Genomic DNA, 57,671 nt, shown 5'->3' with positions numbered 1-57,671 from the left:
GTCCGGGTCCTCCGGGTCCTCTGCCTCCTCCGCTGTGGATTCGCTCAGCAGTGGCTCCAGTAACCTCCTGGACAGGCTCTTTCCCGAGACTGACGAGCAGTTCCTCGAACGGGTAACCAAGCCGCTGGATGATTCCTATATCCCCCTGCACCCGGTGCTGCAGGAGGAGCTGTACTACCAGGTTTTTGATCCACCACAGATGGGGGAATGCCCCGCCGTCACGGTGATTGCGGCGCGGGGCAGTGAACAGAACTCACAGATCCGTCCTGCCAGGTACAGCGAGGAAGCGCCGTGGACCTCCAACGGGTTCGAGGAACGCAACCTCCGGCACTTGTTCGGTCGCATGGAACAGCAGCATGTCCGGGATACCGGGGAGTCCCTGATGAAGAATGTTTATGTCATGGGGTTGAGCCATATCGACTACCCGGCGGCCATGCCACTGTCCTCTGACGGGTCGACGGCCATCGAATTCGGATCATCGCTCATCACCGGACGGGAGAGCGTGATGGAGGCCATCGACCGGTTTGAGATGGAGACAGGCTGCCGATCGCAGTATCTACTGGTGGGTTATTCCCAGGGTGTGCTGGTGGTGGATGGACAGGAACCTGAGTTGATTGACCGGGACCAGTACGTGGGAACACTCCTGGTTGCCAACCCCGCACTCCGTGCTGATGATCCCACCATCATCGGTCATAGGTCGGCCGCGGGCGGTCTGATCAGTTCGGTCGATGAACCCACCCTGCATCATCCCAATAAGATCAACTATTGTCTGCCCGGTGATGTGGTGTGTGACCGTGATGGTGAGCAGTTCTCCACATCTGGATCCTCGCTGGCAGGGGCGTATCTCAGCACGGGAGAATCCCGTGGGGGCAGGGCGCATCTACAGTACTTTGTCACCCGCCAGATCTGGGATGAAGAGGTCATGTCCACGGTGTCCGGTTGGATCTCAGACGCCGTCGCCCGCGCCGGGTAAACACAAAACGATATACTTTTCCCCTATGACTCCTGACACACACCGCCGGAGGAGAATCGGCATCATGGGTGGCACCTTCGATCCGATCCACCACGGACACCTGGTCGCCGGTTCGGAGGTGGCTGACCGATTCGGCCTGGACATGGTGATCTATGTGCCCACCGGCCAACCGTGGCAGAAGGCTGACCGGGTGGTCAGCCCCGCGGAGGACCGGTACCTGATGACGGTGATCGCCACCGCCTCCAACCCGAGGTTTCATGTGTCCCGGGTGGATATTGATCGCGGGGGTGACACCTACACCATCGACACCCTGACCGATATCCGCGCGCAGTATCCGGATGCGGACCTGTTCTTCATCACCGGCGCAGATGCCCTGGCCATGATCGTCACGTGGCGGGACTGGGAGACCATGTTCGACCTGGCGCACTTCGTGGGTGTCACCCGCCCGGGATATGAACTGGATGATGACATCATCCCGGAGATGCACAAGGATCGGGTGTCACTGGTGGATATTCCCGCCATGGCGATCTCCTCCACGGATTGCCGGGAACGGGCCCGGGACGGGCACCCTGTCTGGTACCTGGTGCCGGATGGGGTGGTTCAGTACATCACCAAACGGCAGATGTACCAGGCGGGCACACCGACCGCTGAACCGTAACCAGCGGTGGAGGTGGGCGTCGATAAGCGCGGGTGATGCGTCCGAAAGTTCCAACTTCGCCGCAAAAGTAGGTGAAAACACGTCCTTCGTGGAAAACTGGGAGAGGTTGACGTCCGGAATCGATTCGGTGCGTCGGTTCTCCCTGTTCCAGGGGAGGGCTACTACAGCAGTTTTAAGGATATTTGTGTCTGCAACTAATGAGTCAATCCGTCTTGCCACCATCGCGGCTAAGGCGGCCGATGAGAAGAAGGCTGAAGACATCGCCGTCATCGATGTCTCTGACATGGTCGCCATCACCGATGTTTTCGTCCTGGCCTCCGCTGACAATGAGCGCCAGGTCGGCGCCATCGTCGAAGAGGTTGAGGCGGAGATGACAGCGGCTGGTTTCGAGCCGAAGCGCCGCGAGGGCAACCGCGAGAACCGTTGGGTGCTCCTTGATTACGGCATCCTGGTCATCCACATCCAGCGTCAGGCTGAGCGTGAATTCTATGGCCTGGATCGTCTCTACCGCGATTGCCCGCTCATCGACGTGGAGGGCCTGGAGACCATGCAGCGCCCCGCTTCCTGGTCTGATGAGACCGACATCCGTACCGTGGATTCCATCGAGGATCTGCCACCCGTTCCGGCTGAGTACGAGCCCGGGTACGAGGACGACTAAGATCTCCGGCATCACCGACGAGGGGACGAGACCATGACGCGCCGCCTGATTCTGCTCCGCCACGGGCAGACTGACTACAATGCGACCTCCCGCATGCAGGGCCAGCTGGATACTGAATTATCCGAACTGGGGATCCGCCAGGCGGAGGATGCCGCACGCGTGCTCGCTGGGCAGAATATCGCCCACGTGGTCAGCTCCGACCTCACCCGCGCCCACAAGACAGCGCAGGCGGTGGCGGACCTCATCCAGGCTGATGTGACCACTGATCGCCGTCTCCGGGAAACCCACCTCGGCGAGTGGCAGGCCAAGACGCATCAGGAAATCGATGCGGCCTACCCGGGGGCGCGCGCCAAATGGCGCCATGACCCCCAGTGGGCCCCGCCCGGTGGCGAGTCCCGCATCGAGGTGGCCCGACGGGCCAGGCAGCTTGTCGACGAACTGATGGTCACCCGTTCCGATTGGAACAATGGCACCGTCCTCATCGTCGCCCATGGTGGAACAATCAACGCATTGACCTCCAATCTGCTTGGTCTGGAGTTTGACCAGTATCCGATGTTCTCCGGGTTGGGTAATACCTGCTGGGCGCAACTGACTGCCCGCCCCCGTTATTACCCGGGCAGTGAGAATCCCGAGGATGATCTGAAGAATTCCACGGTGAACACCCCGGGACCTGTTTTTGATCGCAATAATGTGGGTAATGCCCAGTGGTATCTTGACGGGTGGAATATGGGCGTCACCAACAGTTAACGGTTGTCAGTGTTATGGTCGCCGGCCTCCTGCAGGAGGCCGGCCACCATTGAGCGGATTTAAGGGAAGTCGGTTGTCATGGCAGTTCGCGTCATCACGGATTCATCAGCGTGTCTGCCCGATGAAGTGGCCGATGAACTCGACATCACCGTCATTGATCTGCACATGATGCAGAACGGGGAGGAACGCACCACCTCCGGGCTGTCCTCCCTGGAACTCGCGGCAGCCTACGCCCGTCAGTTGGAGCGCGGCGGTGACGCCGGGGTGCTGGCACTGCATCTCTCCAAGGATCTGTCCTCCACCTGGTCCGCCGCGGTCACTGCCGCTGCGGTGTTCGCCGAGGGGGCTGTGCGCGTGGTGGATACCGGGTCGCTCGGCATGGCGGTGGGTGCCGCAGCCATGGCGGCCGCGAAACTGGCCAAGGGCGGTGCTTCACTGGAGGAGTGTTATGACATCGCCGTGGACACCCTGAAACGCTCCGAGACCTGGATCTACCTGCACCGCATCGATGAGCTGCGGCGCTCAGGTCGGATCTCCACGGCCACGGCGATGGTGTCGACGGCGCTGGCGAACCGTCCCATCATGCGTGTCCATGAGGGGCGCATGGAGATCGCCGCAAAGACCCGCACCCAGTCCAAGGCCTTCGCCAAACTGGTGGAGCTCGCCCAGATCCGTGCTGAGGATGCCCCGGTGTTCGTGGCCATCGCCCAGAATGAGGCGCGCGAGGCAGCCAAGGCTCTGGAGGAGTTGCTCACTGATTCTCTTCCGGAGGGGTCGAGTTTCATGATGGTGGATGTTGATCCCACCCTGGCGGTGCATTCCGGACCGGGTGCGATCGCGGTCTCGTGTGTGTTCAGCGCCGAGGATGGGATCTAAAAGAGCTCTCCACGTGCTGGAGCGGTGAGGCACCCGGCCTCACCACCGCTTCGAGGGAGAAACCAGATTATTCAGCGATGACACCACACGCCAGGCGACTGCCGGCATCACCGGTGCTCAACGTATCCTCATCCGCGCCACCCTCGGTATAACGGTCCGGGATATTGGCGTAGTTGTCAGGTGTGGAGTGGATCATCAGCGCGGAGCCGTCCTCATCCTCCAGATCCTCCAGTGTGAACCGGTCAGTTTCGAACGCGAGCATGGCCTCACCGGATTCCTTCACCAGCAGCTGTGGCAGATCACCGGGGTGATCCGGGTGATCGGATTCCCCGGACCCGAGGTGGCTGCCCGCGGAGAGGAAGTCACCTACGTTCTCTGGATCATCCGGGGCGGCGCTGTCGGTCTCACAGAGTCCGGTCTGGTGGATGTGGAGGCCGTAGAAACCCGGCTCCAGATCACTGAATTCGACGGCGATGCTCACGGCATCGTCATTCTCCAGGAAGTCCACGGTGCCGATCTCCGTGCCGTCAGCATTGTTGACGGTGGCGGTCAGCCTGGAATCATCGGCGACGGTGGTGTCGGTGTTGTTGTCCACGGTGTTTGTGGCCTGGGTGGCCTGCTCTGCGGTGGTGGTTGCTGCACTGTTGTCTGTGTCATCCTCCGTTGCACATGCACTGACTGCAAGAAGCCCGGTGGTGGCCAGGACGGCGATGATGGAACGTGGCAGGGATCTTCTGGTATTTGATCGGGATGCGGTGGTCATGATGGTCATGCTCTCCTTAGGTGGCGGCCCAGTGGGGCAGATACCGGGGGAGATGCCCATTTCCACAATGGTGCACAGACGCAACCCCGGTCGGACCTTCTTGGGCCTTCTCGGTTCTCGTGTGGCCCCACGGTACAGAGCGCGGGCGATGGGTGCGGCGGTTTTCTCCATCACCCCAGGTAGGGGGCGTGGAAACGGTGGTTGCGCGGGGAAGGCTACGGGGTCATCCGAGTCGGCTTTTGTGGTGTGTGCCACAGGGGATGTGGGTGAAGGCGGGTGGGTTATCCACAGCGGATAGTTGACCGCCTGATCCATCCACAGGGTGGGGAACCCGCTGGTTGTTCACCGTTGGGAGGGCGGTTTAGCGTGTGTGGGTATGAAGCCCGATATCGCAGCCAGGTTGAAGGACCTGACACGTCCGACGGGGACGGAGGATCTGTTGGATGTGGATTACCCCACGCCCAGATTCGCCGTCTCCCTCCGGCACGCAGCGGTGGTGGCAGGCGTCGCCGTGGTGGGTGCGGGCGGGTGGTTTCTCCTCCGGGAGGATCCCCATGAGCCGGTGACGGTGACGGCGTTGGCACAGTCATCGGTCCAACAGACATCCAGTGAGCAGGACACCGGCATTGTTGTCTCTGTTCTGGGGCATGTGAGCAAACCCGGCCTGGTGACCCTGGCGCCGAATGCCCGGGTGGCGGATGCACTGGCCGCTGCCGGTGCGCTCCCGGATGCCGAGTTGACCACCTTGAACCTGGCGCAGGTGCTGGAGGACGGGGTGCAGATCGTGGTGGTGCCGCAGGGGCAGGCGCCACCGGAGTCGCTGCCACCACCCCCTATTGCCAGTGGCACGGGGATCACGGGTGGCGTGGATGCAGGCGGTCTGGTCTCCCTCAACAGCGCGACGGTAGACGAGCTGGTCACTCTCCCCGGGGTGGGGGAGAAGACAGCCCAGGCGATCCTGCAGTACCGGGACACCAGTGGTGGATTCACATCAGTAGATGATCTTCTCAACGTCAAGGGAATCGGCCCCTCCAAATTTGCGCAGTTGTCAGAGTCGGTGAGGTTATGAGGGAGCTGCGGCTGCTTCCCGCAGCATTGTTGTCGTGGCTGGTGGTGTTATCGGTGATTATCACCCGCCAAGCCTGGGTGGCGGTCGCGCTGATCGCCATTGCGGTGGTGCTCATGGCGATGCTGAAGCAGTGGGGACAGGCAGTCACAGTCAGTGTGTTGGGGGCGGCAACTGCACTGGTGGCCAGGGGACGGGTGCAGGCCGCGGAAAGGTTTATCTTTCCTGAGGCGATCACGGGGACGGTGGAATCATCAAAGAAACTGGGGGAGGGGCTTTCCATCATCCGGCTCGGGGTGGAGGGCTATCCGACGGTGGTTCCGGTGATCATCAACGGACCTCAGGAGGTGCCCAGATCCGCCCGGGTGCTGGTGGAGGGATCAGCAGCGGACAGCAACCGTCCGGGCCTGGGGACCGTGCTCATCACCACCCCTGAGGTTGAGGTGCTGCAGGAGGCCCACGGGTACGCAGGCTGGGTCAACAGGGTGCGGGATTCCTTTGCGGAATCGGTGGTGCGTCACGTCGGGGATTCCTCTCAGGGACTGATCCCTGGGATGGTCCTGGGTGATACCCGCCTGCAGGACACCGTGGAGGAGCAGACCTACATTGACACGGGTCTGTCCCACCTCTCGGCGGTGAGTGGGGCAAATGTCTCCATCACCACCACCTCCGTGATGGTGGTGCTGGCACTATTAACGATCGGGCCACGCATCCAGCTGGGATGGGCCGCAGTCGCACTCGTGGTGTTTGTCTCCCTGGTGGGGACGGAACCCAGCGTGCTGCGTGCGGCGGTCACCGGCATGGTGGGCCTGGCTGCCGTGGTGAATTCCCGCCGGATGGAACCGGTCCATGGCTTATGCCTTGCGGTGATCGGGTTGTTGTTCTGGGATTCCGATCTGGCTGTCCAATACGGATTCATTCTCTCCGTGGTGGCCACGGCGGGCATCGTGATGCTGTTTCCCCTGCTCTACCGGGCGCTGTCTGGAACCGGATGGCCGGATATCCTCGTGCGGGCAGTGGCTGTGGCGATCGCAGCGGATGTGGTGACCATGCCGATCATCGCGGTGATGGCGGGCCGGGTATCACTGGTGGCGGTGCTGGCCAATGTGCTGGTGGCGCCCGCCGTGGCACCGGTGACCGTGGTGGGATTGATCGCGGTGATCCTCACCCTGCTACCCGGTGGCCTGGAGCTCCTTGCGCTGAAGGTGGTGGAGCCGTTCACCTGGTGGATCCACCACGTGGGTGTGTTCTGTCAGGGATTACCCATCGCCACGGTGGAGGTCGCCGAGGGGGTGACCGGGATCCTGTGGGTCGTGGTCATCTGTTGCTGGGTGATCGTGGGCGTCCACCTCCGCCTGGTGAAGGTCATGGCACTGGCTCTCGTGGGTGTCCTGGTTGTTCAATGGAACAGCAACCGGCCACCGGCGGTGGTGGATCCGGCCACGGTGGGGTACGTGGTCGTCGACAAGCTCCCTGAAGCCGTGCCACCCGGCACGGGGCTGATCATTGTCACCGACCCGGACGGGGAGGCTGCGGACAGGCCGACCGCAACGCGGGAGGGGGTGCCGGTGATGTTCCCGAACCGCGACGGGGAGGTGACGTTACATGTGGATGGTTCCCAGCATGCAGCTGACGGGCGTTTCTGATCGCTGATGTGGCACGATGGATCCCGTGACTAATGCCCTGACCCCACCTGTACCCATGATTCATCTCATCGTTGGGGATGATGAATTCCTGGCGGAACGTGCACGCCAGGGCATCGTCAATCAGATCAAGGCGTCGCTGCCGGAGGGGGAGGATCTGCCCGTCACCGTGATGCGCGCCGGTGAGGTATCGGAATATGAACTGATCGATCTGCTGTCGCCGTCTCTGTTCGCAGAGGATCGCGTGGTGGTGCTCACCCACATGGATCAGGCGGGGCAGGAACCGGCCAACCTCGTGCTCAAGGCGGCTGTGGATCCCGCGCCGGGAATCTACATGATCATCGTCCACTCGGGAGGTGGTCGCACCAAGCAGATGGTGGCCAAGTTCAAGAAGATCTCCGTGGTGCATGAGGCCACCAAACTGAAAGACCGTGAGCTGCCCGGTTGGGTGATGCAGGAGTTCCGCGGTCATGGTGTCAAGGTCACACCGGATGTGGTGCACGCGGTCCTGGAGGGAGTCGGATCTGATCTGCGGGAGCTCGCCTCAGCCGTCGGCCAGCTGGTATCCGACACCAACGGTGCCGTGACCGTGGAGAAGGTCCGTGCCTATTATGTGGGTGTTGCGGAGGTTTCCGGTTTTGATGTTGCTGATCTCGCGTGTGCCGGGCAGGTGTCCAAGGCGGTGGCCAGCACCCGCCGGGCGTTGCAGCTCGGTGCGAGTCCCGTTGCACTGGCGGCGGCGTTGAGCATGAAGGTGGGGCAGATCGCCCGGCTGTATTCCACGCGCGGCCGCATCGACTCCGGTCGCCTGGCCGGGGTGCTGGGGTTGCCGCCGTTCGTGGTGGAGAAGGTGGCCAAGCAGGCCCGCACCTGGTCCGGTGACGCGGTCAGTGACGCGGTGATCCTCATGGCGGAGCTGGACGCCGCGGTGAAGGGCCGGGGCGGTGACCCGGAGTTCGCCATCGAATCCGCGGTGCGACGGGTGGCGGAGCTGGCGCGCAAGTAGGTGCGCCCGCCGGCTTGCGCTGGGCGTGCACACAGGCGCTTGCCGACGCACAACCCAGCTCGCCAGGAGACGCCGGGTAGGATGTCCTTCCATGACGGATTCACAACTGCCAGATGATGTACAGGAGCTGGTCACACGGCTGTTCGGCTATGCCCGTTCAGGAGGCGAGGAGGCCACACAGGCGCTGGATCTCTACCTGCAGAACGGACTTGACGCCAACCTGAGCAACCAGGATGGTAATTCCCTGCTCATGATCGCCGCCTACGGTGGCAACTTGGATATCCTGGACGTGCTGATCAAGCACGGGGCGGATGTGAACAAGGTGAACAACCGCAACCAGTCCCCGCTGGCTGGTGCGATCTTCAAGAAAGAAGACGAAGTCATTGACCGCCTTCTGGACGCAGGGGCGGACCCTGCCTGCGGAACACCCAATGCGGTGGATACAGCCCGCATGTTCGGGCGTGAGGATCTCCTGACCCGCTTCGAAGCATAATCCGGTGGATTGGGCTGCACTTGGAACCCTGATCCTGCTCAACATCGTGGGCAGTCTCTCCCCGGGGCCAGATACATTCTTTCTTCTCCGACTGGCCACCCGTTCGCGGATCCACGCGATCATGGGTGTCAGCGGAATCGTCACCGGACTCACCGTCTGGGTGACCCTGACCGTGGTGGGTGCGGCGACCCTGCTCACCACCTACCCCTCCATCCTCAGTGTGATTCAGCTGCTGGGCGGAGGTTATCTCACGTGGATGGGATACAAGATGGGGCGCGGGGCCATCAGGGAACTCCTTGATGCCCGGGCATTCCAGTTCAGCAACCAGGCCCGGCCCATCCCGGACGTGGGCGCCACCCTGGGGACCCCGGCGCAGGCCTACCGTCAGGGGCTGGCCACCAACCTGTCCAACCCCAAGGTGGTCATGTATTTCGCGGCCATCCTCGCACCGCTCATGCCTGCGAACCCCTCCCTCACGGTGGCGCTGATCATCATCTTTGCCATCCTGATCCAGACCTGGGTGGTGTTCAGTGTGTTGTGCGTGATCGTCTCCACCGAGAGGATCCGTACCGCCGTGCTCCGGGCAGGACCTATCTTTGACCTGGTGGCCGCCGTGGTGTTCGTAGCCGTGGGCGTCACCTTGCTCTTCGAGGGTTCTACCCAGCTGATGTTCGGTTAGCCAGCAGCACCGCGGCCAGACCGGGAAACCCACCCCGCGCGGCAGGTGGTTTTATGGACCGTGGGGCCGTTGAGCTCTCGGGTTCCCAAGGCGGAGGGACACGAAAAACTCCGAACCAGTTGATCACCGGTTCGGAGTTTCTACGTTGGTGCTGAAATTAGCCGAGCTTGTTGAAAGCACGTGCCAGGGAAGACTTCTTGTTCGCCGCGTTGTTGCGGTGGAAGACACCCTTGGTGACAGCCTTGTCCAGTGCACGGGAAGCAACGCGCAGCTGAGCCTCAGCTGCAGCCTTGTCGCCACCTTCGATTGCAGCCTGGAACTTGCGCAGTTCGGTGCGGACGGAGGAGCGGACGGTCTGGTTACGCAGACGTGCCTTCTCGTTGGTCTTGTTACGCTTGATCTGAGACTTGATGTTTGCCATCGGACTACCTCTTGAACTTTCTAGTTAAAGTTGTGTACAAACCCAGTCCCGGACATCTCCCCGCATCACATGGGAACTCCCAGGTAAAGCTTCGGTATGACGTGCTGCGAACCCAAGGTCCTGCCCGCATGCGCGTCCTACTGTTTCCGGAAATGGACAACAGCCTACAAGGTTATCACCCTGCACCACTGACGTACAAAAACCGCAACCTGCGGGATGGGGTTTGCAGGAAACCGGCGCGAAGCCAGCAGGGGATCTTCAAGCTGGGCATCTGTATGCGGGTCATCTGCATGGGTGAGCTGGCGCGGAAGTGCCTGGACTGGAGAAGCACCTGGGCTGAAAGAACGCTAAGCCCAGCTGAATTCATTACGCAGGCGGTTGGCCAGGCGCTCAAAACGGCCACGGGGGATCACGGTGCCCTGTCGGCGGGTACCCAGCTCGGATACCTCGAGGATGCGGTCGACGCGGACCCAGCTCTGGCGGCCGCGTTCGTCCCATCCGCCGGCACCGATATCAATCCAGGAATCATCTCCGCGATGTTCAGGATTGCAGGAGATCAGCAGGCCGAGAATGGTGGATCTTGTTCTGCCCACCACCACCATCGCGCGTTCACGGGGTGGGTTGCCCACACCATCGGTCGGGGCCCAGATCCAGACAACTTCTCCCGGGTCAGCCTGGCCGTCCATATCGGGGGCATAGAAGATGGGGCGTGCCATAGATTCGGTCGGAACCACGTTGATCTCAGTCGGGGCGTGGAACATCTGGGGCCCACTGGAACGGGTGTGATCACCGTCGTCGGAGGTGGCATCGGTCTCATCGATGCCCAACCCGTCACGGATGACGGCGAGGCTCTCATCGACCTTGGTTTTCTGGGGCTGGGTGAGGAATCGGAACGCGCGTCTAAACAGGCCGGGACTCCCTTTGGGGTGACGGTCTCCCGTGGAACCACGGGAGTAGCGTGCGAGCGTGGAGCTCATATCTCACCTGTTTTCCTGCTTATGCACGAGGGGTGTGGCGTGCGGAACGATCCGTTAATCCTCCCAAACCCATTGTGGGATCTTGTGTTGTTTATCGCAAGACGTTTGTATGTGTTACATCACATGGGGGTAGGTGGTGTGGGGTCGGAGGCGGGCCATCCGGATTTGCCTGGGCTCCCTGTTGCCCCACCAGGCGCCCCAGCAGTTGTCCCAGCAAAAAGCGTATTCTGAAGTTGTTCAGACACTGTTTAACAGGAGGCCACCGCTCAGGTAGAGTATGGGTCGTTATTTAATTGAAGGGACCCCTGACGCATATGGCAGAGAAATTTGCAGAAAAGACTTTTACGGATCCATCTATGATCCGTAACTTCTGCATCATCGCCCACATTGACCACGGAAAGTCGACGCTAGCCGACCGCATCCTCCAGCTCTCGAATGTTGTGGATGCTCGTGACATGCGTGCGCAGTACCTGGACAACATGGATATCGAGCGTGAGCGCGGTATCACCATCAAGGCTCAGAACGTCCGCCTTCCCTGGGTGCCCCGCACGGGCGAGTATGAAGGCCAGGAGATCGTCATGCAGATGATTGACACTCCAGGTCACGTCGACTTCACCTATGAGGTTTCCCGCGCTCTTGAGGCCTGTGAGGGTGCGATCCTGCTGGTTGATGCCGCTCAGGGCATTGAGGCCCAGACGCTGGCCAACCTGTATCTGGCCATGGAGAATGATCTTGCGATCATCCCCGTGCTCAATAAGATCGACCTCCCGGCGGCGGATCCGGATAAGTTTGCCCTGGAGATCGCCAACATCGTCGGTTGTGAACCCGAGGATGTGCTGCGGGTCTCCGGCAAGACCGGCGTGGGTGTTCCTGAGCTGCTGGACAAGGTGGTTGAGCTCATCCCTGCACCATCCCGTGGTGTGTCCGAGGATGCCCCGGCCCGTGCCATGATCTTTGACTCCGTCTACGACACCTACCGCGGCGTGGTCACCTATATCCGTGTGATGGATGGCAAGCTGACCCCGCGCCAGAAGGTCCAGATGATGTCGACCGGCACCACCTATGAACTCTTAGAGATCGGCATTGTCAGCCCCACTCCGAAGAAGTGTGAGGGGTTGGGCCCCGGTGAGGTCGGTTATTTGATCACCGGCGTGAAGGATGTCCGTCAGTCCAAGGTCGGCGATACCGTCACCTGGGCGAATAAAGGTGCTGTTGAGCCGCTGCAGGGGTATAAGGAACCCACCCCGATGGTGTATTCCGGTCTGTTCCCGATGTCCCAGGCGGATTTCCCCGTCCTGCGTGATGCGCTGGAGAAGCTCCAGCTCAATGATGCATCGCTGACCTATGAGCCTGAGACCTCTGTGGCCCTGGGCTTTGGTTTCCGTTGTGGTTTCCTTGGGCTGTTGCACATGGAGATCACCCGCGACCGCCTTGAGCGCGAGTTTGATCTTGATCTGATCTCCACGGCACCGTCGGTGAATTACCGGGTTGTCGATGAGGCCGGCCAGGAACACTTTGTTCATAACCCCGCTGACTGGCCGGGTGGCAAGCTCACCGAGGTCTATGAGCCGATCGTGAAGGTCACCATCATCGTGCCCGCTGAGTTTGTGGGCCCCACGATGGAATTGTGTCAGACCAAACGTGGTCAGATGGGTGGCATGGACTACCTGTCCGAGGACCGCGTGGAGTTGCGCTACACCATGCCGCTCGGTGAGATCATCTTCGATTTCTTCGACATGTTGAAGTCCCGCACCAAGGGTTATGCCTCACTCAACTATGAGGAGGCCGGTGAGCAGACCGCTGACCTGGTCAAGGTGGATATCCTCCTGCAGGGTGAGCCCGTGGATGCATTCTCTGCGATTGTCCACCGCGACAACGCCCACTGGTACGGCAATAAGATGACCGTGAAGCTGAAGGAACTCATCCCGCGTCAGCAGTTCGAGGTGCCGATCCAGGCCGCGATCGGTTCCAAGATCATCGCCCGTGAGAATATCCGCGCACTGCGCAAGGACGTTCTGGCCAAGTGTTACGGCGGTGACATCTCCCGTAAGCGCAAACTGCTGGAGAAGCAGAAGGCCGGTAAGAAGCGCATGAAGAACATCGGTTCGGTGGAGGTTCCGCAGGAGGCGTTCGTTGCAGCGCTGTCCACGGACGAGGGCTAAAAACAAAGAGCTTTTCGACGCCTGTGCTTGACGCACAGGGTTCGTCGGGGAGCTCTTTTGTTGTGGTGGGGGCGCTGGGGGAGGGGTTCCCGGGCGTCTCCATCCGGGGGGAACTGACTGAATTTAATTGTTATGGCAACGATCGGTCAGTACGGACGTTCTAAATGATCGTATCTAACCCTAAATTGGGGTAAAAGCATCATCGTTATGCAAGGTCAGCTCATGTGCGTAGCGTGAAGAGTGTTACTTCAATTCACCCTCTGTTAATCTGCCCACAATCAATGGTCATTCCAAATCCATCCTTTTTCGCTCGGAATCGATCCGGTAAGGCCATTGGAACACGTGGATAGATGCTGTGGCGTGTTTGGGGATCAAGGTTGTGCATCTCCGGGCCACCTGCAGTGTCATCTGAAAAGATTTGGAGAATAAGCCCCATGCGAACCCGTGCTCCCGCAGTGGTCGGCCTTCTGGCGGCAGCCAGTCTTGGTCTGACCGCCTGCGCAGACCTCGGTGGCCTCGACCTGGAGTCTGTCGGTGATGAAGGGAAGACCACCTACATCAAACTGGCTCTGAACCAGGCGGAAACCCACCCCAGTTATATTGCTCTCGCGAATCTGTCCGACCGTTTTGAGGAAGCGACGGATGGACGCTGGAAGATCGAGGTGTTCCCGAATGAACAGCTCGGTTCCCAGCAGGAGGTTCTCCAGTTTGTGAAATCCGGTGCCATTGAAATGGCCATTGTGTCCGGAACTCAGCTGGAAAACATGAACAAGGACTTCCAGGTTCTCAACATGCCCACCACCTTCAGTTCCATTGAGCACCAGATGAATGTGATCCGGGACCAGGATCTCATGGAACCGCTGTTCCAGAGCCTTGCGGATACCGACAATATCTCGGTCATCGGAGGGTTCACCCAGGGCACCCGAAACCTCTACACCAGTGATGGTGGAGTGGTGACCCCGGCTGACCTGGCAGGTCAGAAGATCCGTGTTCAGGAATCCGCCATGCATATCCGCATGATTGAGCTCATGGGCGGCTCGGCCACCCCGCTGTCCTACGGCGAGGTCTACACCGCCATCCAGTCCGGTGTCCTCGATGGCGCGGAGAATAACGAAGTCAGTTATGTCACGCAGAACCATCACGAGGTGGCCCGCTTCCACAGCAACACCGAACACCTCGTCGGACTCGACTACATGGTGATGCGTGATGATCTCCTCGATGCCATGGATGATGCGGACCGTGAACTGTTCCTCCAGGAATGGGACGCGGCGATGGATGAGCACACCGATCTCTGGAACTCCGAGACGGACGCTGCCATTGAGCGTGCCAAGGCATCCGGCGCGGAATTTGTGCAGGTTGATGAGCAGGCCTTCGCTGAGGCCCTGGCTCCGATCCGGGATGAATTCCTCACCAATGATTTCCAGCGCGGTCTCTATGACGCGGTCCGTGACGCTGACACCGGGGAGAATGCATCATGATCACCATGAAAGCTGTGCTCACCAGGTTCCTGGGTGTGGTCAGTGTCATCCTGTTCGCCATTCTGGTCTGTGTGACCGTCTGGCAGGTGTTCACCCGCCAGGTGCTCAATGATTCATCCACCTGGTCTGAGGAACTGTCCAAGATCCTCTTCGTCTGGCTCGCCTTCAGTGGTGCTGCGTTCCTCTTCGGCGAACGTGGCCATATCGCCGTGGATTTCCTCGCGCGCAAACTGCCGGTGGCCACGCAGCGCATCCTGCAGATGGTCGTTCAGGTCATCATCATGGTCTTCGCTGTTCTCGCCATGATCTGGGGTGGCTACCTGGCTGCCTCCATCGCGTGGAACCAGCAGATGACCGCACTGCCACTGACCCTGGGATGGGTCTACGTGGTCATTCCGATCGCGGGTGTGTTCATCGCCATCTTCGCTGTGGTGGACCTGATCTCGGTTGCCACCGGTCGCGAACCCGCCTACCCGGAGATCGATGAGGGCGAGGAACCCATCCACATGGAAGAGCTCGAGGGGCACGATCCCGCGCACCCCGATGCCATCTCCTCTGAAAGGAGGGACTCCTGATGTTGTCACCAGCAGCTGTCGCTGCCATGATCCTTCTGATCGGCATCGTTGTCCTCATCGTCGCCTCTGTCCCGGTCGCCATCGCCATCGGCCTGCCCTCGTTGTTCGCCGCGATGGCGGTGCTCGGTCCCGAGAACGCCGCGCAGGCTGTCACTCAGCGTATGTTCACCGGCACCAATTCATTTACCCTGCTGGCCATCCCGTTCTTCGTGTTGGCAGGATCCCTGATGAACTCCGGTGGCATCGCAACCAGGCTTATCGACGCCGCCAAAGTCCTCGTCGGCCGCATGCCGGCCTCCATGGCTAACACCAATATCGCCGCGAACGGCATGTTCGGTGCCGTGTCCGGAGCTGCGGTGGCCGCCGCCTCAGCTGTGGGTACCGTCATGACCCCACGCATGAGGGAGGAGGGTTACTCCCGGCCATACGCTGCCGCGGTGAACGTCGCCTCCGCCCCGGCCGGCATGCTCCTCCCGCCGTCCAACACCTTCATCGTGTACTCCCTGGTCTCCTCCACCTCCATTGCCGCGCTGTTCATGGCGGGTGTCGGACCGGGTCTGTTGTGGCTGCTGGCTGTGGCCATCGTGGGTACCTTGTTGGCACGCCGTGAGAATTACAAGCGCGCCACCGATCATCCGACGTTCCCGCAGGCTCTGCTCATCATCTGGCGCGCGGTTCCCTCACTGCTGATGATTTTCATCGTCGTCGGCGGTATCCTGCTCGGTTGGTTCACCCCGACGGAATCCGCCGCCATCGCGGTGGTCTACTGCCTGGTCCTGGGTTTCGCCTACGGTGCCATCCGGGTACGGGACCTGCCTGAGATTCTGCTCAAGGCAACCCGCACCACCTCCATCGTGATGATGCTGATCGCGGTCTCCTCCGCGCTGTCCTGGGTCATGGCTTTCGCCCGGATCCCGCAGATGATCTCTGATGGTCTGCTGGCGGTCTCGGATTCCCGTGTGGTCATCCTGCTCATCATGATGATCATCCTGTTGCTGATCGGTACCGTCATGGATCCGACTCCGGCGATCCTGATCTTCGTTCCGATCTTCCTGCCTGTGGTCATGGAGCTGGGAGTGGATCCAGTCCACTTCGGTGCCATGGTGGTGATGAACCTGTCACTCGGTGTGATCACACCGCCGGTGGGTAACGTCCTCTTCGTGGGTGCCCAGGTTGCCGGGCTCCGGGTGGAATCGGTCATCGGACGCCTCTGGCCTTACCTGGGTGCGATCCTCATCGCGCTGTTCCTGGTGGTCTTCATCCCGCAGATCTCCATGTGGCTGCCGACCGTGATGGGTCTGGTGGGAGGCTGATAGCCACCTTGTCCACTGGCATGGTCAACTTTGTGTGAGCCCGGATTCCCGAAAGGGGATCCGGGCTTAATTTTTCCCTGATTCAAGAAGTTTTCTGAGAAAAAACACCGAAAAACTCAGGTGTGTCTAAGATCTCATTTTCTTCTCAGGTTTTAAAAGCGCAGCTCAGGGGGCATCTTCCCCTGAGCTGCTGATATGGCAACATTCTTATTTAAAAATACATAGTAGTACTAATGATTCTCTCAGTCTAAGCTTAGGTCAGACCAAGAAAGTATCCCTGAGGATTCCAAAGGAGAATCATGTTCCAGTTCACCACCAAGAAGCTCGGAGCTCTCGCAGCGACCACCATCATCGCCGCCACCGCCATCCAGGGTGTCGTGGCAGCACCGGCCCAGGCATTCAGCTCCTCCGGTTTCGGCACCACGGTCATGCAGGACGCCGCCCCGTATGCCGGCACCACCCAGGTGTCAGCAGATGCCCGCTATGTGCTCGACCTGATCAACGCCTACCGCGCTGAGAACGGTCTCCGCCCGGTTGCTCTTGATGGTGGATTCGCTAACGGTGCAGGTCAGTGGGCCCAGTACCTCGCAGACAGTGGCATGGGGCCACATCACCCGGAGGGTGGAAACTTCTGGGAGGCAGTCGCTTATGCCAACTCTGCGGAGCAGGCCATGCAGTCCTGGAAGAACTCCCCTCCACACAACCGGATCCTCCTGGAATCACAGATCAGCCACGGTGCAGTCGGACTGGCGGTGCGCCCCAACGGTCAGCAGGTCTTCGTGTTCCGTGGACTGTGGGAGCCTGCTAATGCCACCAACAGCAAGGGCCACCCAGGCTGGTAAGAAACTGGCTCAAAGCCAACCTGCACTGACGTTCATTCCTGAGTGAGTATAAGAGTCTCTCAGTATCTAGGTGGATTCTCAGAAGATAGCACCAGCGGGTTGGATGAGCTTTTCGTCGACAAGCAAAAACCGGTATCTCACGGAGATACCGGTTTTAATGTTGGTGCCGCAGCGTCAGGTTAGAAGCGGATGAACTGCTTCAAGGCGGGGAACGCCGCCAGAACCTGCTGGAGGATGCCACCCAGGGCACCCATGATGCCGAAGACACCGAGGATGCCGGCGGACAGGGCACCCACGGCGCTGCCGGCCGCAAAGCCGGTGGTGGAACCGGAGGTCTGATTGCGGTCATCGTCAGCTGGCACATCGCCACAGGAATCGGTAGTCACGATCTCCTGTGCGGAGCGGAGGCTGATGCCACCGTAGACGGAGTCATCGGCCCACAGGTGGTTGGTGTACGTGGTCTGGGTACCGTCGATGCACGCGCCTTGTGCGGTGTGGGACGCGTAACCCTCGTTGGCGAAGTTGCCGAGGTTGGCCGGGCGGGCGTAGATACGGTCATCAGCTTCCGTGAGTGCGGTACCATCCCAGGTCAGGAACTGGGATGCGCCTTCGCAGACTTCATCGCAGAGCACATGCAGGGTGCGGGTGGAAGCGTTGTAATCCATCGCCATGACGCCCTGGAACTCGGACTGGAACGTCTGGATGTGTGCAGGTTCCTGCTCTGAGAGGTCAACCACGATGACCTCACCGGTGCCTTCAACACCCACGGCGAAGATATCGCCCTCGAGCTGGGTGATGGTCTCCAGGCCGGAGTTGGCACCGATCACGCCGGTGAACCCGGAGAGATCCCATTCCTGGGTTGCGGTGAGCTGACCGGAGGTGCCGGTCGGGGCGTCGAAACGCAGGACGGATGGGCGTGAGGTGCTCTTATCATCGTTGTTGCGCTCGGTGGCCAGGTAGATGGAACCGTCACTGGTGACAGCGATGCCCTCGCCGTCCGGGGTGCCGGTGCCACCTGGGTAGGTGACCTGCCAGTGGCCCGCCGGGGTGTAGGTGTCGGTGTCCACATCATGGTCGAGCAGATAGATGTCACCGGCGTCATTGTTCACAACCCAGGCGCGACCGCTGGCATCGAAATCGGCACCGGACATGTCCTCGATGGCGAAGTCCCCGCCCAGGTTGAGGTCGGTGATGGCGATGTCGTGATAAGGAAGGGTGGCGTTGGCAATCTCCTCGCGCTCCCCAGCAGGAACATTGATGCCGTTCCTGCTGCCTTCGCCGGTGACGGCCCATTCGGGATCCTCACCTGGGAAGCGCCCCAGGGTGGTCTCTGCGTGGCCGTTCCAGTCAACAAAGTCCACGATGCGGCCCTCACCGTCAAACAAGGTGACGGAATCGTTGCCGCCGAGGCCGAAGCCACCGGTGGACTCGGTGTAGAAGGAGATATAACCACCGGACTCCACGATGGTGCCCTCGGGGAAGTAATACGGGGTGTGGGTCGGGTCATTGTCCACGAAGGACCAGCCGGAGATATCAAAGGAGTTGACGATATCCGTGTTGTGCAACTCGATCCAGTCACCAACCGGGTCACCGTTGGATTCCACTTCATTGATCACCACGGACTGTTCCGTTTGTGCCGTCGCAGTCATGGTCTGCAGTGGGGACATGGCGATGGCCAGGGCGAGGGGCCCGGCGAGGAGGAGACGCTTATTCACTTCAACTACTTTCAGTATCACTGCTCCCGCCACGGTATGGGATAAACCGGGAGGCGGGAACTCTGATGTTCTTGGGACACAAGAACCGTAGGTGTCAGTAATGAGCGACGTCTTACCACTGGATGAATAGTTGGTTAATGCATCAACTATTCACCGGGCTTCTCTTCGGGTGCGGCAGTGACCGCCACGGTATCCCCTCTGAGCAGGTTCTCCAGCTGGTGTGAAGCTTCCAGCACCACATCCCATCGGAAGGCCGGGGAGAGTGGGTGTGTGGAGATATAACTGTTGGACCAGGCGGTGTTGCCGGTTCGGTCGGGAAGTCCCAGGCGCGACAAGGCGATATAGGTGGCCGCCTCTGACTCCTGGATCCGTAGTTTTCCTGATGGAACGGAGTCAGCCTCCCAGAACTGTGGGTGATAACCGGTGAAGATCTCCGCCACGCACCTGATGATCTCCGGGACCTGATTCTCACCCAGCGACTCAGAAATCTGAATGTGATACCAGCAGTTCTGCTCATCCATGAGTGGGAAGGGTTTTTCCCCGCCCTCCGGTGTGTTGATCACATCGCAGAATCCCAGTTTGCTCTTGGTGTTCCGTGTGACCACCACGCCGATCTTCCACAGGTTGCCCAGCATCCGGACGGCGCGTTCAGCATCACCGGGGCCCGTGAACTCCTTGTATATAAGGTGCTCCTCCGTGGCTGTCCCGAGGCGGTTGCGCCACATGGCCTGATTCTCCTGGAAGTCCGGCACTGCAGCCTCCGGATCCTCCGATGCGACATCGGAACGCAGGTAGAAGATCTCAATCTGGGGGATCGCCACCATGAGGGGATGCGCAGTCTCGACGGGGTGGAACCCGAAGGAGTGCCATTCGGCATCGCTGCGGACTTCCAGGTCCGCGGTCATCTCGGCGAGCGCGTTGAAACCGCGTGCCTGCATGATCGGTGAGCTTGTCGACGTGTTTCCCGAGGAATCAGCGAATTGGAGTGCCTCAAGCAACTGGATTGATAGGGAAGCGGCCTGCTTGGTGGTGAGGTTGGGCAGGCTGCGGACAACTTCCACGATGAACTGTTCCACGCGTCCCCGCGAGGAGGGGTCCTGCTCCCTCCGGATGCGGTCGATGGTGGTTTCGAAGTCGTGCATGCCATCTCCTATCCATTCAATGACTTCTATATGTAGCTGTCCCCAGCATAGGTACTGAACTGAAAACCTGATGGAAAAGCACAGCTTAAGCGGTATTATTCACCACTGGGGGTGATGGTCATCACCTTACTTTGTTTTCGTGATGGACATGGCAATTCGGCACGGCGGGGGTGCTGTGACCTGGGGTTTTATGGATTATCGTGGCTGAATATTTATCCCATCCATGGGTGCGGGTGGGGGTGCTGGGCAAAACAATTGGCTTCAACCCACTACCAAGGCACTTCTGGTTATTGTAGATTGCTCTTAGATGAACTAAGGTTAACGCTAGGTAAACAACCGGGGGTTGGAAAGTAAACTCCCTCGGGAAAAGAAAGGAAACGACAATGGCTATCAAGAACGCCGCACTCCGCTCGGTCAAGGCAGATCACCTGTGGAGCGTCCGCGAGGACCTTCATGCACGCTTCGCCGGCCTCGTCGAGCCTCGGACCGTTGATGAAGTCTTGGACTCCATCGCCTCCCGCCGTGACGCAAAGGTCACGATGTTCAGCAAGATTTTCATCGAGAAGGAAGCTGCTGCAGCCCTGCAGTCCCTGGATTTCAGCTCCCTCGATCACGGCCCAATGGCCGCCTAAAAACTGGCCAGCTCCCAGTACGTCGGGCGGGTACACCACACACGGTGTACCCGCCCTTGGGTTTGAGGGGGAAAAAGTGGGTTCTTGCGGGCGTGAGCGGAGGGGCCGTACATAACGTCACAAGATTTCCGAGAATATGGGCCGCTTTCTCTAAAATCTTGTGACGTTATGCACGGACAGAGGCTGCTTGAGGCCCTCATGGAGGATCTGCGGGGAGCCCGTGGATACCGGAGGTTGTCTCCGCCCTTGGGTTTTTCGGGAGTTCACTAGACTGGCGCCATGACAACGACGTGGTTTATCTCCGATCTCCACCTGGGGCACAAATTCCTGTCTGACCTGCGGGGTTTTTCCACCACCGGTGAGCATGATGAGACGATCCTGGCCAACCTCGCTGAGGCGGTGCGCCCGGGGGATGTCCTCTGGGTACTCGGGGATCTCTCGAGTGGCCGGTCCGAGGCGGAGGAGCGTGCGTTGACGCTGATCGATGACAGGCTCCCGGGAGTCGAGAAGCACCTGGTGCCGGGAAATCACGATTCCTGTCATCCACTGTTTAAGTCTGCGTTCAGGCGCCAGCGTAGATTCCTGGAGGTCTTCGATTCGGTCCAGGCGTATCAAAAGATGAGATGGGATGGCGAGGATGTCTATCTCTGCCATTTCCCACGACCGGGTCAGGACCATGTGGGTATGCCCTCACGCTATGACGATCTCCGCCTCACTGTTCCTTACCTGATTCACGGGCATCTCCACTCGACGTTCCCGGTGACGGGCCGGGGCCAGGTTGACGTGGGGGTTGAGGCGTGGGATCTGAAACCTGTGCCGCTGGAGATCCTCCGCGAGACACTGTGGGGTTCATTGTCGCGGTATCCAGATTAAAGGTGATGTCTTTGACCATCGTGGCCAATTCACCGATTTCATCGAGGGGGATCCTGCGGTTGGCGTTGGTGGTGCAGTAATCAAGAAGGGTGTAGCCCGCGCGTTGGATGCGAAGGTGATCCACCCAGTAGGCATCAGAGTCTCCGGGTGAGTTCACGGCACGGGATTGTGCGCCCCGGCGTTCACTGAGCAGCTCAAACTGAAGGTCACGTCGTTCCGCCAGTGCCTCCGAAGGTTTGGTCACCAGGACGCGGCCCAGTAGTGCCGCCATGGCGTCCTGTGCGCGACGCACCAGACGGGCATGATGCCGGGATTCCGCCTTGGGAACGAAGAACCAGAGCAGCAGCAGGGCGAAGATGATGGATAACAGCACCTCCACGGAACGCGATACCACGATCTCCCCGAGCGGCTCTGTAACAGCATTGCCCATGAGCAGCGCCAGGGGAGTGGTGAAGATGACGCAGATCGCATAATTGCGCACCACAAACACTTCGGCGAAGAATTGGCAGATGGCCAGGGCGATGAGCAGGGACCAGCCCTCCACGCCGGCCAGGTGCAACAGTGCGTAGAGGCCAACGCCCACGATTGAGCCCACCATGCGGTGCAGGCCACGGATCGTGCCGGGGATCCGGTCAGGTCCCCATTGCAGCACGAGCAGCCCGGAGACGATGGCCCAGTCGGGCCGCCCCAGTCCCAGGGCCAGGCCTGCGACACCCATGAGCAGCGCAGAGACCATCACCTTGCCGGCTGTGATGGTGGCATGGCTGTCCAGGGAGGCGCTGCGGTAGAAGCGGTAGGTGATCGAGGGTCGGGCATGCGGGATGGCTGTTCGGGTGAGGTCAACATAGTTGTGGCTGTCCGAGGCTTCGCCGATCGGTTGGCCATGCACCCGGGTATTCAGGATCGCGAGTTTGGTGTGTGCGCGCTGGACCCGGGCCACCAGGTCCGACTGGGCACTTTTTCGCACCTGACCCCCGGAGAGAATGCCCGCATCCGATAACGCGAACCAGGCATTGGACAGGGCTGTCTCTGCCTGGTGGTTCTTGGCCACGGCAGGTTGTGGTGCCTTCTGGAAATCCTTGAGCGCCTTTTCCAGCACGTCCACGGACTTCTCTTCGGGGCCGTGTGGTGAGATCAGCGCGGGAAGCATGCCCAGGATTAATCCGGTGGCCACGCCGATCAGTGCCCAGAGCCCCACTTCCACGGGATTGAGTCCGAGTCGGGCCACCATGGTGGATCCACCGGCCACCATGACGATGAAGAAGCTCCCCGGCGGAGGAAGCCGGAGGGCATTCTGGATCCAGGTGCCCGTCGTGGCCAGTGCCGTGACGAAGAAGACGATGAGAAGCATCCACCAGAGGGAACCGCCGGCATTGATCTGTCCCCAGACCAGTTCACCCACAAAAGCTCCGGTCATGGCGCCTGATGCCAGGAGGACGCCGGCGGTCAGCATCACTGACAGCCGTTTGCGGTAGGGGTGTCCCTCACCGTAGATCACGGTGAACCCGCCGGCGGCGATGAGCAGCATCTCCGTGTCAAAACCGAGCAATAACGCAACTGCGCCGGGAATGAGTAGCGCCAGGGCAGCCCGGAGGGCGCCGGGCCACCGGGGGCCCGGCGTATGGAAGGCGGTGAAGAGCTTCAAGGGGTTTTGGCGCTGTGGGGGTCTCTCATCATGATGCTGGGTCAAGGAACTTCTTTCGTCACCTTGGTTCAAGGCGTGATCATGCTCGGTAGGAATAGGGAAGAGTATGTCCAGTCTAGGCCCGGATGTGCGGTTATGAGGCCTGGAGAGCTCTTGGTGTGATCAAACAATCGGTGATGTGCCGGGGTGACGGGGAAGGCTTGGGGGAGGGGTCGTGAAGAAGCATCACGCACGCGGAACACCCCCGCCAGCGGTGTGCTGGCGGGGGTGTTCTGTGGAAAGAGTTGGCCCTACGGATTGAGTACCCAGTGGGCCGGGGGTTGTTCTTAGTGAGCAGCCTCGAACTGGGACTCCTCGGTGGAGCCCTTGAGGGAGGTGGTGGAGGAGTTTGGATCCACGGTGGTGGCGATGGTGTCGAAGTAGCCGGCACCAACCTCACGCTGGTGCTTGACTGCGGTGAAGCCGCGCTCTTCGGCAGCCTTGAACTCACGGTTCTGCAGGTCGACGAAGGAGGTCATGCCCTCGCGTGCGTAGCCGTAGGCAAGGTCGAACATGCCGTAGTTGAGGGAGTGGAAGCCAGCCAGGGTGATGAACTGGAACTTGAAGCCCATGGCTCCCAGCTCCTTCTGGAACTTGGCGATCTCATCTGCGTCAAGGTGTGCGGACCAGTTGAAGGATGGGGAGCAGTTGTAGGAGAGCAGCTGGTCCGGGAATTCTTCGTGGACAGCCTCGGCGAACTGCTTGGCCAGAGCCAGGTCAGGAGTACCGGTCTCCATCCAGATCATGTCAGCGTAAGGAGCGTAGGACTTTGCACGGGCGATGCAGGGCTCAATGCCGTTCTTGACGTGGTAGTAACCCTCGGCGGTGCGCTCACCGGTGATGAATGGCTGGTCGCGCTCATCAACGTCAGAGGTGATCAGGGTTGCTGCCTCTGCGTCGGTACGTGCGATGACAACGGAAGGAACGTTGGCAACGTCAGAAGCCAGGCGAGCAGCGTTCAGGGTGCGGATGTGCTGCTGGGTCGGGATGAGGACCTTGCCGCCGAGGTGGCCACACTTCTTCTCGGAAGCCAGCTGATCTTCCCAGTGGGTGCCAGCGGCACCTGCACCGATCATGGCCTTCTGCAGTTCGTAGACGTTCAGTGCGCCACCGAAGCCGGCTTCGCCGTCGGCGACGATTGGGACAACCCAGTTGTCGACGGAATCGTCACCCTCGGTGCGGGCGATTTCGTCAGCGCGCAGCAGTGCGTTGTTGATGCGGCGGACAACGCTTGGAACGGAGTTCGCAGGGTAGAGGGACTGGTCAGGGTAGGTGTGGCCGGAGAGGTTGGCGTCACCTGCAACCTGCCAGCCGGAGAGGTAGACAGCCTTGAGGCCGGCGCGGACCTGCTGAACTGCCTGGTTACCGGTGAGGGCGCCCAGAGCGTTGATGTAGCCATCGCCTTCTGCGGAAACTGCATCCCAGAGGATCTCAGCGCCGCGGCGTGCGAGGGTCTGCTCCTCAACGACAGAACCCTGAAGCTCTGCAACCTGCTCTGCGGTGTAGTCGCGGGTGATGCCGTTCCAGCGTGGGTTGGTGTCCCAATCCTGCTGAATTTCCTGTGCGGTGCGTGGCGTTCCAACGTTTGACATCTGAAGTCACTTCCTTCTTGGTAATGCTGAGGCGCATTCGGTCTGAGTGCCGTTCGCCAGTGGTGTGATGTGCAACTCCGGGTAGCTGGTGGAGTGATTCACAACCTCTGTTGCGGTGGCATGCTTCACACAATGCTGCATCGGGCATGGGGTCGTCAACGCATTTGAGTTTTTAAGTTTTGTGCGGGGGTGGCTACCCCTGTTGCGAATCTTGTTAAGAAACATCCGCCACACTTTGTTCGTGACCTTCGTCACCAGTACGTCTGTACTGGGCAAACGGTCACGATTCGAGAATTGCCCGCTCACCGGCCTGTTCTGCGAAGGTGTGGCAAAGTCACTGGTGTGACCAAGCTTTCACGGGGGTAGTGACTGGGTAAAGTTCGCAAACCTATTGGTCAAGTGATGGCAATCACTTAGTCTGGTCACATCGCACGTACCCGAAGGGGCAAAGCGAGGACATCACTGTTGATGCCCACACACCACCAGACCTCTTGCTTTAAAGGAGCCTTCCATGAACGATCAGCAGATTCAGACCGCTGACCAGACCGAGCGCGTTACCGTCGGTGGAATGCAGGTCGCGAAAGTACTCCGCGATTTTCTGAACGAATCCGTCCTGCCCCGCGTGGGCGTGGACGCAGGACGGTTCTGGAATGGCTTCGGTGACATCGCCCGTGACCTCACCCCACGGAACCGTGAACTGCTCGCCCGCCGTGATGAACTGCAGGGCCAGCTCAATGAGTACTACCGCGACAACCCCGGCCAGCAGGATCCAGAAGCCTATGAGGCCTTCCTGCGTGAGATCGGATACCTGGTTGATGCGCCGGAGGAAGCAGAGATCCGCACCCAGAACATCGATACGGAAATCGCTACCACCGCCGGTCCGCAGCTGGTCGTCCCGATCCTCAACGCCCGCTTCGCCCTCAACGCAGCCAATGCCCGCTGGGGTTCCCTCTACGATGCTCTCTACGGCACCAACGCCATTGCAGACGAGGATGGCGCAGAGCGCGGCAAGGGGTACAACCCTGTCCGTGGACAGAAGGTCATCACCTGGGGCCGTGAGTTCCTCGATTCCGTCCTTCCCCTGGACGGTGCAAGCCACGCTGATGTGGATAAGTACAACATCACCGACGGCAAGCTGGCCGCCCACATCAACGATGGCATCTACCGTCTCAAGGACAAGAACGCCTACCGTGGCTTCACCGGCCACTTCCAGGACCCGACCACCATCCTCCTGCAGAACAATGGCCTGCACATTGAGCTGCAGATCGACCCCACCCACCCTATCGGCCAGGATGACAAGACCGGTCTGAAGGACATCATCTTAGAATCCGCCATCACCACCATCATGGACTTCGAGGATTCCATCGCAGCCGTTGACGCCGAGGACAAGACCCTCGGTTACACCAACTGGTTCGAGCTCAACACCGGCGAGCTGACCGAAGAGGTTGCCAAGGGGGACAAGACCTTCACCCGCAAGCTCAACGATGACCGCAAGTACATCGGCCGCAACGGTGCGGAGATCACCCTGCACGGTCGTTCCCTGTTGTTCGTCCGCAATGTCGGTCACCTCATGACCAACCCGGCGATCCTCATCGACGGCGAGGAGATCTTCGAGGGCATCATGGATGCCGTCATCACCGCTGTCTGCGCCATCCCGGGTATCGCCCCGCAGAACCAGAAGAAGAACTCCCGCAAGGGCTCCATCTACATCGTGAAGCCGAAGCAGCACGGTCCTGAGGAAGTCGCCTTCACCAATGAGCTGTTTGCACGCGTTGAGGATCTTCTGGACCTGCCACGCCACACCCTCAAGGTCGGCGTGATGGACGAGGAGCGTCGCACCTCCGTCAACCTGGATGCCTGCATCATGGAAGCCGCTGACCGCCTGGCCTTCATCAACACCGGATTCCTCGACCGCACCGGTGATGAGATCCACACCTCCATGGAAGCCGGCGCCATGGTCCGCAAGGCTGATATGCAGACCGCTTCATGGAAGCAGGCCTACGAGGATAACAACGTCGATACCGGAATCCAGCGTGGGCTGCCGGGCAAGGCGCAGATTGGCAAGGGCATGTGGGCCATGACCGAACTCATGGGTGAGATGCTGGAGAAGAAGATCGGCCAGCCGAAGGAAGGCGCCAACACCGCCTGGGTTCCATCACCTACCGGAGCCACCCTCCACGCGACCCATTACCACCGGGTCAACGTGTTCAAGGTTCAGGACGAGCTGCGCGCCGCCGGCCGCCGCGATACGCTGAGCAGCATCCTGGAGGTGCCACTCGCCGCGAACACCGACTGGTCTGATGCGGAGAAGCGTGAGGAACTGGACAACAACAACCAGTCCATCCTTGGATATGTGGTCCGCTGGGTTGAGCAGGGTGTCGGTTGCTCCAAGGTTCCGGACATCCATGACACCGCCCTGATGGAGGACCGTGCCACCCTGCGCATCTCCTCCCAGGTCCTGGCCAACTGGTTGCGCCACGGAATTGTCACCGAGGACCAGGTTCTCGAGTCCCTGGAGCGCATGGCTGTTGTGGTGGATGAGCAGAACGCCGGTGATCCGAACTACCTCAACATGGCACCGAACTTTGATGATTCCATCGCCTTCCAGGCCGCCAAGGATCTGATCTTCAAGGGCACCGAATCCCCATCCGGTTACACCGAGCCGATCCTCCACGCCCGCCGCCGCGAGTTCAAGGAACTCCACGGCATCAAGTAACTCCACGGCATCAAGTAGAGCCTGGCACTGAGAAGGCCACTTTCATGGCCATGGGCCCCACGGACTGCGGTGATCCCGCAGCTTTCCCGGCGGGGCCCATGGCCAGACATCAAAGGGTGGACGCACTCCGACATCAATGGAGGTGCGTCCACCCTTGTCAGTTTCAGTTGGCGGGAGCTCAGCCCTCGTCCCTGGCGGCCACCTTCACCTCCATGCCGATGCTGACCTGCTCACCGGGTGCCACATCCACGCCCTTCTGATCAGGGCCGAGCAGGGCCGGTTCGATGCAGACGAACTCACGCCATTCCTCATCGCCGAGATCCTCCATCGTCGCAGCCTTCTCCGCGCCTGGGTTCCAGACCACCGTCGCGTCATGCCCGCGGCCAATGACTGTGATGGTGCGGGAGCCGTCGTCGATAAGCATCTCGGGGGTGCCCAGCACCACCCGGTCAAATAACTCGTCGAAGGTGATCGCACCGTCCTGCGTGGTCACGCCGTCTGTGACGCGGTCGAGCACGTCGGTGCCCTCTGCGCCGGTTACGGCTGTCTGGTCGATGTCGGCGACGCGGAAATAGGGGTGGAAGGCGAGCTGAACGGTCTCGGTGTCCCCGGTGTGGTTGGTCAGTGCGAGGTTGGTCTCAAAACCCTCATCGGTGCGCCAGACGCTGAGGGTGAGTTCAATGCCGTCCCGGACCAGGCCGGCACTGATCTTGTCGCCGTCCATGGTCTCCCAGGTGCTGGTGCGTGCCCAACCGTGCTGTGGTTCTTTGCCCAGCAGCGTGCCGAACCACGGCGCCACGATGGGAACGCCACCTCGGATGGCATTTCCTTCACCAAACCGGCTTTTGGAACTGAGGAAGAGAAGGTCACCGGTGGGGGAATCCACCGAGGTCAGGTGAGCTCCGACGGGGGAGAAGGTCAGTGGGCCAGAAGTAATCAGTTCAGTCATGGCACCCCATGGTAGACACGAATTGATCCAGGCCGTTGTGAATCGATAGTGTTGGATCCGCCACGTACCCAGGGCATCACATTCTATATATTTTCTGTGCCCACCCCACAGCACGGTTCCTTCTCATTCAAGTTCTCATGATTTTGGAGTGGTCCCCGTGACGCGTGTCCCCTCTGGCCCGGATTCTCCCGGCCCTGAATCCCCTAACACCAGCCCCACCGGGCAGGTCACCGAACCGCAGGTTGAGAAGAAGGAAGACCGTTCCGCGGCTTTCATCGTCATCGCCTTCCCTGCGTTCATTCTCATCGGCGCCATCGTGGCGTTCATGTTCCCGGCGACGTTTGCGCCGCTGACCAATTACATCAACCTCTTCCTCACCATCATCATGTTCACCATGGGCCTGACGTTGACGGTCCCGGATTTCCAGATGGTGCTCCGCCGACCATGGCCGGTGTTCATCGGCGTGGTGGCACAGTTCGTGATCATGCCCGGACTGGCGGTCCTGGTGGCCAATGCACTGGGCCTCAACCCGGCGTTGGCGGTGGGTCTGCTCATGCTCGGTTCCGTCCCGGGTGGTACCTCATCCAACGTGATCGCATTCCTGTGCCGCGGGGATGTGGCGCTGTCGGTGACCATGACCTCGGTGTCCACGATGGTCTCTCCGATCATGACCCCCATGCTCATGCTGATGCTGTCCGGTACCGCCACAGAAGTGGACGGTGCGGGCATGGCCTGGTCCCTGGTGCAGACGGTGCTGCTGCCCGTCATCATCGGTCTGACGCTGCGAATCTTCCTCAACCGGTGGATCAACCGCATCATGCCGGTGCTGCCGTGGTTGTCCATCCTGGGCATCGGCGGCGTGGTCTTCGGCGCGGTGGCCAACAACGCAGAACGCCTCATGACGGTCGGTCTCATCGTCTTTGTCGCGGTGATCGTGCACAACGTGCTGGGTTATGTCCTCGGGTACTTCACGGGCCGTCTGTTCCGCTTCAATGAGGCGGTCAACCGCACGATGGCGATTGAGATCGGCACGCAGTCCGCCGGCCTGGCATCCGGCATGGCGGGGCGCTTCTTCAGCCCTGAGGCCGCGTTGCCCGGTGCGGTGGCCGCCGTGGTCCACAACATCACCGGCGCGGTCTACACCGCGATTGTGCGCAACCGCCCCCTCGAGCCGGCGCGTGAGCCGGACAAGGTTGCGGTCGGCTGACCTGTGCTTTGCGACGCCCACCCCGTCCCTCCCATCATCCCGTGGGTGTACAAATCGTCCCGGGGGTCTATGATGATCAGCGATGATGAACGCACATGATTTCGAAGCTCAGGTCGAGTACCTGAACCAGATCTTCGAGGTGTCCGAAGAGCATCTGCTCTCCCCGGACATCCTCCTCCAGATCACGTCAGGGTAGATTCTCAGCAACCTGCGGCGCCCGCGCATCCGGATGAGGATGCCTCGGGCGTCTTCACCTGTTTCCGGGTGGTATTTTACGCGGGCACGGTCGTGATTCGGCGCTATTATGGCTGCATGAGACTGTTCGCTGCGATCACGCCACCCATGGAGGTCACCGAACATCTTGTTCGGGCCCTCCGCCCCCTCCGTGGTGATCTTCGATGGGGCGATCCGGACAACTGGCACATCACGTTGGCCTTCTACGGTGAACAACCGGAGGGTGCTGTGGAGGATCTGGTTGATCACCTCAGCGTGGCCGCCCGCATGAATGAAGATTTCACCGTGTGCCTCAAGGGCGCGGGGTCATTCAACAACCGCAATCTCTGGATGGGTGTCGGCGGGGAGACCCGTCAGCTGCGCAACCTGATGGCTGACTGCCTCCTCGACCCGGAAGAGCGCAAACGTCAGCGAGCACACCTCACCGTGGCCAGGCCTTCGCAACGCATGCGGATCCGCGGCTGGGATCCCGTGATCCCCGACCTGGTCCGGGCGCTTTCTGTGTACGAGGGGCCCGACTGGCATGTCAGTGAAATCGAATTGATCTCCTCGGAACTGGGGAGGGGCCGTAGTGGAGGGGCGCTCCATGAAACAGTGGCCACGCTGGCATTGTCCTCCGCCGGCAGGTTCGTCTGAGAGTAAAACCTGGCGTTTGTGTGATGCACAGTGCGCAGAACTCCAACTTTTATTCCCCGACTCAGAGGCGTGGGACCGCCTCCAGGAGAACCCGGGTGTAGTCCTGCTGCGGATCGGCATACACCAGATCCACCCGGCCACGTTCGATGATCCGGCCCTGATCCATCACCACCACGGTGGTGCAGACATGGCGGACCACCGCCAGGTCATGGGAGACGAAGATGAGGGTGATGCCGTACTCGTCCACCAGTGTCGCCAGGAGATCCAGCACCTGTTTACGAACGGAGACATCGAGGGCGGAGACGGGTTCGTCGGCAAGCAGAATGGCCGGCTTGGGGCCGAGCGCACGCGCAATGCAGATCCGCTGGCGCTGACCACCAGAGAACTCGTGCGGATAGCGATCCACCACCTCGGGGCCCAGGCCCACCTCACCGAGGACCTCGATGACACGCTCGCGCCGGGCGCCCTCACTCCATCCGATGAGGGGTTCGGCGACGATGTCGAGGATCCGCATCCGCGGGTTGAGGCTGGACTGTGGATCCTGGAACACCATCTGGATACCACCATCCACGGACACCGCGCCTGAGGTTGGTTTGTCCAGACCCGCGAGGATCTTCAACAGCGTGGTCTTGCCCGATCCGGAACCGCCGACGATGCCCAGCCGCTCACCGGAACGCACCTCCAGCGAGATCGAATCCAGGGCGGTGGTGCGCCGGAACACCCGGCTGACCTCATTCACCTGTACCACCGGCGCACCACGGAGGTCCTCGATCGCAGGGGTGTCCAGCACCGAGGCCGCCAGCAGTTTCCGGGTGTACTCATGGGTGGGTTCACGCAGCACCGTGGACACCGGGCCGCGTTCGACGATCTCACCCGCCTTCATCACCAGGACCCTCTCGCAGGTGCGGGACACCAATCCGAGGTCATGGGTGATGAACAACAGTGAGGTTCCGCGGGACTCGGCTAAGCGCAGCAGTAGTTCGATGATCTGTTTCTGCACCGTCACATCAAGAGCGGTGGTGGGTTCATCGCAGATGAGCACATCGGGATTATTCGCCATCGCCATGGCGATCAGAGCGCGCTGGCGTTGACCACCGGACAACTCATGCGGATAGGCCCGGGCGGCGCGTGCGGGGAGTGCCACATCCTCCAACATCTGTGCAGTGCGGGTGGCGGCTTCCTTTCGGCCCACACCGTGGATCCGCATGATCTCGCCGATCTGTTTGCCCACCCGCATCAGGGGATTGAGCGCGGTCATGGGTTCCTGGAAGATCATGGCGATCTTCTTCCCACGGCTGGTCCAGGATGCCACGCCATCGAGCTGGGTGACACCACTTCTGGGGAGATCGGTCAACCCCATGATGGCCAGCGCGGTCAGGGTCTTGCCGGAACCGGATTCGCCGATGAGACCGACGCGTTCACCGGGGGCGATCTCAAAGGAGATCCCATCCACCAGACCGTCGCCGATCGTGAGATCCTTCACCTCAAGCACGGCCCACCTCACGTTTCGGATCGATGGCGTCCCGCAGGCCGTCGCCAAGCAGGTTGAACCCCAGCACCGTCACCGCGATGGCCACACCGGGCCACACTGCCAACATCGGGGTCACACCCAGGGACGCCTGGGCGGTCTGCAGCATCCGGCCCCAGCTGGGGTCCGGCGGGGGAGTGCCCAGGCCCAGGAAGCTGAGGGCGGCTTCGGCGAGGATCGCGAGTGCGAACGCCACCGACGCCTGGACAATGAGGATACTGGTGATATTGGGCAACACATGCCGCAGAGCGATCACCGGGGCGCTGATCTGTGAACTGCGTGCCGCCTGCACAAAATCCCGGCTCATCACCTGCAGCGTCCCGGCGCGGGCCACACGGGCGAAACCGGGGATGCCGGCGATACCGATGGCCACCATCGCGCTCAAAGTGGAAGCACCGAACACCGCTCCGGACACGATCGCGAGCAACAGGGCCGGGAACGCCAACATGAGGTCAGCTCCTCGCATGACAAAGGTCTCCAGCCAGCCGCCGCGCATACCGGCGATCACACCGAGCGGGGTGCCCAGCACACCCGCGATGGCCACGGCAATCAGACCCACGAACAAGGTGATGCGGGAACCGGCCATGATCTGGGAGAACACATCCCGGCCATAACGGTCGGTGCCGAAGAGATGCGACTGGGAGCTGCCCTCGAGCCGTTCCGCGGGAAACACCTGGACCGGATCATAGGGGGTCCACACCAGGGACACCGTGGCCATGACCACCACCGCGGCCACGATCAGGGCGCCGATCCTGCCGGACAGCGGCAGTCGCTGAAATAAACCACGCATCCGGGTCACCTCCTGATCCTGGGGTCGAGCACCTGATAGAGAAGATCCACGATGAGATTGACCAGGAGCGTGAACACCACCAGCAGCATGACGATGGACTGCACCGTGGTCACATCCCGGTTGGAGACGGAATCAAGCAGCATGGACCCGATACCGGGAATGACAAAAACCTGCTCGATCACCACCGCGCCGATCACCAGTGACGTTAGCTGCAGACCCGTCACCGTCAACACCGGCAGCGCCGCATTGCGCAGGCCATGCACCCGCAGGGCACGCCCCAGGGACATACCCTTCGACCGGGCGGTGCGCATGAAATCCTCGCTCATCACATCCACCACGGCGGAGCGCACATAACGGGTGAGGATCGCCGCCTGCACCGCGGTCAGCGCCAACACCGGCAGGATGAGCCGACGGATAAATCCCAGGAAATCCTGATCCGGGGGGATCCACCCATTGGCAGGTAACCAGCCCAGACCCACCGCGAACACAGAAATCAGCAGGATGCCGGCGAGGAAACTGGGGATCGCGATACCCACCTGGCTCACCCCGGAGATCACCACGCCTCCGCGCCGGGCAGCCAACACCCCCAAAGGAACCGCGATGATCAGGGACAACACGATGGAACATCCCACCAGAATCAGACTCACCTGCATGCGGTCCAGGATCAGCGGGGACACATCCTGGCCTGAACTGAGCGACATACCGAAGTCCCCGGTGAGCAGCCCGCCCATCCAGGAAAGATACTGCACCACCAGTGGTTGATCAGTTCCCAACTGCGCACGCAGGGCCGCGAGGCTCTCCGGGGTGGCGGTGATTCCGAGTGCCACCGCCGCCGGGTCGCCGGGGATGACGCGGATGAGCAGGAAGATGATGACGCTGGCGATCCAGATGGTGATCACATAGCGCAGCAGGGTCCGGAGAAGAGTGGAAGCAACGGTCACTGGGCTTCCTCCCCGGTGAGTGGGGGAGCGGCGCCGGGCTCAACGGAGTCAGCAGTCTGATCCCGCCCGATCCGGGCGAGGTCGAGCGCACCGGAAACCACATTGGGATCCACGCCGGTGATGCCGGGTTCCATGACAACGATATTGGCCACGTTCATCAGTGTATTGGCGGCCGCCTGCTCCATGATGGAGTCCACGGCGTCCCGCATGAGTTGCACCTCGTCATCGGAGGAATCCGCCTCGGAAAGGAGAGCCTGCGTCTCCGGGTCGTCGAAGCCGAGGTAATAACCAGGGGAGAAGAGTGTGGGCACATCGCGGGGTTCCACATGGGTGATGAGCGACATGTCATAGTCCTTCTGACCCATCACCTGGGCCAGCCACACGGCGGGGAATTCGGTGGATTCGATCTCGGGTTCAAAACCCACCTCACGCAGCTGGGAGTAGAGGATCTCGGACACCGCCTGGGCGTAGGGGAGGCTGGGGATGGACATGGTCACCCGGGTACCCACCGCGCCGGCGTCCTCCAACAGGGTCCGGGCCCGGTCAGGGTCGTGCGGGTAGAGATCAGATTCCTCGAACCAGGGATCGGTGGGCGGCACGGGAACACCTCCGGTGTCGGTGCCGTATCCTTCCATCGCGGTGTCAATGATGGCCTGCCGGTCAATCGCGAACATCACCGCCCGGCGCACACGCACATCGTTGAATGGTGCGCGCTGGTTGTTCATGGACAGCAGCATCTCGCCGTTGGTGGTGCCCACCGCCACGGTGTAGTCCTCCAGGACAGCCAGCTGCTCCGGTGCCTGCATGGCCCAGATCATGTCCACATCCCCACTCTGCAGAGCATTGGTGGTGGCGGTGGCATCACTGAAATAACGGATGGTGGCGGCATCATTGGCGGGGCTGTCCCCCCAATAGTCAGGGCGCGCAGAAAAACCGATGGCACGCCCAACCGACCAGTGCGTGACCTCATAGGGGCCGGTGCCCACGGGAGTGGTGGCGAGCTGGTCTACGCCGTCCTCGCTCATCATCGCGCCGATCGAGGTGCCCATGTTCCACAGCCACTGATTGGAGGGGCGGGCCAAGGTCACCCGGAGCACGTGATCATCCATCACCTCGGTGGACTCCACCACATCCATCCCCGATTTCAAACCATTGGTCCAGTCGGTGGGCACCCGGTCGATGGAGAACTTCGCGCTGTGGGCGGAAAACGGTGACCCGTTGGAAAACCCGACCCCCTCCCGCAGAGTGAAGGTGTAGGTCCGACGGTCCTCCGACAGCTCCCACCCGGTGGCGAGCCAGGGTTCAATCTCCCCGTCCGAGGTGATCCGCACCAGGCCCTCATACACATTGGACATCAGTGCCTGGGGGATGGCGGCACCTGAGGTGCGGGTGAAGTCCAGGGACGCGGGTGCCGAGGTGGTGGCCACCACGATGGAGGACTGATCCACATCGGGCGGCACCTGATAGGCGGTGGAACCTGCGGAACACCCGGAGATCCCCAGGGCGAGGATCAACAGTGGGGTCGCCAACCACAGCGATCTCCCTGGCCGGTGCGCTGTGCTCATGACCATTGAGATTAGCCGTTGCGGTACCGGAACATAAATACACCGAAAGTCCAGAATTCATGGTGGCCTTGCGTAGCCTTGGTGATGAGAACCCGATCGCAGAAAACCGATCGCAGAAAACCGATCGTAGAAAACCAGCCGCTCCAGTCCAGTCGTTCCCGCGAGGCCACACATGTCCCACGCCCAGCTCCGCACCGATATGACCACCCGTGCCGCCTATACCTCTGATGCAGGTATTTTCCGTCGGGTGCCGGCTGCAGTCACAGAGCCCAGGACACTGCAGGATATCCGTGATGCGGTGGCGCTTGCTGTGGCGCGGGGCTGGTCCATTGTCGGTCGCGGTGGCGGTACCTCCGTGGCGGGCAACGCCATCGGTGAGGGCCTGATCATTGATACCTCAAGGCACTTCAACCGGATCCTGGACATCGACTCTGAGAACCACACCGCCACGGTGGAACCCGGTGTGGTCTGTGATGCTCTCCGCGCCGCCGTCGCGGAATACGGACTTACCTTTGGCCCCGATCCCTCCACCCATAACCGGTGCACCATCGGCGGCATGGTGGCCAACAATGCCTGCGGTCCGCATTCCATCGTTCACGGCACCGCCGCGGATAACCTCGTCGATATCACCCTCATGCTCGCCGACGGCAGGGAAGTCACCATCGACGCCGATGGGTGCGATGACCCGGACATCCACGCCAGGCTCATCGCTTTGGCGAGTGAACACGCAGACCTCATCCACCGGGAGCTCGGGCGGTTTCCCCGCCAGGTCTCCGGTTATGGTCTCCACCACCTTCGCACCCACATGGCCCGGGCGTTGGCTGGATCAGAGGGCACCACCGGAATCATCACCCGGCTCACCGTCAAACTGGTGCCCACACCCAAACACACGGTGCTGACCGTGCTCGCCTTTGACACCGTCTTCGACGCAGCCCGCGCGGCACAATCGCTGCGACTACCCGGTGTGGCCACCATCGAGGGAATGGGCGGTGACCTTCTGGCCGCCCTGCGCACCACCCCGGGACAGGAGCATGCGGGGAAAGATCTACCGGGCAGCCACCATGGTCTGGCCGCCGGCGGCTGGCTCTACTGCGAGATTGGTGCAGACACCCTCAGTGATGCACTCAACGCTGCCCGGGCGCTCACCACCGCTGTGCCCACCATCATTGATCACCACATCACCGGCGATCCCACTGAGATGCGCCGCCTGTGGCGGATCCGTGAAGCTGCAGCGGGGATCGTCACCCGGCTCCCCGATGGGGGAGAGGCCTGGCCCAACTGGGAGGATTCCGCCGTCCCACCGGAGCACCTCGCTGATTACCTGCGCGACCTTTATGCCCTGATGGAGAAATTCCACTACCGCGGCATCCCTTTCGGACACTTTGGGGAAGGGTGTGTCCACCTGCGCATCAGTTTTGATTTCACCACCCCGGACGGCATTGATAACTTCCACCGCTTCATGGGGGAGGCAGCCACCCTGGTCACCTCCTATGGGGGCAGCCTCTCCGGTGAGCATGGTGATGGCCGTGCCCGTTCCGCTCTGCTTGACCGCATGTATTCAGCGGAGATGCGGGAGCTCTTTGAAGAGTTCAAACTCATCTTTGATCCGGACCGGATCTTCAACCCCGGCGTGCTGGTCTGGGCAGATCCGATCACTGCGGGTCTGCGCATGGATCCGGGGCAGCGCGCCCTGGACATCACCCCGGTGCATAAGTTGGATGAGGACAACGGTTCGCTGGTCACCGCCGTCAACCGATGCGTCGGTGTGGCGTCCTGTAGATCTGCGGATGGGGCGATGTGCCCGTCCTTCCAGGTCACCGGCGATGAGGTGCATTCCACCCGCGGCCGCGCACGCATCCTCTCGGAGATGTTCCGCGGCGAGTCCATCACCGATGGTTACCGCAGTAAAGAGGTCCATGAGGCTCTTGATCTGTGTCTGTCCTGCAAGGCCTGCGCCTCGGAATGCCCGGTGACCGTGGACATGGCCACCTACAAGGCTGAATTCCTCCACCATCATTACCGCGGCCGCATACGGCCACGCGACCACTACGTGATGGGGTGGTTGCCGTTGCTTGGTCACCTGGCACACAAGGTGCCCGGGGTGCCTGCGCTTATCGACGCAACCCTCACCTCACGCGTCATCTCTCCCTTATTGAAGAAACTCGGTGGACTGGCTGACCGCCCCCTGATTAGTTTCGCCCACCGCTCTCTGCGGAAGCTGCCCAGGACACAACCCAGGTCACCCAACACGGGTGAGACAGTGGTGCTGTGGCCGGATTCTTTCACCACCAACCTGGATACCGGCCCGGGTGAGGCAGCCATCCACACGCTGGAGGCCCTCGGCTACACCGTGGTGATCCCCTCTGAGTTTGTCTGCTGCGGTCTGACCTGGCATTCCACCGGTCAGCTGGGTATGACCCGGAAGGTTCTCGAACACACCGCAACGGTGATGAAACCCTACCTGGATCACGGGCTGACCATCGTGGGTCTGGAACCGTCCTGCACGGTGATGCTCACCGACGAAGCCACGGGATTAAGTGATCACCCCGACCTGAAGCGACTGGCTGAACTGACTAAACCTTTTGCTGAGGTTATCGCCCCGAAGGTTCGTGGACTGGTCCAAGAAGGAAAAATCCAGCCAGCATCCACCACCGCACTCACCCAGGTTCATTGCCACGAACGCTCCCTCGGTGATCCTCAGCATGCAGCACTCATCCTGGATGCCTTCGGCATAGAAGAGGAGCAGATTGCCACCGGCTGTTGCGGATTGGCCGGAAACTGGGGTTTTGAGAAGGACCACGAACAGATGTCCTTTGAACTCGGTGAACGGGAGCTGTTCCCCAAAGTTCGTGCCGCTGAAGGCCATGTGATTGCCGATGGCTTTTCCTGCAGAACACAGATTGAACAAGGCACCGGCACCAGGGCACAGCACATCGCTGAGATCGTCCGGGACATCCTGGTGGATAACGGCATGGCAGAATAACCATCCATGCAACAGGTCCTTCTCGGGTTCACCGTCGTATTCCTGGTCATCGGCGTGGGAGTGATCCTGGGGCGCACGGGTGTACTGGGTCCGGATGCCCAGCGGTCCCTGGGGTTATTCGTTTATTATGTGGCCACGCCGGCCCTGTTATTTGATCAGGTCACCGACGCTGATCCGGCGCAGATCTTCTCCGCCAACTTCGTGGTCATCGCGGTATCGGCGCTGATGGTGGGAATCCTGTTTTTCCTCCTGGCCAGGTTTATTCTCAAGCGCACCGCCCCGGATGCCATCGTGGGAATGCTGGCCTCCTCCTATGCCAACGCCGGCAACCTGGGTATCCCGCTGGCGGCCTATGTGCTGGATGATTTCACCGTGGTGGTGCCGGTCATCTTGTTCCAGGTGGCGTTCTACGCCCCGGTCACCCTCACCGCCCTGGATATGATGCACAACCCGAAGAGCACCAACCTGGTGAAAAACCTCATCCTCACCCCGCTGTCCAACACCATGGTTCTGGCGGCGATCGCGGGCATCATCGTCTCCCTGGCACAGCTCCCTGTTCCCACGGTGATCGCCCAACCGGTGTCCATGCTTGCGGGTGCATCGGTGCCCCTGGCGCTGGTGGTCTTCGGGATATCCCTGGCGCATGCCCGCATCCTGCAGAAGGGAGAGGTGGCGCGCCGGGATGTGTTCCTGGCGGTGGGGTTCAAAAATGTCTTGCATCCCATCTTCGCGCTGATGCTGGCACTGGCTTTTGGCATGGAGGGGCCCGCCCTCATGGCTGCGGTGGTGCTCGGTGCGCTTCCCACGGCGCAGAATGTGTACACCTACGCCCTTCGTTTCAATACCAGTGAAACGATGGCCCGGGATACAGGGGTGGTTTCCACACTCGTTTCCTTCCCCATAATGGTGATTATCTCAGTGGTTCTGGGTTGACACGGATACGATAAATGCTCATGAAGGCAGTGAAGGTCCGCACGGGCACAAAAGCATTGGTCACCTCGAAGGCCATGATGACGTGTGTCCTCTTTGTGCTCATTTGCGTTTCCTTCCTGCTGTATTTTTTCATCGCCTGGACTGATGTCACCGGGACCATGCGCACCCTCGTGGGCATAGCTGCTGCAGCGCCAGCGTGTGGCCTGGTTGCCGCGCTGGGGTCGATGTTGGTGGTGTGGTTGCGGCGTCGTAAAGCGGTGTTGGTGGTCGGGGAGACCGTGATCATTCCACGCACCGGGATCTCCTTCCCGGTGGCGGACCTGGCCACGGTGCAATTGTGGTCAGACCGCTCGCCGCGCTCATATGTGGCGTTGTTGCCCGCGCACGTGCGGGAACGGGCGAACACCACCGGCGTGCGGTCCATCCAGCCCTATGTGGTCGAATTTCCCAAAGGCGCGCAACCCCAGCCGTTTGAATTCGCCGATATCCTGCTGGAACGCAAAGGCGATATCACGGTGGACAGGCTCGGTGCGCTCTAAAGTCCTTATTGGGTCGCCTGTGAGGAAGAAGATTAACAAGCCTGTGCTTGTCGACGCCCCCGTCGCTGCCACTCACCGTGGCAGCGACGGGGTTTCTGGTGGTGCGGTGGTTTCGGTGATTATCACGATGGTGAGACATCACACGGGTGGACCGTGAGCCTGGATCTGGCTAGTTCCCACCAATGCCGTCATTAACCCCTGCAGTCGGGATGCCCGGGCTGCAGGGGGTTGGTGATGTTTTAGCAGGCTCTTGTGTCATGCAGTCCACATTGCGGGATGCCAATGACAGATGACAGCACCGAACTGGCAATCACGGGTAATGCGACGGCCAGGTAGAGAAATTCCTGCAGCTGCTGGGGAAGAACTGAGGAGAGCATTTCCGTGGTGAATGCTGGTGCAGGAACCTCAATAGCCGTCTGGGCCTGGACGGGTGCGATTGCGGTGCCGGTGGTGATCAGGGCTGAGGTTGACAGTGCCACCACAGCCAGGCGAAGGCGGCGATTCATGGAATCCTCCTCGGGGGTCGGATGAATAGGAAACGTTAACTTCAAACCTATCAGTGTAATAAGGTAAAAGATATCGTCTCGGCGCCACAAAATGGAAGAACCACCACAGCAGACCAGGTGGGGAACCCCGGGGACTGCGGTGGTGGTTTCAGCATGTGGAGAATGCAGTGTGTCAGCTGCTGAAGCGGCTGAAGAAGGACAGGATCCAATCGAAGATGGACTTGAACATTCCACCGATACCGGACAGGACGCTCACGATGCCGTCGAGGACGGAACTACCGGTTGAGGAGCCTCCCGGGTCTGGAGTCGGATCCGGTGTTGGTGTTGGTGTTGGGGTGGGATCTGGGCCCGGGTCGGTCGTGTACAGGGTCAGGATCAGATCCAGATGCTCTGGTGGGACAGGCAGTATGTCGGTCCATGCCAGCTCAGTGCCATCTGCTGCGAGATATCCCGGTGCGGAAGCACTCACCCGGTAGAAACCGGGGACGGTGTCCCAGGAGAAGCGGCCTTCAGAATCAGTGCGATCAGGGTTGGTGCGGTTACTCGGTGAGAGCAGGGCGCTACCATCAGGGATCTGTTCAAAGGGGCCATCAGGATTATCGGAACGGTAGATGATCACCTCAGCATCCACGATAGGTACCCCGTCCTGATCCACGACCGTTCCCGCAGGATCGATGTAGATATCAAAGGTGGTTGGTACTCCATCGACGTAGATGATCACCTGGGCCAGTCCCGTCTGGGCCTGGGCTCCCAACAGGCTGGGCACGGTTGTGGTGAACAATCCGGGTTGAACCAGGCTCTCTGAGAAGTCCCCGGAGAGCAGAGTGCGTCCATCCTGGACTATCTCGAAGGTGACGGTGGCACCCGGAGCTGCCTCATGCCTGATCACGAAAGGAGAACCCCAGGACACTGACGGGACACCGGAGTTCTGTGGGAATCCCTGGTCGATCGTGGTGTCGGCGGGGATGGTGCGGGGCCCGGTCAGGGTGAAGTTCACCGTCAGCTCGGTAGAAACAGCGGTGGTGACCGACTGTGCGGGTGCATCAACTGAGAGACCGCTCGGTGGGCTCACCCGAACGGTTGCAGGTCCTGTGCCCAGACCGCTGAGTGCGTAAGTGCCGTTCGGTCCGGTGATGGTGTTGGAACTCCACGACCCGTCCAGCGCGATGATGGACACGATGGCGCCGGCAACGGGTTGCCCTGATTCATCAGTGACGATTCCGGTGACATTTCCCGCGATGACGGCAGAACCATCACCACGGATCTGGAAGACATATCGGCCCGGTGTGCTCAGCGATCCGAGACTGTTGGTGAACAGTGAACGCTCACCACCGTCAGTCATCGCGGTGGTCACTCCCGAGCCGGCAAGCTCAAAGAATGTTCCCTCGGCGCCGGTTCCCAGGGAGTATCCTGCACGCACCGGGCTGCCACCAAAGCCGCCTGAGCCACCTGATGCACTGCCGGTCTCCCAGCCGATGGAACCGTAGTTGAAGGTGATGTCGAAGTCACCGTCGTTGTAGCCCACACCGGAACGTTGGGTCAATACCAGCTGTGCTGAGATGAGCTTATCGCTCTGTGCACTGTAATAACCGACATCAACCCAGTTCACCACGAACTGGTTACCATCCGGGCTTGCTCCGTAGGTGACCAGCATGGAATTTTCGCCCCGGGTATCAACATCTGCGAAGAACGGGGCGATGATCGGGATCTGGGTGGCACCGGTCAACGCGAACGGGGTGTAGGTGGGCATCGGGGAGTTGAAGGTGACATTACCGTTGTTGTTCACAAACAAGGCGGAGTACTGATTGCCGAAGAAGTTGATGGGGAACGGCAATGTCACCAGTTCTGACGATCCGTCATCATTGGCTGGAATCTCATTCAGGGCCCACCCCTCGGTGGATATCAAAGCTGGCGCCGCGGGCCGGTCAGCCAGTGCATTGAGGGTAAAAGCGAGAGCCTCTGCGGGATCTTCGTCCTGGCTGATGAGTGAATCCCCATCGGACTTAAAGGATTCTTGAGCCTGGGCGACATGGAGACCCATGAACACGAGGAGAACCGCAGAAAAGAAAGCGGTGAAAAGCAGGAATGGGACAGGGATGGTGGATCGGAAAGCTGAAAAAGTGGAAGGACTGTTGTGTAGGGACACAGTAACCCCTTAGCTTGTATGCGCTCACAGTTTCTCGCGCAGGCATTCGGAACGTGAAGGTGTTCAGTCATGCCGGCAGGCGTTCACATTTAGCAGTCAGGGAATGTGTCCCACAGGCATCACATATCGCTAGCCTATTGAGACGTCACAGTCAGCGGGAGACGGTACTAATGGGGTTATTGACAGGCTTTAGCCAGTGAAGTATAAGCTTCGGGTTGCCAAAGCCCCGTCCCGGGATCCCGCTTGAGAACTAGTCCGTGATCCAGGTGTCCGCGAGGATCTCCATGCTGCGTGCTGTGGTCTCAGTGTCCGGGGACTGCAGAGAGATCATGAGCTCATCAGCCTGAGCGATCTGGGTGAAATCCTCCAGGAATTCCTTCACCTCTGCTCCGGTACCGATGGCGGTGTAACGGAGCATGTCCACGATCTGGCGGCCGGAGGGGGAGTCCATGATGGCATCAAGCTGCTCATCGGTGATGGTGCGTCCACGTGCCGCCATACTGCGTACCCGCGAACGGGCGACATCCGCGAAGTGCTCCTGCGCGGTTTCCACAGTGTCCGCGGCGGTGACGTTGACCGCCGCGATGACATACGGTTCCGGATGCTGCTCGGAGGGCTGGTAGGTCTCCCGGTACGTGGAGACCGCCTGCTCGAGGTGGGTGGGCGCAAAGTGTGAGGCGAAGGAATAAGGAAGTCCGAGCTGGGCAGCCAGCTGCGCCCCGAAGAGCGAGGAACCAAGGATATACAGGGGGACATTGGTGCCCTTGCCCGGGATCGCCTCCACACCGGGAAGACGGGAACGACCAGCCAGGTAGGAGTGCAGCTCCACCACATCCTGGGGGAAGTACTCGGCTGAGGAGGGTTCACGCCTCAGTGCACGCAACGTGTTCATATCGGTGCCGGGGGCGCGGCCCAGGCCCAGATCAATCCGGTCCGGGTAGAGCTCAGCCAAGGTGCCGAACTGTTCTGCGATTACATAGGGGGAGTGGTTGGGCAGCATCACACCACCCGCGCCCAGACGGATGGTCTTGGTATGTGCACCGATATGGGAGATGAGCACCGCCGGCGAGGATGAGGAGATGCTCGGCATGTTGTGGTGCTCCGCGTACCAGATGCGTTTGAAACCGAGGGACTCTGCCTTCTGTGCCATGGCAACTGAACGCCTGAAACTATCACCCGGCCGTTCACCTTCGAAGATGGTGGCAAAGTCAATGAGTGAAAGCGGCACAGACATGGAGATCCCTTCAGAACTTTAAGTGGTTACGGCAGCTTTCTCTTCAACCTTCGAGCGGTCCCGATTATTCCAATCGGCCACCATGCCAAGTGCGGACATGAGGGCGACCGGTACGACCCAGCCCAGCTGCATGCTGTGCAGCGGTGCCCAGTCAATGAAGGGGACCAGCACGGGAACACTCATGAACAGGGCCCACACCACTGCGGTCCAGATGCCGAGCAGGAAGGTGTAGCGGAAGTGGAAGAGCACCGGCTCCAGCAATGTCAACGCCACCAGTGTGATCGCAGCCGGGTAAATGAAGGTGATGATCGGCGCGGCGATCGACAACACGGTATCCAGGCCCAGCGTTGCCACACCGAAGGAAATCAGGGAGAAGACCACAGCCCACACGTGATAACTGATACCAGGCAGCAGCGAGTTGAAGAACTCAGATGTCGCGGTGATCAGACCAACTGCAGTGGTGAGGCAGGCGAGCACCACGATGATGGTGAACACGATCCGACCAGGTCCACCCATGGTCTGCTCAGCTGCGTAATTGAGGATCTCGGTGCCGTCCGAATGATTACCACCAGCAATGCGGCCAATGGCGCCCAGACCGAGGTAAACCGCGGCCAGGAGGGCACCGGCGATGAGGGCTGCGTAGACCGTGGCGGTGCGGACCTTCTCCACCTTCTGGTACTTGAACGCTGAGATCACCACGATGCCGAAAGCAAGAGCAGCGATGGAATCCATGGTCATGTAGCCCTCGAACAGGCCAGCACCCACAGCTTGCTCCGCATAATCGCCTCGAGGCTCACCCGGGGTGCCGCCCAACATGGACAACGACAACACCACCAGGAGCAGAATCAACGCCAGCAGCGCCGGGGTGAGCCACTTACCCAGCTTGTCTGCCACTCCGTTCGGGTTCCATGACAGCGCCAGGGCTACACCGAAGAAAACGAAGTTGAAGATGCCGGAGTAGAGAACACTGTCCGTGCCCACAGCAGTTGAGTAACTCACCGCTCCGGTTCTTGGGAGTGCGTAGAAGGCGCCGATGGAGAGATAAGCCAGAATGGGAAAAGCAATACCGAAGACTTTTCCGGCACGACTGGCCATATCTCTGACGTCATTTCCAGAGACCACCACCGCGATGATTGCGATGACGGGTAGTAGGACGCCTGTGGAGAGGAAACCGAGGATCGCCGGTAGGTAGGCGGTACCCGATTCCTGTCCGAGCATCGGTGGGAAGATGAGGTTTCCAGCTCCGAAGAACATGGAAAACAGCATCAGAGATGTGACAAGTACGGCTTTTTTCATTTAGAGAACGCTGGCGATACGGCGCAGACCCTCCTCAAGGGTTTCCCGGGAACATGCGAAATTCAGGCGCGCGCAGTTTTTGAAATCGCCGAAGGCCGCACCATCGTTCAGCATGACTTTACCCTCCTCACGCATAATCAACGAAGGGCTCTTCTCAATCTTCGTTCCGGAGAAGTCCAACCACATGAGATAAGTGGAGTCAGGCACATGCACCTTAACTCCGAGTTTCTGCAGTTCAGAGGCTGCATAATCCCTATTTTCCCGCAGGAGTTCAAGCTCCTCATCGAGGTAGGAATCACCTTCGCTGTACACCGTTTCTGCGGCGATCAAGCCCAAAATAGAAACACCATCCCGCGTAATCCCGGAAAGTTTCTTCCACGTCTTCACATCATCATCATTGGTGAAGAAAATCTGAGCACACTTGAGTCCCGCGGTGTTCCACGCCTTGGAGGTGGCGGTGATGGTCAGGCATGCATTGGCTGCATTGGTGGATACCCCGGCGGCAACCACGTGGGTGCCTTCATAAACCAGGGGAGCGTGGATCTCATCAACAATGACCCGGGCCTCATATTCAACCGCGAGATCAGTGAGGTCGCGGATGAAATCCTCATCGAAGACAGTTCCCAGAGGATTGTGCGGGTTGCAGAACAGGATCGATCCGGCGCCGTTGGCGAAGGCCTGCTCAATGTCACGGAGGTTGTACTTCTCCGCGTCCAGATAAACTACCTGGCGCCCGGTAACCTTCGGCAGTTCAATAAACGGTGGGTAGGCAGGGACCGGGACGATAACCGCTGAACCTGGTTTGGTGAAGTGCTCGATGGCCAATTGCAGACCCCGAACCACATCGGGAATGGCGAAAACATTCTCTGGCTTCGGCGCATAGCCATAACGGCGCTCATAAAAACCAACCAGGGCGTCGGCAAGGCCGGTCTCATCTGGTGGATAACCAAAAACCTCACGCTCTACAGCGTCAGCGAGGGCCTCCTTCAGAGGAGGGCAGGTACCAAAATCACTCTCGGCGACCCACAGCGGGAGGACATCCTCGGGGTACCGGGTCCATTTGAGAGTGCGACGGTTTTTCAATTCTTCGAGTTCAGGGAAGCGCATACGCTCTAGGCTAGTAAACTTTCGACAAGTACCGATGAATATGAAGGAGCCCGGAGTGAAGTTGAGGATTTTTCCTGTGCTGGCAGCAGCTGCACTTTTGGCAGGTTGCTCAGGTGAAAACGCCGATGAGCAGGCTGCCGACACACCGACTGAATCAATTACAGTCACCACTTCGGAGACCCCAACTTTTGAACCTCAGCAGGTAGAGACCGTCATTCTTGAAGATGGTGAGGATTCTGCCGAAGACCCCGGCCTGAATATTCGGGTTCATTTCCAGGGAACCGGTTTTGGCACCAACGGTGGATCTGTTGTTTATGTTGCCGTCACCAACCTCAACGAAATCCCCCTCCCCACCGATGCTATCGAGCAGCCAACTCTGCGCATTGTTGACTACAACGGTGAGTTAATGGATATCGAACCCATCGATGGCGATGACAATATCCCCTTGGATCTACCCCTTGGGGTAGGAGCCACCACAAACCTGCAGTGGGCCTACAACACCTCAAACGGATCACTGTGGGCTGCACAGTTTGAGATCGGCAACCTGCTTTTCGACGGCAATCTCAACAATCTTTAAAAACTTCTCCATCCCACGGAACCTTCCCCCAGCTTTCGCAGTCTAAGCAACTGAGTACTTCTTCGTATTCGCTACGACAATGAAATCCTGGGGGTTTTCCCATGCACCGATCCTGGTCAATCCTTTTGGCCACCACCGCTTTACTCGCAGGCTGTTCATCGGGGAGCAGCACACCTACAACTGTCACCGTCACGTCTCCAGCGCCCTCTGGGGATTCATCTGTGGTGACTGACCGGCATCCCACCAACACGGACCTTTTCTCCAGCCAGTTCCACCCGTGTGAAGTCTTCACCGAGGAGCAGTTCGCCCAGGCGGGGTTAGGTAAACACCTGAATACCACGGAGAACCCGGGTAGCAACGTTCAAACCTGCGGTTTTAGTCCTGTTGATCTGGAAGATCTTGATGGAACCTATCTAGTCGCAACTGATCGGACTAATCGCAGTCAAATCGAGAATCAGCGACTTCTAACTTTAGATTGGGCGCAATCAGGAACAGAAGGAATTTACGTTCATGAAATGCCGAGCGAGGTTAGGCAGTGCACAGCGGCTATAGATTTTGATTGGGGGCGTTTTTTGGTGGGATATAGGGAGTTGGGTCAGGGGTGGGAACCCGAGGCTCTTTGCAGTGCGTCAGTTTCAATATTGGAATCTTTGATTTCACAAGCAGGGGGAAGAAATGCAGCTCAGGATTGATCGACCATCCGTTGATGGCGTAATGGCAGAACTTGACGAGTTAATGCGGAAGTCAAACTCAATTGCGCATTCTGCGGAACTAGATGTGCTCAACGGCGCCTATTCCACCGTCTCCGGCCTCGACCAGCTGGGTGATGGCCACGGCAGGGTGATGCATGGTGGCGCAGGATCAGCAGAGGCTGTCCTTGTTTCCTACTCTGAGCAGATCCAGTGGCTTCGAGATGCACTCAAGGCATCCGTCGAGGCATTGAACAGTCAGGATGAGTTGTTCGCACGGGGGATGGATATTGCGGATACCGGTGGGCAGGTGGGGGACGGGGCAGTCTCGTTCCCGGTTCGTCCAGCACCAAGGTTTGACTCGTTCAGCTTCACTTCGCCTGTGGTGAGGGCGCCAAGTTCAATTGATGAGCTGTGTAGTGACTTTTCCGGAACCAACTCGGGGGCGGTTTCGGCGGCACAGAGTTCGTGGACCACGATGTCGTCCACGATCTCTGAGGTGTCTGAGTCACTGCGGCGTGTAGCTGGTGAGCTGTTGGACAGTAATGCCGGTGAGGTGTTTGAGCAGGCATCATTGCGCATTACTGAGGTGGCTGAAGCTGGGTCGGTTTTCGCCGGTAATGCCAAGGAGATGTCCCGTTCGGTTGGAACGCTGAACAGTATTTACACGGGGCACAAGATGAGTGTGTTCATGGCTGCGCTGTCGATCTCCATGATCAAGGAGCCGGCGGAGCGGGCGGCGGCGGAGAGCACTTTCTTAGGGTCGTTTGAATCGGCGTTCCAGAGTGATGTGAGGGCGGGTGTGCCGGGGATCGATAATCTCATGCGGGTGAGGTCCTCGGATGGCAGCGGCGGGGGAATCGCCCTGGGCATGTCGGAGATCAGCGGCAGCGGGGCTGCGTTCAACACCCAGGGTCTGACTCCGCAGGGGTTGTCAGCCGCAGGTGGTGGGGTGGCATCAGCACCTGCAGTGGGCGCGGGCAGCTTCGGAACAGTCGGGGAGAATCTTGACGGCATGGAGGTGTCTGACCTGAAGACCTCTGCTGCGTCTGTGGGGGCGGGTAGTTCCACGATGAGCAACACCGCAGGCATGGGTGGTGTGAATCCACTGGGTTCCGGAGGTGGCGTCGCGGGAAGTACGCCGATCATGGGTATGACCGGCAGACACGGGATAAATGGGGGTATTACCCGGTCCTCCAATGCTGGATTGAGTCCGTTGATGAATGCCCGCACCCAAAGTGCCTCCGCGATGGGGCCGATGGGCCCGATGATGGGAGCTGCCGGTGGTGGAGGTGTCGGTGGTGCCGCCACTACAGGCGCGAACGGGGCGCGTGGGGGAGTGAAGCAGGCTCTGGCACAGTCCGGTCATGGGGCATCAACCAGTCCTACGCAGTCTTCGTCCGGGTTGACGGGAGGGGCGGTGGGGAAGGCGTCGCAAAGCACAGCGCGCCCGATGATGCCGATGATGCCCATGTCGGGCGCGGGAGGCGCACCGCAGCGCAACACCGGCAAGGTGAAAACGGTGACATCCGCGGTGGAGCAGGATGCAAATATTGCGGCGCTGCTGGGTAACCGGGGGCCGGTGGTGCCGGGTGTGATCGGTGATTGGGTGAGGCGGTAACCGCGGCATTGCTAAGCTGATCGTTATGACAAACGAGGAAGAACTGGTTGTACTCGCCGACGAAGAGGGCAATGCCATCGGCACGGCCCCCAAAGCCACTGTCCACACCACGGACACACCCCTGCATTTCGCCTTCTCCAGCTACATCCTGAATCCACGGGGTGAGCTGCTGGTCACCCGCCGTGCCCTGAGCAAGAAGACCTGGCCGGGCGTGTGGACCAATTCCATGTGCGGTCATCCCGCACCGGATGAGACGAACGCGGATGCGATCCGTCGCCGTGGTGGGGACGAGCTGGGACTGGAGAGGGATTCCTTCCTGGATGTCCAGGTTGTTCTTCCCGATTATCAGTACCGTGCGGTGGACTCCTCCGGCATCGTGGAGTGGGAGTTCTGCCCGGTACATATTGTCCGCCTTGCTGTGGGGGAGTTCGTGGAGCCACTGCCGGATGAGGTGGAGGAATTCGCATGGGAGGAGCCACAGAAGATCTTTGATGCTGTGGATGCCACCCCGTTCGCGTTCTCCCCGTGGATGGTGGATCAGCTGTCCAACCCGGAGCTGCGCCAGGCGATCCTGGAAGCTTTCGACGACCAGGTATAAAGAACCAGCCAGAACAACCAGTCCTACCTGGAGGGCGCTTGCTGATGCTTAAGCAAGTGCCCTCCTGACCGCTCCGATCGGGATATGTGCCCAGTCGGGGCGGTTGTTTATCTCATAAGCCACCTCATAGAGCGCCTTGTCCAGGATGTAGGCATTGAGAAGATCCTGGTTCCCATCCGTGGCACCGTAACCCTCGAGGAACGCTGCGGTGGCCTCTGCCCCCCACCGCTGATGCACGCCATCGAAGTGGGCTGCGTAGTCGATGGATCTGATCATGCCCGCCACATCACGGAGCGGGGAATCCGGGAGTTTGCGATCAGCCAGTGGGCGGGCTGGTTCACCCTCGAAATCGATGAGAATGTAGCGGTCATCGGTGCGCAGGGTCTGGCCGAGATGGAGATCCCCATGGATGCGCTGTAGTTCCATCTCTCCCTCAAGACCCTGGTAGATGTCCACAGCAGCTTGGCGGAACTGTACCAGTTCAGGAACTGTGGCGATGAGACCATCAAGGCGGGTGATCAACCCGTCGGCCACGGTGGACGCGGGAACCACGGTGGTCCCGAAGGCCTCGGCAAGGGCGGTGTGCACTGTTGCCGTTGCTGAACCCAACAGCCGCGCATCATCAGCAAAACTGCTGGAGGTGGTGGACAGGGCGTGTACCCAGCCATCCTTGCCGGGCATGAACCGCTGGGCCATCACCAGGGTGTAGTCATCACCATCGAGATCCACGGCGGAGTATCCCAGTACCGGTGCCACATTCGGGCAGTCGGGAATCCTGCTGAGCAGTTCCACATCGGGATTCAACCCGGGTTCAAGTTTGCGGAAATACTTCACCATCACATCACCGGCCACCAGTGAGGTGTTGGACTGTTCACTGTTCAGCTTCCGGTAGGGGCCGGGTGGGAAGGGGGCGGGGGAGTTCCACGTGCCCAGGCTTTCCCCCACGTCGTGGACATGATCCGGAAGAACATCCCGGCCATCCTCATTCACCAGGAGCTGGTAGAGGGCATCATTGACCCGCGCGATCAGCAGGGTGTTCTCACCGACCTGCTTCTCCACCACGATGTCTACTTCCGTGATGGTGTGCGACTTGGCTCCGTAGAAGCGTTCCTTCACAATGTGTTCGGCGATGCTCACTCTTCTTCACCGCTCATATCGAGCCAGAAGAAACCGTGTGGGGCGAGGGTGAACACGCACTGGCGTTCGCCGATGGTGGGGAAGTACTGGCCACCGGACACCTCACGCGGGGTGATGCCGGCGAATTCGCTGAGATCCAGCGCCACGGCCTGTGGGAGCTTGGACATGTTGTTCACGCACAGGATGGTCTGGCCCTTGTACTCACGCAGGAAGGTGAGCACTGCTTCGTTGGTGGAGTCGATCTCCCGGTAGGTGCCCTTGCCGAAAGCCCGGTACTGCTTACGGATCATGATCTGGTTGCGGATCCACTGCAACAGGGAATTCTCCTGCGTGAGCTGTGTTTCCACGTTGACCTGGGCATAGCCGAAGCGGTCATTCTGGATCGCCGGGAGGTAGAGGCGTTCGGGATCAGCCTTGGAGAAGCCACCATTGCGGTCATTGGACCACTGCATGGGGGTGCGCACACCATCACGGTCAGGCAACCAGATATTGTCACCCATGCCGATCTCATCGCCGTAGTACAGAACCGGGGAGCCAGGCAGGGACAGCAACAGGCCGTGCAGCAGTTCGAGCTGGTTGCGGTCGCCGTCGACAAGCGGTGCTAGTCGACGCCTGATACCCACGTTCGCACGCATCCGAGGCTCGGGGGCGAACTGCTGGTACATATAGGCGCGTTCCTCATCAGAGACCATCTCCAAGGTCAGCTCATCATGGTTGCGCAGGAAGATAGCCCACTGGGCGGTCTTGGGGATCGGAGGTGTGTGTTCGAGGATTTCACTGACCGGGGTGCGGGACCCCTGCCGGACACCCATGAAGATGCGGGGCATGAGAGGAAAGTGGAAGGCCATGTGGCACTCATCGCCCTTCTCCTTCTCACCGAAGTACTCCACCACATCATGCGGCCACTGGTTGGCCTCGGCCAGGACGATGCGTCCCGGGTACTCCTCATCAATGACAGCGCGGCAGCGTTTGAGAAAATCGTGTGTTTCAGGCAGGTTCTCACCATTGGTGCCTTCACGCTCGAACAGGTAGGGCACGGCATCCAGGCGGAAACCATCCAGACCCAGATCCAGCCAGAAGCGCAGGACATCAAGCATCGCCTCCTGCACCGCCGGGTTGTCATAGTTCAGGTCCGGCTGGTGGGAGAAGAAACGGTGCCAGTAATACTGCTTGCGCACCGGGTCATAGCTCCAGTTGGACTCCTCGGTGTCAATGAAGATGATCCGGGCTTCCTTATACATGGTGGGATCATCCCCCCACACGTAGAAGTCACCGTAAGGGCCGTCCGGATCGGTGCGGGACTGCTGGAACCATGGGTGCTGATCTGAGGTGTGGTTCATCACCAGGTCCGTGATTATTCGCAGACCACGACGGTGGGCCTGGTCCACCAGTTCCACGAAATCATCCACGGTTCCAAATTCCGGGAGGATCTCACGGAAGTTGCGGATATCATAACCACCATCACGCAGCGGGGAATCATAGAACGGTGGGACCCAGATGCAATCCACACCCAGCCACTGGATGTAATCGAGCTTTTCCGTCAGTCCCTTGAGGGTGCCTGATCCGGTGTTGCCCGGGTCATGGAAGGCACGAACCAGTACTTCATAGAAGACCGCGTCTTTGTACCATTCGCGGTCGTGTTTTTCCCAGGGTTGTTCACCGGGAGCAGGTGCCGGGGTGTTGTATTCCTCCGACTCGTGCTCAACAATGAAGCCCTCAGCATCTACCACCGGGCGGGCGGTACTCTCCGGGATCAGGTCCTGATTCAGCGGGGTAGTGTCAGTCATACCCACTAGGGTAGAGATATTTTAGGGCTCTCGCTGCTCATGCTTTTGTGCTATAAGTGCTGCCAACAGGGCCACACAGAACCCCTCCAACGCCCCTCCGGCACTCCTCCAGCGCCCCTCCAGCCGTTACCACCCGCCGAGCCCCCCGGCGAGGATTTCTACCCACCCAGCCCGTCCACCGCAGGGCCATCCTGCTGGAGGAACGAGGTCCGCACGATATTCAACGGATCGCGCACCACCTCTGGTTCGCCATCCACCAGGGACAACGCCGCTCGATCCTCGGGTGAATATTGCGGCCACGAGGGTGTTTCACCCCGGGCGAAGGACGCGATGATGCGGTGCGCTTCAGAATCCCTCTGGAAGATCTCACTGAGGTCATCGCAGTGACGTCCGGGGAATTCAATCCACCAGCCTTTCTCTGTCTGGGCGACATAGCGGCGGATCATGGAATCGCCGATCATGCGACCGACCACACGGTCATCGATCTTCCGGGCCTTGGTTATGTAGGAGGCGGGCACGCTGACCCCAAGCAGCCGCGAAGCCAGGGCAGCCCCCACCTTCCGCTGGTCAAACCATTGCCCGATGCCGTGGTTGTACATCTCATCCCGGGTGGAGGTGATGATCAGATCCACATCAGCGAGCTCGTCCGGGTCATAACCTGCGGGGCCCAGTGCCAGGTCATGGAAGTACCGTCGGGCGAAGCGTCGATAGCCACGGGTGAGTTTCTGCGGGTCGGCTTTCGCCAGGGAGTCACGGGTGATGGGGAGGGAGAGGGAGCGTCGTAAAGCGCCTTTGCGTTTGGCAAAGGGACCGCGCGGGAAACTGGGGGAGAGGGCGACCACGCGGCGGAACGCGCCGCGGTAGTGGTCCAGGCGCGCGAGCCAGAGGACGATGCCGCCGCCGGCGGACTGGCCGATCAGCGTGACATTGGTGGGATCACCACCGAAATGCTCAATGTTCTTCTGCACCCACTCCAGCGCCAGCACACAGTCATCCGTGCCGCGGTAGTGGTGGGGTTCATCATCATGGAAGGGCACGAACCCCTCCAGCCCCAGGCGGTAGGAGATCTCCACCACCACAAACCCCTGGTTGGTGAAGAATTTGGGATCGGTGCGGGGATCAAACCGCGAACCATTGACGTACCCGCCACCGTGGATGAACACGATCACCGGATAGTCTGCGCCGAAACGGGTCTCCGGCGTGGACACCGTCAGATGCAGACCGGGGTGCGTGCCCCGCGCATCGATCTCCAGCGGTTCGAGTTTCTCAGCATTCTGGAAGGGCCGTGCCCTGGCGTAGGGGATCGAGCGGAAATAGGGGAACTCAGGTGTGCGCGTGGTCTCGCGCGCTTCAGGGCCAGTCTCAGAACCGGCGCCAGCACCGACGCCGGTTTCAGCGCCAGCACCGACGCCGGTCTCAGCGTCAGCCGCAGCGCCGACACCCGGGCCAGCACCAGCTCCGTGCGCAGTGAAAGAGACAAGTTCCCCGGTGATATTACCGGCGGGGCAGGTGACCGTGACAGACATGAGCCCAACATTAGCAACCCGGGTGGTCAATCCCCGGCCAGATCGGTGGGGACCGCGATCCCCACCGTTGCTGGGCACTCATCTAGGATCGATCTCTATGAGTGTTGATGCCCTGCTGACCCCAAGTAACCTTCCCTACCAGCTGCCTGATTTCGCAGCCATTAAGACGGAGGACTTCCTCCCCGCCTTCGAGATCGCCCTGGCTGAGCACAAGGCAGAGATCGAGGGGATCACCGCTAACCCGGATGCCCCGAACTGGGAGAACACCATGGAAGCCCTCGAGCGCGCCGGGTTGCCACTGAACCGTGCGGCGTCGGTGTTCTTCAACCTGCAGGGCACCGATTCCTCCGATGAGCTGGATGCCATCGCGCAGGAGATCGCCCCTAAACTGGCCGCCCATTCTGATTCGATCTATCACAATTCCGCGCTGTTCCAGCGCATCGAGGCACTGCAAGCACCAGCCGATGAGGAGTCTCAGCGTCTGCTTGAGCAGACCACCAGAGCTTTTCGACGCCGCGGTGCCGCCCTCGATTCAGCCGGCAAGGCCCGGCTGTCTGAGATCAACCAACGCCTCTCCGCCCTGTCGGAGGAGTTCGGCCGCAACCTGTTGAAGGACACCCGTGAGCTGGCGGTGAGCTTTGATGAATCCGAGCTGGAAGGCTTCAGCCCATCCCGTGTGGAGGCTGCTGCCGCCTATGCGCAGGCAGTAGACCGCGAGGGCTATGTGGTTCCCCTGGAACTGCCCACCGTGCAGGCGGAGCAGGCGGTCCTGACCTCTTCCGAGGCCCGCGCCAAACTCTATGAAGCCTCCCAGCAGCGCGGCCAGAACTCCAATGCCGAGGTGCTTCTGGAAACAGTCCGCCTGCGTGCCGAGCGCGCGGAACTGCTCGGCTACACCACCCACGCCGAGTATGTGATCGAGGAGGAGACCGCCGACGACGTGGATGCTGTCCGCGGTCTGCTCTATGACCTGGCACCCAGTGCCGCGTCCAATGCGAAGGCGGAGTACAAGCTCTCAGCGGAGGAAGCCGAATTCTCAGGCGAAAAGGTGGAGGCTGCTGACTGGCCGTTCTGGGAATCCAAGGTCCGTGAACGCGATTACGCCCTGGATGATGCGCAGCTGCGCCAGTACTTCCCACTGACACGTGTGTTGGAAGATGGCGTGTTCTATGCCGCTAACCGTCTCTACGGCATCACCGTGGATAAGCGCGAGGACCTGGTCGGTTATGCAGAGGGCGTGGATGTCTGGGAGGTCAAGGACCACGATGGCACCGGCATCGGTCTGTTGCTCACCGACTACTTCGGTAGGCCCTCCAAGCGCGGTGGCGCGTGGATGAGCAGCTTCGTGGACCAGTCCCACCTGCTGGGCACCAAGCCGGTGGTGATCAACGTCATGGGGATTACCAAACCCACCTCCGGTGAGGCACTGCTGTCTCTGGATGAGGTGACCACCATCTTCCACGAATTCGGACATGGCCTGCACGGACTGCTGTCTGATGTGCGCTACCCAAGCTTCTCCGGCACCTCCGTGCCGCGTGACTACGTGGAATTCCCCTCCCAGATCAATGAGAACTGGGCCTTTGATCCTTCCGTGGTGCGCAACTACGCCCGCCACCATGAAACCGGTGAGGTCATCCCCGAGGCGATGCTGTCCGCCATTGAGGCATCCCGTCAGTTCGGCCAGGGTTTTGCCACCTCCGAGTACCTGGCTGCCTCTATCATTGACCTGGCCTGGCACTCCCTGACCGCTGATGAGGCTGCGGCCGTGACCGACATCGAGCAGTTCGAACAGGACGCCCTGCAGCTCGCCGGGTTGGACGTGGAGAAGGTGGCCCCACGCTACCGTTCCACCTATTTCAACCACATCTTCGCCGGTGGTTACTCAGCAGGTTATTACTCCTACCTGTGGGCGGAAGCCCTGGACGCGGATGGTTTCGACTGGTTCGAAGAAACCGGTGCCGCCGGCGACGCAGCCTCTGCTGAGTCCGCCCGTGAGGCAGGTCAGCGTTTCCGTGATCTGGTGCTGTCCCGCGGTGCGGCCGCCGATTACACCCGCTCCTTTGAAACCCTGCGTGGCCGGGCCAAGGACATCGGACCACTGCTGCGTCGTCGTGGCCTGGCGGGTGCGATCTGAGGTCTTAAGATTTGAGGTGGGCGGTGTATGGTTTTAAGCCATGACCGCCTTGCTTGACTGGATCTCCCAGCAGTTGACCACAGCCCCGCTGTGGATACAGTCACCCATCGTGATCCTCGGAGCGGTGCTGGTCTGTGCCCTCATGGCGGTGCCCTTACTCCGGTTCGTGGATCTCCTCGGAATGTGGGTGTCAGGCGCCACCCGGGTTAAGCGGGGCAGCTTCCCACCTGCCGGACAGGCTGTGCGCACCACAGAGGGCGGCACCCGAATCATCAGCGAATCACAACCGAGCTAAGGATAAAAAGAGACACTCATGGCTAACCCAGAAGAGCTCCGCAAACGCGACCAGGAACTGCCCAAACGCAGGCGCAAGTACCCGCAGTCACGCGTCACCCAGGCACTGGTGGCATTGCTGGTTATCGTGCTGATCGCCTGGTTGGTTTCACTATTGTAAATAGCGGTATGGGATTAGCTACCCCCGAACGGGGGAAAATTAAACATTTTTGAGACTTTAAGAGGAAAGTGAGTAATTATGGATATTGAGAATTGATCCACAGTAAGAGTTAGCTTGTTTCTAACTCCGATTGCTCCACCGGCGTTGGCTTCGTGCCACGCCGGTTTTCTTTTTGAAGGATGGATACATCGTGCAGATTAATTACGTTGTAGGAATTGACGTTGGTTCATATTCTGTGGGTTTGGCTGCTGTAGAGGTGGATTCGACAGGCCAGCCGGTGGGCTTGCTAAGCGCAGTGTCCCATATTCATGATTCCGGTTTAGTGCGCCCGTATGGTGATTTGAGACAGGGTCTAGTAGTACTTCGTTAGCTCTTGTGGAGTGATCTTTATGGGGCGTAATGTTTGATCATGAACGCAAAAACCATCACTCACACCCCAAGTGCTCTCCAGGATTTCGTCGCCGAAATCTTTGCCTCCCTGGTCCGCAAGGACCAACGCGCCACCTCCAGCTACTACCTGCAGGGGTTGATGTTAGAGGGGCGTCGGAAATCTATGCAACCCATGGCCGAACGACTTGGGATTGATCATCAACGACTCCAACAATTCGTCTCCACCTCACCCTGGCCAGTCGAACCTGTCAGAAAAGCCCTGGCCACCAGGGCCATCGATCTGATCCACCCCGATGCCTGGGTTGTTGATGACACCGGCTTTATCAAAGACGGATCAGCATCGCCTGGAGGGTGCTGTTGCAAAGTTGGGCGGAGAGCAGCGAAGACTCAGTTTCTCATTCCCTGATGGCCGCTGCGTGTGGGCGTTCTCAGGCCGTCTCGAAGACCCGGTTGACGATCACCGCGTCCGGGTTCGGTTGC

General features: G+C 60.2%; 51 protein-coding genes and 1 pseudogene (2 of these 52 only partly in view). 31 read left to right on the top strand and 21 right to left on the bottom strand.

Translation table 11 applies throughout. The features are described from left to right. From CFAEC_RS10215 to CFAEC_RS10195, 5 genes are all read left to right on the top strand, one after another. Positions 1–973, top strand: partial view of a PE-PPE domain-containing protein gene (locus CFAEC_RS10215; protein WP_290276561.1) — the 3' portion only. It extends 95 nt beyond the left edge of the window; only the last 973 of its 1,068 coding nucleotides appear in the window; its start codon lies off the left edge, out of view; its stop codon occupies positions 971–973. A 25-nt stretch (positions 974–998) separates the two neighbouring features. Then, the gene (nadD, locus tag CFAEC_RS10210) at positions 999–1,631 is read left to right on the top strand and encodes a nicotinate-nucleotide adenylyltransferase (protein ID WP_290276558.1); all 633 of its coding nucleotides are present in this window, start codon (positions 999–1,001) and stop codon (positions 1,629–1,631) included. Positions 1,632–1,815: 184 nt separating this feature from the next. Beyond that, positions 1,816–2,289, top strand: a complete 474-nt coding sequence (gene rsfS, locus CFAEC_RS10205) for a ribosome silencing factor (RefSeq protein ID WP_290276557.1) — start codon at positions 1,816–1,818, stop codon at positions 2,287–2,289. A gap of 33 nt (positions 2,290–2,322) precedes the next feature. Beyond that, entirely contained in the window at positions 2,323–3,036 is a 714-nt protein-coding gene (locus CFAEC_RS10200; RefSeq protein ID WP_290276556.1) for a histidine phosphatase family protein, read from the top strand. Positions 3,037–3,114: 78 nt separating this feature from the next. Further along, positions 3,115–3,912 (top strand): DegV family protein, encoded by a 798-nt coding sequence (locus CFAEC_RS10195; protein ID WP_290276555.1) that lies wholly within the window; start codon positions 3,115–3,117, stop codon positions 3,910–3,912. A gap of 67 nt (positions 3,913–3,979) precedes the next feature. On the opposite strand, the gene CFAEC_RS10190 is transcribed toward CFAEC_RS10195, so the two are convergent. Continuing rightward, complete coding sequence (locus tag CFAEC_RS10190; protein ID WP_290276554.1) at positions 3,980–4,675, bottom strand: superoxide dismutase family protein; 696 nt, start codon at positions 4,673–4,675, stop codon at positions 3,980–3,982. 376 nt (positions 4,676–5,051) lie between these two features. Between CFAEC_RS10190 and CFAEC_RS10185 the strand changes: the two genes are divergently transcribed. The 5 genes from CFAEC_RS10185 to CFAEC_RS10165 all read left to right on the top strand — a co-directional run bounded on the left by CFAEC_RS10185 (position 5,052) and on the right by CFAEC_RS10165 (position 9,562). Beyond that, entirely contained in the window at positions 5,052–5,744 is a 693-nt protein-coding gene (locus tag CFAEC_RS10185) for a ComEA family DNA-binding protein (protein ID WP_290276553.1), read from the top strand. Further along, positions 5,741–7,387 (top strand): ComEC/Rec2 family competence protein, encoded by a 1,647-nt coding sequence (locus CFAEC_RS10180; RefSeq protein WP_290276551.1) that lies wholly within the window; start codon positions 5,741–5,743, stop codon positions 7,385–7,387. The genes CFAEC_RS10185 and CFAEC_RS10180 overlap by 4 nt, the downstream gene beginning before the upstream one ends. 16 nt (positions 7,388–7,403) lie before the next feature. Then, on the top strand, positions 7,404–8,390 hold the full coding sequence (holA, locus tag CFAEC_RS10175; RefSeq protein ID WP_290276549.1) for a DNA polymerase III subunit delta: 987 nt from the start codon (positions 7,404–7,406) through the stop codon (positions 8,388–8,390). Between the two features lie 91 nt (positions 8,391–8,481). Further along, positions 8,482–8,883, top strand: a complete 402-nt coding sequence (locus CFAEC_RS10170) for an ankyrin repeat domain-containing protein (RefSeq protein WP_290276548.1) — start codon at positions 8,482–8,484, stop codon at positions 8,881–8,883. A gap of 4 nt (positions 8,884–8,887) precedes the next feature. Further along, entirely contained in the window at positions 8,888–9,562 is a 675-nt protein-coding gene (locus CFAEC_RS10165; RefSeq protein ID WP_290276546.1) for a LysE family translocator, read from the top strand. A gap of 157 nt (positions 9,563–9,719) precedes the next feature. On the opposite strand, the gene rpsT is transcribed toward CFAEC_RS10165, so the two are convergent. Together rpsT and CFAEC_RS10155 are read right to left on the bottom strand one after the other, a co-directional pair. Further along, entirely contained in the window at positions 9,720–9,983 is a 264-nt protein-coding gene (rpsT, locus tag CFAEC_RS10160; protein ID WP_290276544.1) for a 30S ribosomal protein S20, read from the bottom strand. Between the two features lie 347 nt (positions 9,984–10,330). Continuing rightward, positions 10,331–10,960: a type II toxin-antitoxin system PemK/MazF family toxin gene (locus tag CFAEC_RS10155; protein ID WP_290276542.1), complete on the bottom strand. Its 630-nt coding sequence runs from the start codon at positions 10,958–10,960 to the stop codon at positions 10,331–10,333. A gap of 314 nt (positions 10,961–11,274) precedes the next feature. On the opposite strand from CFAEC_RS10155, the gene lepA reads away from it, so the two are divergent. The 5 genes from lepA (at position 11,275) to CFAEC_RS10130 (ending at position 17,330) form a co-directional block, all read left to right on the top strand. Next, positions 11,275–13,122: a translation elongation factor 4 gene (lepA, locus tag CFAEC_RS10150; RefSeq protein ID WP_290276541.1), complete on the top strand. Its 1,848-nt coding sequence runs from the start codon at positions 11,275–11,277 to the stop codon at positions 13,120–13,122. A gap of 434 nt (positions 13,123–13,556) precedes the next feature. Continuing rightward, the gene (locus tag CFAEC_RS10145; protein WP_290276539.1) at positions 13,557–14,600 is read left to right on the top strand and encodes a TRAP transporter substrate-binding protein; all 1,044 of its coding nucleotides are present in this window, start codon (positions 13,557–13,559) and stop codon (positions 14,598–14,600) included. Further along, positions 14,597–15,175 (top strand): TRAP transporter small permease, encoded by a 579-nt coding sequence (locus tag CFAEC_RS10140; RefSeq protein WP_290276536.1) that lies wholly within the window; start codon positions 14,597–14,599, stop codon positions 15,173–15,175. Before CFAEC_RS10145 ends, CFAEC_RS10140 begins: the two co-directional genes overlap by 4 nt. Continuing rightward, complete coding sequence (locus tag CFAEC_RS10135; protein WP_290276534.1) at positions 15,175–16,488, top strand: TRAP transporter large permease; 1,314 nt, start codon at positions 15,175–15,177, stop codon at positions 16,486–16,488. The genes CFAEC_RS10140 and CFAEC_RS10135 overlap by 1 nt, the downstream gene beginning before the upstream one ends. A gap of 299 nt (positions 16,489–16,787) precedes the next feature. After that, positions 16,788–17,330 (top strand): CAP domain-containing protein, encoded by a 543-nt coding sequence (locus CFAEC_RS10130; protein WP_290276532.1) that lies wholly within the window; start codon positions 16,788–16,790, stop codon positions 17,328–17,330. 179 nt (positions 17,331–17,509) lie between these two features. Here the strand turns inward: CFAEC_RS10130 and CFAEC_RS10125 are convergent, their stop codons facing one another. Both CFAEC_RS10125 and CFAEC_RS10120 read right to left on the bottom strand, forming a co-directional pair. After that, on the bottom strand, positions 17,510–19,045 hold the full coding sequence (locus CFAEC_RS10125; RefSeq protein WP_353960108.1) for a lamin tail domain-containing protein: 1,536 nt from the start codon (positions 19,043–19,045) through the stop codon (positions 17,510–17,512). 146 nt (positions 19,046–19,191) lie between these two features. Then, positions 19,192–20,187, bottom strand: a complete 996-nt coding sequence (locus tag CFAEC_RS10120) for a hypothetical protein (protein ID WP_290276531.1) — start codon at positions 20,185–20,187, stop codon at positions 19,192–19,194. A gap of 383 nt (positions 20,188–20,570) precedes the next feature. Between CFAEC_RS10120 and CFAEC_RS10115 the strand changes: the two genes are divergently transcribed. Continuing rightward, complete coding sequence (locus CFAEC_RS10115; protein ID WP_290276529.1) at positions 20,571–20,819, top strand: three-helix bundle dimerization domain-containing protein; 249 nt, start codon at positions 20,571–20,573, stop codon at positions 20,817–20,819. 279 nt (positions 20,820–21,098) lie between these two features. Further along, positions 21,099–21,692, top strand: coding sequence for a metallophosphoesterase (locus tag CFAEC_RS10110; protein WP_290276527.1), 594 nt, complete (start codon positions 21,099–21,101; stop codon positions 21,690–21,692). Positions 21,693–22,047: 355 nt separating this feature from the next. Here CFAEC_RS10110 and CFAEC_RS10105 read toward each other — a convergent pair. Beyond that, positions 22,048–22,410, bottom strand: a pseudogene (locus tag CFAEC_RS10105) (FUSC family protein); the annotation flags it as partial. Positions 22,411–23,663: 1,253 nt separating this feature from the next. Then, positions 23,664–24,968, bottom strand: a complete 1,305-nt coding sequence (gene aceA / locus CFAEC_RS10100; protein WP_290276525.1) for an isocitrate lyase — start codon at positions 24,966–24,968, stop codon at positions 23,664–23,666. Between the two features lie 511 nt (positions 24,969–25,479). On the opposite strand from aceA, the gene glcB reads away from it, so the two are divergent. Continuing rightward, positions 25,480–27,684: a malate synthase G gene (gene glcB, locus CFAEC_RS10095; protein ID WP_290276524.1), complete on the top strand. Its 2,205-nt coding sequence runs from the start codon at positions 25,480–25,482 to the stop codon at positions 27,682–27,684. Positions 27,685–27,862: 178 nt separating this feature from the next. On the opposite strand, the gene CFAEC_RS10090 is transcribed toward glcB, so the two are convergent. Further along, the gene (locus CFAEC_RS10090; protein ID WP_290276522.1) at positions 27,863–28,633 is read right to left on the bottom strand and encodes an aldose epimerase family protein; all 771 of its coding nucleotides are present in this window, start codon (positions 28,631–28,633) and stop codon (positions 27,863–27,865) included. A gap of 274 nt (positions 28,634–28,907) precedes the next feature. On the opposite strand from CFAEC_RS10090, the gene CFAEC_RS10085 reads away from it, so the two are divergent. Together CFAEC_RS10085 and thpR are read left to right on the top strand one after the other, a co-directional pair. Beyond that, positions 28,908–29,840, top strand: a complete 933-nt coding sequence (locus CFAEC_RS10085) for a bile acid:sodium symporter family protein (RefSeq protein ID WP_290279871.1) — start codon at positions 28,908–28,910, stop codon at positions 29,838–29,840. A 312-nt stretch (positions 29,841–30,152) separates the two neighbouring features. Further along, the gene (gene thpR / locus CFAEC_RS10080) at positions 30,153–30,710 is read left to right on the top strand and encodes an RNA 2',3'-cyclic phosphodiesterase (RefSeq protein ID WP_290276520.1); all 558 of its coding nucleotides are present in this window, start codon (positions 30,153–30,155) and stop codon (positions 30,708–30,710) included. A gap of 61 nt (positions 30,711–30,771) precedes the next feature. Here thpR and CFAEC_RS10075 read toward each other — a convergent pair whose 3' ends face one another. The 4 genes from CFAEC_RS10075 to CFAEC_RS10060 are packed head-to-tail and all read right to left on the bottom strand — an operon-like array spanning position 30,772 to position 35,534. Beyond that, positions 30,772–32,202: a dipeptide ABC transporter ATP-binding protein gene (locus CFAEC_RS10075; RefSeq protein WP_290276518.1), complete on the bottom strand. Its 1,431-nt coding sequence runs from the start codon at positions 32,200–32,202 to the stop codon at positions 30,772–30,774. After that, positions 32,195–33,028 (bottom strand): ABC transporter permease, encoded by an 834-nt coding sequence (locus CFAEC_RS10070; RefSeq protein WP_290276516.1) that lies wholly within the window; start codon positions 33,026–33,028, stop codon positions 32,195–32,197. Before CFAEC_RS10070 ends, CFAEC_RS10075 begins: the two co-directional genes overlap by 8 nt. A gap of 5 nt (positions 33,029–33,033) precedes the next feature. Beyond that, complete coding sequence (locus tag CFAEC_RS10065; protein ID WP_290276514.1) at positions 33,034–33,969, bottom strand: ABC transporter permease; 936 nt, start codon at positions 33,967–33,969, stop codon at positions 33,034–33,036. Next, entirely contained in the window at positions 33,966–35,534 is a 1,569-nt protein-coding gene (locus CFAEC_RS10060) for an ABC transporter substrate-binding protein (RefSeq protein WP_290276512.1), read from the bottom strand. The genes CFAEC_RS10065 and CFAEC_RS10060 overlap by 4 nt, the downstream gene beginning before the upstream one ends. Before the next feature lie 172 nt (positions 35,535–35,706). Here CFAEC_RS10060 and CFAEC_RS10055 point away from each other — a divergent pair, with 172 nt between their 5' ends. From CFAEC_RS10055 to CFAEC_RS10045, 3 genes are read left to right on the top strand one after another with little or no spacing between them, the layout of a single operon-like run. Next, positions 35,707–38,517 (top strand): FAD-binding and (Fe-S)-binding domain-containing protein, encoded by a 2,811-nt coding sequence (locus CFAEC_RS10055; RefSeq protein ID WP_290276510.1) that lies wholly within the window; start codon positions 35,707–35,709, stop codon positions 38,515–38,517. Between the two features lie 6 nt (positions 38,518–38,523). Further along, positions 38,524–39,450: an AEC family transporter gene (locus CFAEC_RS10050; RefSeq protein ID WP_290276508.1), complete on the top strand. Its 927-nt coding sequence runs from the start codon at positions 38,524–38,526 to the stop codon at positions 39,448–39,450. Between the two features lie 20 nt (positions 39,451–39,470). After that, positions 39,471–39,989, top strand: a complete 519-nt coding sequence (locus tag CFAEC_RS10045; RefSeq protein WP_290276507.1) for a hypothetical protein — start codon at positions 39,471–39,473, stop codon at positions 39,987–39,989. Between the two features lie 239 nt (positions 39,990–40,228). Here CFAEC_RS10045 and CFAEC_RS10040 read toward each other — a convergent pair whose 3' ends face one another. From CFAEC_RS10040 to metC, 5 genes are all read right to left on the bottom strand, one after another. Next, positions 40,229–40,495 carry a hypothetical protein gene (locus CFAEC_RS10040; protein WP_290276504.1) on the bottom strand — a complete coding sequence of 89 codons (267 nt, stop codon included), beginning with the start codon at positions 40,493–40,495 and terminating at the stop codon, positions 40,229–40,231. A 172-nt stretch (positions 40,496–40,667) separates the two neighbouring features. Further along, positions 40,668–42,641 carry a nidogen-like domain-containing protein gene (locus CFAEC_RS10035; RefSeq protein ID WP_290276502.1) on the bottom strand — a complete coding sequence of 658 codons (1,974 nt, stop codon included), beginning with the start codon at positions 42,639–42,641 and terminating at the stop codon, positions 40,668–40,670. 250 nt (positions 42,642–42,891) lie between these two features. Beyond that, a complete protein-coding gene (locus CFAEC_RS10030) occupies positions 42,892–43,875 on the bottom strand; it encodes an LLM class flavin-dependent oxidoreductase (RefSeq protein WP_290276500.1) in 984 nt (327 codons plus the stop codon). Positions 43,876–43,893: 18 nt separating this feature from the next. Beyond that, entirely contained in the window at positions 43,894–45,171 is a 1,278-nt protein-coding gene (gene brnQ / locus CFAEC_RS10025; protein WP_290276498.1) for a branched-chain amino acid transport system II carrier protein, read from the bottom strand. Then, positions 45,172–46,278 (bottom strand): cystathionine beta-lyase MetC, encoded by a 1,107-nt coding sequence (gene metC / locus CFAEC_RS10020; RefSeq protein WP_290276497.1) that lies wholly within the window; start codon positions 46,276–46,278, stop codon positions 45,172–45,174. 55 nt (positions 46,279–46,333) lie between these two features. Here metC and CFAEC_RS10015 point away from each other — a divergent pair, with 55 nt between their 5' ends. From CFAEC_RS10015 to idi, 4 genes are all read left to right on the top strand, one after another. Further along, positions 46,334–46,855 carry a hypothetical protein gene (locus tag CFAEC_RS10015; protein ID WP_290276494.1) on the top strand — a complete coding sequence of 174 codons (522 nt, stop codon included), beginning with the start codon at positions 46,334–46,336 and terminating at the stop codon, positions 46,853–46,855. 101 nt (positions 46,856–46,956) lie between these two features. Beyond that, positions 46,957–47,547, top strand: a complete 591-nt coding sequence (locus CFAEC_RS10010; protein WP_290276493.1) for a DUF3558 domain-containing protein — start codon at positions 46,957–46,959, stop codon at positions 47,545–47,547. Positions 47,548–47,569: 22 nt separating this feature from the next. Further along, a complete protein-coding gene (locus CFAEC_RS10005) occupies positions 47,570–49,165 on the top strand; it encodes a hypothetical protein (RefSeq protein ID WP_290276492.1) in 1,596 nt (531 codons plus the stop codon). A gap of 25 nt (positions 49,166–49,190) precedes the next feature. Next, complete coding sequence (gene idi / locus CFAEC_RS10000) at positions 49,191–49,763, top strand: isopentenyl-diphosphate Delta-isomerase (RefSeq protein ID WP_290276490.1); 573 nt, start codon at positions 49,191–49,193, stop codon at positions 49,761–49,763. Between the two features lie 48 nt (positions 49,764–49,811). Here the strand turns inward: idi and CFAEC_RS09995 are convergent, their stop codons facing one another. The 3 genes from CFAEC_RS09995 to CFAEC_RS09985 all read right to left on the bottom strand — a co-directional run bounded on the left by CFAEC_RS09995 (position 49,812) and on the right by CFAEC_RS09985 (position 54,213). Continuing rightward, on the bottom strand, positions 49,812–50,900 hold the full coding sequence (locus tag CFAEC_RS09995; protein WP_290276488.1) for a trehalose synthase: 1,089 nt from the start codon (positions 50,898–50,900) through the stop codon (positions 49,812–49,814). Then, positions 50,897–52,687 carry a maltose alpha-D-glucosyltransferase gene (gene treS / locus CFAEC_RS09990; RefSeq protein ID WP_290276486.1) on the bottom strand — a complete coding sequence of 597 codons (1,791 nt, stop codon included), beginning with the start codon at positions 52,685–52,687 and terminating at the stop codon, positions 50,897–50,899. The genes CFAEC_RS09995 and treS overlap by 4 nt, the downstream gene beginning before the upstream one ends. A gap of 158 nt (positions 52,688–52,845) precedes the next feature. Then, positions 52,846–54,213: an alpha/beta fold hydrolase gene (locus CFAEC_RS09985; RefSeq protein ID WP_290276484.1), complete on the bottom strand. Its 1,368-nt coding sequence runs from the start codon at positions 54,211–54,213 to the stop codon at positions 52,846–52,848. 97 nt (positions 54,214–54,310) lie between these two features. On the opposite strand from CFAEC_RS09985, the gene CFAEC_RS09980 reads away from it, so the two are divergent. From CFAEC_RS09980 to CFAEC_RS09965, 4 genes are all read left to right on the top strand, one after another. Next, positions 54,311–56,347, top strand: a complete 2,037-nt coding sequence (locus CFAEC_RS09980; RefSeq protein ID WP_290276482.1) for a M3 family metallopeptidase — start codon at positions 54,311–54,313, stop codon at positions 56,345–56,347. Positions 56,348–56,387: 40 nt separating this feature from the next. Next, positions 56,388–56,642, top strand: coding sequence for a hypothetical protein (locus CFAEC_RS09975; protein WP_290276481.1), 255 nt, complete (start codon positions 56,388–56,390; stop codon positions 56,640–56,642). A gap of 18 nt (positions 56,643–56,660) precedes the next feature. Further along, entirely contained in the window at positions 56,661–56,801 is a 141-nt protein-coding gene (locus CFAEC_RS09970; protein WP_290276480.1) for a hypothetical protein, read from the top strand. Between the two features lie 409 nt (positions 56,802–57,210). Then, a complete protein-coding gene (locus CFAEC_RS09965; protein WP_290276479.1) occupies positions 57,211–57,597 on the top strand; it encodes a transposase in 387 nt (128 codons plus the stop codon). A 22-nt stretch (positions 57,598–57,619) separates the two neighbouring features. Here the strand turns inward: CFAEC_RS09965 and CFAEC_RS09960 are convergent, their stop codons facing one another. Next, on the bottom strand, positions 57,620–57,671 hold the end of the coding sequence (locus CFAEC_RS09960; protein WP_290276478.1) for an IS6 family transposase. The gene runs 545 nt beyond the window's last position; only the last 52 of its 597 coding nucleotides appear in the window; the start codon falls outside the window, past its right edge — the gene reads right to left on this strand; the stop codon is at positions 57,620–57,622.

This window comes from Corynebacterium faecale (assembly GCF_030408735.1).
In the GTDB taxonomy this organism is placed as follows: Bacteria; Actinomycetota; Actinomycetes; order Mycobacteriales; family Mycobacteriaceae; genus Corynebacterium; species Corynebacterium faecale.
Note: the sequence above shows the minus strand (reverse complement) of the source record. Positions and strands in the feature narration are given on the sequence as shown.

What these genes read in the sequence shown, in the direction of transcription:
- metC (WP_290276497.1), bottom strand. Translation starts at nt 46,278, where the DNA reads ATGCGCTTCCCTGAACTCGAAGAATTGAAAAACCGTCGCACTCTCAAA.
- CFAEC_RS10115 (WP_290276529.1), top strand. Translation starts at nt 20,571, where the DNA reads ATGGCTATCAAGAACGCCGCACTCCGCTCGGTCAAGGCAGATCACCTG.
- glcB (WP_290276524.1), top strand. Translation starts at nt 25,480, where the DNA reads ATGAACGATCAGCAGATTCAGACCGCTGACCAGACCGAGCGCGTTACC.
- CFAEC_RS10185 (WP_290276553.1), top strand. Translation starts at nt 5,052, where the DNA reads ATGAAGCCCGATATCGCAGCCAGGTTGAAGGACCTGACACGTCCGACG.
- CFAEC_RS10170 (WP_290276548.1), top strand. Translation starts at nt 8,482, where the DNA reads ATGACGGATTCACAACTGCCAGATGATGTACAGGAGCTGGTCACACGG.
- treS (WP_290276486.1), bottom strand. Translation starts at nt 52,687, where the DNA reads ATGACTGACACTACCCCGCTGAATCAGGACCTGATCCCGGAGAGTACC.
- CFAEC_RS10145 (WP_290276539.1), top strand. Translation starts at nt 13,557, where the DNA reads ATGCGAACCCGTGCTCCCGCAGTGGTCGGCCTTCTGGCGGCAGCCAGT.
- CFAEC_RS09965 (WP_290276479.1), top strand. Translation starts at nt 57,211, where the DNA reads ATGAACGCAAAAACCATCACTCACACCCCAAGTGCTCTCCAGGATTTC.
- brnQ (WP_290276498.1), bottom strand. Translation starts at nt 45,171, where the DNA reads ATGAAAAAAGCCGTACTTGTCACATCTCTGATGCTGTTTTCCATGTTC.
- CFAEC_RS10190 (WP_290276554.1), bottom strand. Translation starts at nt 4,675, where the DNA reads ATGACCACCGCATCCCGATCAAATACCAGAAGATCCCTGCCACGTTCC.
- rpsT (WP_290276544.1), bottom strand. Translation starts at nt 9,983, where the DNA reads ATGGCAAACATCAAGTCTCAGATCAAGCGTAACAAGACCAACGAGAAG.
- CFAEC_RS10200 (WP_290276556.1), top strand. Translation starts at nt 2,323, where the DNA reads ATGACGCGCCGCCTGATTCTGCTCCGCCACGGGCAGACTGACTACAAT.
- CFAEC_RS10120 (WP_290276531.1), bottom strand. Translation starts at nt 20,187, where the DNA reads ATGCACGACTTCGAAACCACCATCGACCGCATCCGGAGGGAGCAGGAC.
- CFAEC_RS10135 (WP_290276534.1), top strand. Translation starts at nt 15,175, where the DNA reads ATGTTGTCACCAGCAGCTGTCGCTGCCATGATCCTTCTGATCGGCATC.
- CFAEC_RS09970 (WP_290276480.1), top strand. Translation starts at nt 56,661, where the DNA reads ATGGCTAACCCAGAAGAGCTCCGCAAACGCGACCAGGAACTGCCCAAA.
- CFAEC_RS10060 (WP_290276512.1), bottom strand. Translation starts at nt 35,534, where the DNA reads ATGAGCACAGCGCACCGGCCAGGGAGATCGCTGTGGTTGGCGACCCCA.
- CFAEC_RS10070 (WP_290276516.1), bottom strand. Translation starts at nt 33,028, where the DNA reads ATGCGTGGTTTATTTCAGCGACTGCCGCTGTCCGGCAGGATCGGCGCC.
- nadD (WP_290276558.1), top strand. Translation starts at nt 999, where the DNA reads ATGACTCCTGACACACACCGCCGGAGGAGAATCGGCATCATGGGTGGC.
- CFAEC_RS10005 (WP_290276492.1), top strand. Translation starts at nt 47,570, where the DNA reads ATGGCAGAACTTGACGAGTTAATGCGGAAGTCAAACTCAATTGCGCAT.
- CFAEC_RS09980 (WP_290276482.1), top strand. Translation starts at nt 54,311, where the DNA reads ATGAGTGTTGATGCCCTGCTGACCCCAAGTAACCTTCCCTACCAGCTG.
- CFAEC_RS10155 (WP_290276542.1), bottom strand. Translation starts at nt 10,960, where the DNA reads ATGAGCTCCACGCTCGCACGCTACTCCCGTGGTTCCACGGGAGACCGT.
- CFAEC_RS10195 (WP_290276555.1), top strand. Translation starts at nt 3,115, where the DNA reads ATGGCAGTTCGCGTCATCACGGATTCATCAGCGTGTCTGCCCGATGAA.
- CFAEC_RS10110 (WP_290276527.1), top strand. Translation starts at nt 21,099, where the DNA reads ATGACAACGACGTGGTTTATCTCCGATCTCCACCTGGGGCACAAATTC.
- holA (WP_290276549.1), top strand. Translation starts at nt 7,404, where the DNA reads ATGGATCCCGTGACTAATGCCCTGACCCCACCTGTACCCATGATTCAT.
- CFAEC_RS10050 (WP_290276508.1), top strand. Translation starts at nt 38,524, where the DNA reads ATGCAACAGGTCCTTCTCGGGTTCACCGTCGTATTCCTGGTCATCGGC.
- idi (WP_290276490.1), top strand. Translation starts at nt 49,191, where the DNA reads ATGACAAACGAGGAAGAACTGGTTGTACTCGCCGACGAAGAGGGCAAT.
- CFAEC_RS10180 (WP_290276551.1), top strand. Translation starts at nt 5,741, where the DNA reads ATGAGGGAGCTGCGGCTGCTTCCCGCAGCATTGTTGTCGTGGCTGGTG.
- aceA (WP_290276525.1), bottom strand. Translation starts at nt 24,968, where the DNA reads ATGTCAAACGTTGGAACGCCACGCACCGCACAGGAAATTCAGCAGGAT.
- CFAEC_RS10055 (WP_290276510.1), top strand. Translation starts at nt 35,707, where the DNA reads ATGTCCCACGCCCAGCTCCGCACCGATATGACCACCCGTGCCGCCTAT.
- CFAEC_RS10010 (WP_290276493.1), top strand. Translation starts at nt 46,957, where the DNA reads ATGCACCGATCCTGGTCAATCCTTTTGGCCACCACCGCTTTACTCGCA.
- CFAEC_RS10140 (WP_290276536.1), top strand. Translation starts at nt 14,597, where the DNA reads ATGATCACCATGAAAGCTGTGCTCACCAGGTTCCTGGGTGTGGTCAGT.
- lepA (WP_290276541.1), top strand. Translation starts at nt 11,275, where the DNA reads ATGGCAGAGAAATTTGCAGAAAAGACTTTTACGGATCCATCTATGATC.
- CFAEC_RS10090 (WP_290276522.1), bottom strand. Translation starts at nt 28,633, where the DNA reads ATGACTGAACTGATTACTTCTGGCCCACTGACCTTCTCCCCCGTCGGA.
- CFAEC_RS10130 (WP_290276532.1), top strand. Translation starts at nt 16,788, where the DNA reads ATGTTCCAGTTCACCACCAAGAAGCTCGGAGCTCTCGCAGCGACCACC.
- CFAEC_RS10030 (WP_290276500.1), bottom strand. Translation starts at nt 43,875, where the DNA reads ATGTCTGTGCCGCTTTCACTCATTGACTTTGCCACCATCTTCGAAGGT.
- CFAEC_RS10040 (WP_290276504.1), bottom strand. Translation starts at nt 40,495, where the DNA reads ATGAATCGCCGCCTTCGCCTGGCTGTGGTGGCACTGTCAACCTCAGCC.
- CFAEC_RS10045 (WP_290276507.1), top strand. Translation starts at nt 39,471, where the DNA reads ATGAAGGCAGTGAAGGTCCGCACGGGCACAAAAGCATTGGTCACCTCG.
- CFAEC_RS09985 (WP_290276484.1), bottom strand. Translation starts at nt 54,213, where the DNA reads ATGTCTGTCACGGTCACCTGCCCCGCCGGTAATATCACCGGGGAACTT.
- CFAEC_RS09975 (WP_290276481.1), top strand. Translation starts at nt 56,388, where the DNA reads ATGACCGCCTTGCTTGACTGGATCTCCCAGCAGTTGACCACAGCCCCG.
- thpR (WP_290276520.1), top strand. Translation starts at nt 30,153, where the DNA reads ATGAGACTGTTCGCTGCGATCACGCCACCCATGGAGGTCACCGAACAT.